General features: G+C 55.6%; 55 protein-coding genes, 1 tRNA gene, 1 pseudogene and 2 riboswitches (1 of these 59 only partly in view). Of the genes and pseudogenes, 30 read left to right on the top strand and 27 right to left on the bottom strand.

All coding sequences use genetic code 11. The annotated features are described in order from the left end of the window. Positions 1 to 219 precede the first annotated feature (219 nt). Entirely contained in the window at positions 220 to 654 is a 435-nt protein-coding gene (locus tag C1J05_RS21625; RefSeq protein ID WP_205389003.1) for a hypothetical protein, read from the bottom strand. Positions 655 to 993: 339 nt separating this feature from the next. On the opposite strand from C1J05_RS21625, the gene C1J05_RS20115 reads away from it, so the two are divergent. Continuing rightward, positions 994 to 1,812 carry a helix-turn-helix domain-containing protein gene (locus C1J05_RS20115; RefSeq protein WP_114871818.1) on the top strand — a complete coding sequence of 273 codons (819 nt, stop codon included), beginning with the start codon at positions 994 to 996 and terminating at the stop codon, positions 1,810 to 1,812. Between the two features lie 365 nt (positions 1,813 to 2,177). Here C1J05_RS20115 and C1J05_RS20110 read toward each other — a convergent pair. The 4 genes and pseudogenes from C1J05_RS20110 to C1J05_RS20095 form a co-directional block, all read right to left on the bottom strand. Continuing rightward, positions 2,178 to 3,387: pseudogene (locus tag C1J05_RS20110) on the bottom strand (IS30 family transposase). A 298-nt stretch (positions 3,388 to 3,685) separates the two neighbouring features. Continuing rightward, positions 3,686 to 3,922, bottom strand: coding sequence for a hypothetical protein (locus C1J05_RS21775; protein ID WP_114871817.1), 237 nt, complete (start codon positions 3,920 to 3,922; stop codon positions 3,686 to 3,688). 497 nt (positions 3,923 to 4,419) lie between these two features. After that, positions 4,420 to 5,583, bottom strand: coding sequence for a hypothetical protein (locus C1J05_RS20100; RefSeq protein WP_114871816.1), 1,164 nt, complete (start codon positions 5,581 to 5,583; stop codon positions 4,420 to 4,422). 186 nt (positions 5,584 to 5,769) lie between these two features. Continuing rightward, the gene (locus C1J05_RS20095) at positions 5,770 to 8,274 is read right to left on the bottom strand and encodes an outer membrane beta-barrel protein (protein WP_162798151.1); all 2,505 of its coding nucleotides are present in this window, start codon (positions 8,272 to 8,274) and stop codon (positions 5,770 to 5,772) included. 317 nt (positions 8,275 to 8,591) lie between these two features. Here C1J05_RS20095 and C1J05_RS20090 point away from each other — a divergent pair, with 317 nt between their 5' ends. Further along, the gene (locus C1J05_RS20090; RefSeq protein ID WP_162798150.1) at positions 8,592 to 9,446 is read left to right on the top strand and encodes a class I SAM-dependent methyltransferase; all 855 of its coding nucleotides are present in this window, start codon (positions 8,592 to 8,594) and stop codon (positions 9,444 to 9,446) included. Positions 9,447 to 9,572: 126 nt separating this feature from the next. Here the strand turns inward: C1J05_RS20090 and C1J05_RS20085 are convergent, their stop codons facing one another. The 3 genes from C1J05_RS20085 to C1J05_RS20075 all read right to left on the bottom strand — a co-directional run bounded on the left by C1J05_RS20085 (position 9,573) and on the right by C1J05_RS20075 (position 11,938). Next, positions 9,573 to 10,961: an FAD-binding oxidoreductase gene (locus tag C1J05_RS20085; protein ID WP_114871813.1), complete on the bottom strand. Its 1,389-nt coding sequence runs from the start codon at positions 10,959 to 10,961 to the stop codon at positions 9,573 to 9,575. Between the two features lie 346 nt (positions 10,962 to 11,307). Further along, complete coding sequence (locus tag C1J05_RS20080) at positions 11,308 to 11,502, bottom strand: DUF1059 domain-containing protein (protein ID WP_114871812.1); 195 nt, start codon at positions 11,500 to 11,502, stop codon at positions 11,308 to 11,310. Positions 11,503 to 11,527: 25 nt separating this feature from the next. Continuing rightward, complete coding sequence (locus tag C1J05_RS20075) at positions 11,528 to 11,938, bottom strand: GFA family protein (RefSeq protein ID WP_114871811.1); 411 nt, start codon at positions 11,936 to 11,938, stop codon at positions 11,528 to 11,530. A gap of 103 nt (positions 11,939 to 12,041) precedes the next feature. Between C1J05_RS20075 and C1J05_RS20070 the strand changes: the two genes are divergently transcribed. Beyond that, the gene (locus C1J05_RS20070; RefSeq protein ID WP_114871810.1) at positions 12,042 to 12,929 is read left to right on the top strand and encodes a LysR substrate-binding domain-containing protein; all 888 of its coding nucleotides are present in this window, start codon (positions 12,042 to 12,044) and stop codon (positions 12,927 to 12,929) included. Positions 12,930 to 12,974: 45 nt separating this feature from the next. On the opposite strand, the gene C1J05_RS20065 is transcribed toward C1J05_RS20070, so the two are convergent. After that, positions 12,975 to 14,135: an IS30 family transposase gene (locus C1J05_RS20065; RefSeq protein ID WP_114869640.1), complete on the bottom strand. Its 1,161-nt coding sequence runs from the start codon at positions 14,133 to 14,135 to the stop codon at positions 12,975 to 12,977. Positions 14,136 to 14,573: 438 nt separating this feature from the next. Here C1J05_RS20065 and C1J05_RS20055 point away from each other — a divergent pair, with 438 nt between their 5' ends. The 5 genes from C1J05_RS20055 to C1J05_RS20035 all read left to right on the top strand — a co-directional run bounded on the left by C1J05_RS20055 (position 14,574) and on the right by C1J05_RS20035 (position 18,998). Further along, complete coding sequence (locus tag C1J05_RS20055; protein ID WP_114871808.1) at positions 14,574 to 15,566, top strand: helix-turn-helix transcriptional regulator; 993 nt, start codon at positions 14,574 to 14,576, stop codon at positions 15,564 to 15,566. 56 nt (positions 15,567 to 15,622) lie between these two features. Next, positions 15,623 to 16,639 (top strand): DUF1214 domain-containing protein, encoded by a 1,017-nt coding sequence (locus tag C1J05_RS20050; RefSeq protein ID WP_114871807.1) that lies wholly within the window; start codon positions 15,623 to 15,625, stop codon positions 16,637 to 16,639. A gap of 299 nt (positions 16,640 to 16,938) precedes the next feature. After that, positions 16,939 to 18,099, top strand: coding sequence for an IS30 family transposase (locus C1J05_RS20045; RefSeq protein WP_114871806.1), 1,161 nt, complete (start codon positions 16,939 to 16,941; stop codon positions 18,097 to 18,099). 174 nt (positions 18,100 to 18,273) lie between these two features. After that, positions 18,274 to 18,708 carry a DUF5681 domain-containing protein gene (locus C1J05_RS20040; protein WP_114871805.1) on the top strand — a complete coding sequence of 145 codons (435 nt, stop codon included), beginning with the start codon at positions 18,274 to 18,276 and terminating at the stop codon, positions 18,706 to 18,708. After that, a complete protein-coding gene (locus C1J05_RS20035; protein WP_114871804.1) occupies positions 18,705 to 18,998 on the top strand; it encodes a hypothetical protein in 294 nt (97 codons plus the stop codon). Before C1J05_RS20040 ends, C1J05_RS20035 begins: the two co-directional genes overlap by 4 nt. Before the next feature lie 223 nt (positions 18,999 to 19,221). Here the strand turns inward: C1J05_RS20035 and C1J05_RS20030 are convergent. Beyond that, positions 19,222 to 19,297, bottom strand: a tRNA-Lys gene (locus C1J05_RS20030). Positions 19,298 to 19,402: 105 nt separating this feature from the next. Here C1J05_RS20030 and dapF point away from each other — a divergent pair. From dapF to C1J05_RS20015, 3 genes are all read left to right on the top strand, one after another. Continuing rightward, positions 19,403 to 20,236 carry a diaminopimelate epimerase gene (gene dapF / locus C1J05_RS20025; protein ID WP_114872479.1) on the top strand — a complete coding sequence of 278 codons (834 nt, stop codon included), beginning with the start codon at positions 19,403 to 19,405 and terminating at the stop codon, positions 20,234 to 20,236. Beyond that, on the top strand, positions 20,233 to 21,483 hold the full coding sequence (mtaB, locus tag C1J05_RS20020; protein WP_114871803.1) for a tRNA (N(6)-L-threonylcarbamoyladenosine(37)-C(2))-methylthiotransferase MtaB: 1,251 nt from the start codon (positions 20,233 to 20,235) through the stop codon (positions 21,481 to 21,483). Before dapF ends, mtaB begins: the two co-directional genes overlap by 4 nt. A 74-nt stretch (positions 21,484 to 21,557) precedes the next feature. After that, positions 21,558 to 22,217: a Crp/Fnr family transcriptional regulator gene (locus C1J05_RS20015; protein WP_114871802.1), complete on the top strand. Its 660-nt coding sequence runs from the start codon at positions 21,558 to 21,560 to the stop codon at positions 22,215 to 22,217. Positions 22,218 to 22,634: 417 nt separating this feature from the next. Here C1J05_RS20015 and C1J05_RS20010 read toward each other — a convergent pair whose 3' ends face one another. From C1J05_RS20010 to C1J05_RS19990, 5 genes are all read right to left on the bottom strand, one after another. Further along, complete coding sequence (locus C1J05_RS20010; RefSeq protein ID WP_114871801.1) at positions 22,635 to 23,429, bottom strand: cytochrome c1; 795 nt, start codon at positions 23,427 to 23,429, stop codon at positions 22,635 to 22,637. A gap of 16 nt (positions 23,430 to 23,445) precedes the next feature. After that, the gene (petB, locus tag C1J05_RS20005) at positions 23,446 to 24,774 is read right to left on the bottom strand and encodes a cytochrome b (protein WP_114871800.1); all 1,329 of its coding nucleotides are present in this window, start codon (positions 24,772 to 24,774) and stop codon (positions 23,446 to 23,448) included. 14 nt (positions 24,775 to 24,788) lie between these two features. After that, entirely contained in the window at positions 24,789 to 25,349 is a 561-nt protein-coding gene (gene petA, locus C1J05_RS20000; RefSeq protein ID WP_114871799.1) for a ubiquinol-cytochrome c reductase iron-sulfur subunit, read from the bottom strand. A gap of 230 nt (positions 25,350 to 25,579) precedes the next feature. Next, positions 25,580 to 26,188 (bottom strand): glutathione S-transferase, encoded by a 609-nt coding sequence (locus C1J05_RS19995; RefSeq protein WP_114872478.1) that lies wholly within the window; start codon positions 26,186 to 26,188, stop codon positions 25,580 to 25,582. A 48-nt stretch (positions 26,189 to 26,236) separates the two neighbouring features. Next, the gene (locus tag C1J05_RS19990; RefSeq protein WP_114872477.1) at positions 26,237 to 26,863 is read right to left on the bottom strand and encodes an FMN-binding negative transcriptional regulator; all 627 of its coding nucleotides are present in this window, start codon (positions 26,861 to 26,863) and stop codon (positions 26,237 to 26,239) included. Positions 26,864 to 26,928: 65 nt separating this feature from the next. Then, positions 26,929 to 27,080: riboswitch (FMN riboswitch) on the top strand. A 75-nt stretch (positions 27,081 to 27,155) separates the two neighbouring features. Between C1J05_RS19990 and C1J05_RS19985 the strand changes: the two genes are divergently transcribed. Next, entirely contained in the window at positions 27,156 to 27,599 is a 444-nt protein-coding gene (locus C1J05_RS19985; protein WP_114871798.1) for a 6,7-dimethyl-8-ribityllumazine synthase, read from the top strand. On the opposite strand, the gene thiQ is transcribed toward C1J05_RS19985, so the two are convergent. From thiQ to thiB, 3 genes are read right to left on the bottom strand one after another with little or no spacing between them, the layout of a single operon-like run. After that, positions 27,596 to 28,288: a thiamine ABC transporter ATP-binding protein gene (gene thiQ / locus C1J05_RS19980; protein ID WP_114872476.1), complete on the bottom strand. Its 693-nt coding sequence runs from the start codon at positions 28,286 to 28,288 to the stop codon at positions 27,596 to 27,598. The genes C1J05_RS19985 and thiQ overlap by 4 nt on opposite strands. Next, positions 28,281 to 29,831, bottom strand: a complete 1,551-nt coding sequence (locus C1J05_RS19975; protein ID WP_114871797.1) for a thiamine/thiamine pyrophosphate ABC transporter permease ThiP — start codon at positions 29,829 to 29,831, stop codon at positions 28,281 to 28,283. Before C1J05_RS19975 ends, thiQ begins: the two co-directional genes overlap by 8 nt. Beyond that, positions 29,807 to 30,784, bottom strand: a complete 978-nt coding sequence (thiB, locus tag C1J05_RS19970; protein WP_114871796.1) for a thiamine ABC transporter substrate binding subunit — start codon at positions 30,782 to 30,784, stop codon at positions 29,807 to 29,809. Before thiB ends, C1J05_RS19975 begins: the two co-directional genes overlap by 25 nt. A gap of 39 nt (positions 30,785 to 30,823) precedes the next feature. Next, a riboswitch (TPP riboswitch) is annotated at positions 30,824 to 30,924 on the bottom strand. 89 nt (positions 30,925 to 31,013) lie between these two features. On the opposite strand from thiB, the gene aroC reads away from it, so the two are divergent. From aroC to cobO, 3 genes are read left to right on the top strand one after another with little or no spacing between them, the layout of a single operon-like run. Next, positions 31,014 to 32,117 carry a chorismate synthase gene (gene aroC, locus C1J05_RS19965; protein ID WP_114871795.1) on the top strand — a complete coding sequence of 368 codons (1,104 nt, stop codon included), beginning with the start codon at positions 31,014 to 31,016 and terminating at the stop codon, positions 32,115 to 32,117. Positions 32,118 to 32,168: 51 nt separating this feature from the next. Beyond that, positions 32,169 to 33,107, top strand: coding sequence for a DMT family transporter (locus C1J05_RS19960; RefSeq protein ID WP_114872475.1), 939 nt, complete (start codon positions 32,169 to 32,171; stop codon positions 33,105 to 33,107). A 54-nt stretch (positions 33,108 to 33,161) separates the two neighbouring features. Continuing rightward, positions 33,162 to 33,761 carry a cob(I)yrinic acid a,c-diamide adenosyltransferase gene (cobO, locus tag C1J05_RS19955; RefSeq protein ID WP_114871794.1) on the top strand — a complete coding sequence of 200 codons (600 nt, stop codon included), beginning with the start codon at positions 33,162 to 33,164 and terminating at the stop codon, positions 33,759 to 33,761. A 60-nt stretch (positions 33,762 to 33,821) separates the two neighbouring features. Here the strand turns inward: cobO and C1J05_RS19950 are convergent, their stop codons facing one another. Next, positions 33,822 to 34,691 (bottom strand): branched-chain amino acid aminotransferase, encoded by an 870-nt coding sequence (locus tag C1J05_RS19950; protein WP_114871793.1) that lies wholly within the window; start codon positions 34,689 to 34,691, stop codon positions 33,822 to 33,824. Positions 34,692 to 34,858: 167 nt separating this feature from the next. Between C1J05_RS19950 and C1J05_RS19945 the strand changes: the two genes are divergently transcribed. The 6 genes from C1J05_RS19945 to dxs are packed head-to-tail and all read left to right on the top strand — an operon-like array spanning position 34,859 to position 40,123. Beyond that, complete coding sequence (locus C1J05_RS19945; protein WP_114871792.1) at positions 34,859 to 35,371, top strand: MarR family winged helix-turn-helix transcriptional regulator; 513 nt, start codon at positions 34,859 to 34,861, stop codon at positions 35,369 to 35,371. Further along, the gene (locus C1J05_RS19940; RefSeq protein ID WP_114871791.1) at positions 35,368 to 36,069 is read left to right on the top strand and encodes a response regulator; all 702 of its coding nucleotides are present in this window, start codon (positions 35,368 to 35,370) and stop codon (positions 36,067 to 36,069) included. Before C1J05_RS19945 ends, C1J05_RS19940 begins: the two co-directional genes overlap by 4 nt. A gap of 46 nt (positions 36,070 to 36,115) precedes the next feature. Then, positions 36,116 to 37,042 carry a histone deacetylase family protein gene (locus C1J05_RS19935; protein WP_114871790.1) on the top strand — a complete coding sequence of 309 codons (927 nt, stop codon included), beginning with the start codon at positions 36,116 to 36,118 and terminating at the stop codon, positions 37,040 to 37,042. Further along, positions 37,039 to 37,293 (top strand): exodeoxyribonuclease VII small subunit, encoded by a 255-nt coding sequence (locus tag C1J05_RS19930; protein ID WP_114871789.1) that lies wholly within the window; start codon positions 37,039 to 37,041, stop codon positions 37,291 to 37,293. Before C1J05_RS19935 ends, C1J05_RS19930 begins: the two co-directional genes overlap by 4 nt. A gap of 1 nt (position 37,294) precedes the next feature. Next, positions 37,295 to 38,161, top strand: coding sequence for a polyprenyl synthetase family protein (locus tag C1J05_RS19925; RefSeq protein ID WP_368073723.1), 867 nt, complete (start codon positions 37,295 to 37,297; stop codon positions 38,159 to 38,161). Between the two features lie 33 nt (positions 38,162 to 38,194). Then, positions 38,195 to 40,123 (top strand): 1-deoxy-D-xylulose-5-phosphate synthase, encoded by a 1,929-nt coding sequence (gene dxs, locus C1J05_RS19920; protein WP_114871787.1) that lies wholly within the window; start codon positions 38,195 to 38,197, stop codon positions 40,121 to 40,123. 6 nt (positions 40,124 to 40,129) lie between these two features. Here the strand turns inward: dxs and C1J05_RS19915 are convergent, their stop codons facing one another. Next, positions 40,130 to 40,990, bottom strand: a complete 861-nt coding sequence (locus tag C1J05_RS19915; protein WP_114871786.1) for an SDR family oxidoreductase — start codon at positions 40,988 to 40,990, stop codon at positions 40,130 to 40,132. Positions 40,991 to 41,076: 86 nt separating this feature from the next. Here C1J05_RS19915 and C1J05_RS19910 point away from each other — a divergent pair, with 86 nt between their 5' ends. Next, positions 41,077 to 41,706, top strand: coding sequence for a class I SAM-dependent DNA methyltransferase (locus C1J05_RS19910; protein WP_114872474.1), 630 nt, complete (start codon positions 41,077 to 41,079; stop codon positions 41,704 to 41,706). Here C1J05_RS19910 and C1J05_RS19905 read toward each other — a convergent pair. The 3 genes from C1J05_RS19905 to C1J05_RS19895 form a co-directional block, all read right to left on the bottom strand. Then, a complete protein-coding gene (locus tag C1J05_RS19905) occupies positions 41,703 to 42,482 on the bottom strand; it encodes a carnitinyl-CoA dehydratase (RefSeq protein WP_114871785.1) in 780 nt (259 codons plus the stop codon). The two genes, C1J05_RS19910 and C1J05_RS19905, sit on opposite strands and share 4 nt — an antisense overlap. Further along, on the bottom strand, positions 42,483 to 44,498 hold the full coding sequence (locus C1J05_RS19900; RefSeq protein ID WP_114871784.1) for an acetate--CoA ligase family protein: 2,016 nt from the start codon (positions 44,496 to 44,498) through the stop codon (positions 42,483 to 42,485). A gap of 216 nt (positions 44,499 to 44,714) precedes the next feature. After that, positions 44,715 to 45,875, bottom strand: coding sequence for an acyl-CoA dehydrogenase family protein (locus C1J05_RS19895; protein ID WP_114871783.1), 1,161 nt, complete (start codon positions 45,873 to 45,875; stop codon positions 44,715 to 44,717). A gap of 234 nt (positions 45,876 to 46,109) precedes the next feature. Here C1J05_RS19895 and C1J05_RS19890 point away from each other — a divergent pair, with 234 nt between their 5' ends. Continuing rightward, positions 46,110 to 46,901: a GlxA family transcriptional regulator gene (locus tag C1J05_RS19890; RefSeq protein WP_441351696.1), complete on the top strand. Its 792-nt coding sequence runs from the start codon at positions 46,110 to 46,112 to the stop codon at positions 46,899 to 46,901. A gap of 43 nt (positions 46,902 to 46,944) precedes the next feature. On the opposite strand, the gene C1J05_RS19885 is transcribed toward C1J05_RS19890, so the two are convergent. Continuing rightward, positions 46,945 to 47,700 (bottom strand): class II aldolase and adducin N-terminal domain-containing protein, encoded by a 756-nt coding sequence (locus C1J05_RS19885; protein ID WP_114871781.1) that lies wholly within the window; start codon positions 47,698 to 47,700, stop codon positions 46,945 to 46,947. 66 nt (positions 47,701 to 47,766) lie between these two features. Next, positions 47,767 to 48,204, bottom strand: a complete 438-nt coding sequence (locus C1J05_RS19880) for a glyoxalase (RefSeq protein ID WP_114871780.1) — start codon at positions 48,202 to 48,204, stop codon at positions 47,767 to 47,769. Positions 48,205 to 48,263: 59 nt separating this feature from the next. Here C1J05_RS19880 and ade point away from each other — a divergent pair, with 59 nt between their 5' ends. From ade to C1J05_RS19855, 5 genes are all read left to right on the top strand, one after another. Continuing rightward, entirely contained in the window at positions 48,264 to 50,066 is a 1,803-nt protein-coding gene (ade, locus tag C1J05_RS19875; protein ID WP_114871779.1) for an adenine deaminase, read from the top strand. A 5-nt stretch (positions 50,067 to 50,071) separates the two neighbouring features. After that, complete coding sequence (locus tag C1J05_RS19870) at positions 50,072 to 51,535, top strand: AMP nucleosidase (RefSeq protein WP_205389311.1); 1,464 nt, start codon at positions 50,072 to 50,074, stop codon at positions 51,533 to 51,535. Positions 51,536 to 51,686: 151 nt separating this feature from the next. Beyond that, the gene (locus C1J05_RS19865) at positions 51,687 to 51,974 is read left to right on the top strand and encodes an HU family DNA-binding protein (RefSeq protein WP_114871777.1); all 288 of its coding nucleotides are present in this window, start codon (positions 51,687 to 51,689) and stop codon (positions 51,972 to 51,974) included. 71 nt (positions 51,975 to 52,045) lie between these two features. Next, entirely contained in the window at positions 52,046 to 52,942 is an 897-nt protein-coding gene (locus C1J05_RS19860; protein WP_114871776.1) for a DMT family transporter, read from the top strand. A gap of 68 nt (positions 52,943 to 53,010) precedes the next feature. Next, positions 53,011 to 54,009 (top strand): GlxA family transcriptional regulator, encoded by a 999-nt coding sequence (locus C1J05_RS19855; protein ID WP_114871775.1) that lies wholly within the window; start codon positions 53,011 to 53,013, stop codon positions 54,007 to 54,009. Here the strand turns inward: C1J05_RS19855 and C1J05_RS19850 are convergent. Beyond that, entirely contained in the window at positions 54,006 to 54,527 is a 522-nt protein-coding gene (locus C1J05_RS19850; RefSeq protein ID WP_114871774.1) for a glutathione peroxidase, read from the bottom strand. The two genes, C1J05_RS19855 and C1J05_RS19850, sit on opposite strands and share 4 nt — an antisense overlap. Positions 54,528 to 54,671: 144 nt before the next feature. Here C1J05_RS19850 and msrB point away from each other — a divergent pair, with 144 nt between their 5' ends. Both msrB and msrA read left to right on the top strand, forming a co-directional pair. Beyond that, positions 54,672 to 55,121 (top strand): peptide-methionine (R)-S-oxide reductase MsrB, encoded by a 450-nt coding sequence (gene msrB, locus C1J05_RS19845; protein WP_114871773.1) that lies wholly within the window; start codon positions 54,672 to 54,674, stop codon positions 55,119 to 55,121. After that, entirely contained in the window at positions 55,121 to 55,633 is a 513-nt protein-coding gene (gene msrA, locus C1J05_RS19840) for a peptide-methionine (S)-S-oxide reductase MsrA (protein ID WP_114871772.1), read from the top strand. Before msrB ends, msrA begins: the two co-directional genes overlap by 1 nt. Before the next feature lie 26 nt (positions 55,634 to 55,659). On the opposite strand, the gene C1J05_RS19835 is transcribed toward msrA, so the two are convergent. Then, positions 55,660 to 56,730, bottom strand: the 3' portion of a protein-coding gene (locus tag C1J05_RS19835) for a hydantoinase/oxoprolinase N-terminal domain-containing protein (protein ID WP_114871771.1). It continues 936 nt past the right edge of the window; 1,071 of the gene's 2,007 nt are visible here — the last part of the coding sequence; its start codon lies off the right edge, out of view; the stop codon is at positions 55,660 to 55,662.

The following is a 56,730-nucleotide window of genomic DNA, read 5'->3' as shown; positions in this document are numbered from 1 at the left end:
CACACTCGTTACCGCCCAATCCAGATGGACAAGCGCTGCTCGAGCCGCTCGAGGTTGTTTCAACGCAGCCCGACAAGACCAAAGCGGTTGCAAGGGTTGCTACACGCAAAAAAAATCGATTTCGTTCTCATTGCGTCCTCCATTTATCCTGCCATTTCCCCATTTTCAGTGTTCAGCCATCGAGAGACGAGTTTGAGTGCTGCCGGCATGGCAATGTTATCAGCGATAGTGTCGCCAACAGGCTTCGTAGCCCTGCTTGAAATAGGGTTCAAAGCGGGTGTCGTACATGTTTGAGTGACGCTCATAGGCCATGCTCATGCCCATCTTGGCGTCGCCGGCACCCTCGTGGCATCCGTCATCATAGTAAGCACGTTCGTTTGACCCAACTTCGGGCGCGCCACTATGGGAATGCCGTCCCCGGTTCTGAACATCCGCGATCGCGTTTTCGTAGCCGATGTTGTAACCTTCATTATAACAATCGCCTCGAGATGGCCTAGTTTTAACCAAGGCATGGAAATGGCGATTGTGCCGCGTTGGGTCATAGTCCCGTTGGCGCGCGCCATCGGCGCCCCCATCCCTTACGCCAGTTTCATAAGCGTGTTGCCACTTCAGTGGACATTCTGAGGCTTGAGCCGCACCCGTCATGCCCATCACTGTTGAGACTGCTATCAAGATCGTTCTACCAGACACCGCCCTTTTTACAGATATCAATGGTCCCCTCCCATCTGATTATATTAAACAAACATTTACACTAAGAAGCCATTTGCGCCAGCGTTGCCAACCATGGAAGCACATTGAACATCAGGATGGTTTCTTGCTTTGTCGAATTGTCGGGACTTTGGTTTCCGGGGGCAATGCCAAACAGGCTCTCAATCCGACGCTATATTGGCTATTATTGGCGTCAAATAGCGTCGATTTTTCGTTGTGGTCTGCGGCTAGTCTGCTGTATGGTGCTTGCTCCGGTAATTTGCCTGGTCGAGCACAGAGGCAGAAATGGCACTTGATGACTTCGCGATCAACCTTCGATTGCTATGCAGCTACGGTCGTTCGGTTTCGGATATCTGTCGCCGGATCGGGATCAATCGTCAGCAGTTCAATCGCTATCTCGCCGGCACGACCAAGCCGTCGCTGCACACAGTCCGGCGGCTGTGCGACTTCTTCGGAATCGAAGATCACGAGCTCTTTCTGAATCACGACGAGTTCTCGGAAATAATTAGACTGAAGTCGCCACGCATCGATCAACCGAGGAATCCACTCCACGGCTTTGTTGAAAGACTCTGCAAACCGCCTGACACGGGCCTGAAGGACTGGAAAAAGTATCTCGGGTACTACTACTTCTATTTCATTCCGGAGCGCACATCAGGAATGGTCTATCGAAGTCTAACAAACCTCTATCAGGAAGGTGACTTCATCCTGTCTCGCCAGATCGAACGCTACCCGGACAGCGAGTTCAATTTACCCCGCGTCATTAGGCACGAAGGTATCGTCTATCCGGCCGCCGGCCGTCTAGTCATATCGGAACGCCAGGAAGAACCAGGTTCGTCGGCTTGGCATTCAGTCTACTACAAGTCGGATCTCAACCCGATCACCTTCCTCTCCGGGCTTACCCTTGGGGTTAATCCGGACAACGCGCATGAGATTGTCTGTTTCAGATCGGTGCTGGAGTACCTCGGCAAGGACATCAACGTACGGGATGTGATGCGAAATTGTGGCAACTTCGACCCGGAATCGGCGGAAATCAGTGATTACGTCCGGTACTGCATCAAAAACGATCTCTCTGATAACTCACCGGCAATGATGCCGCGATTCTGACGCACCCGCCCCGATCGCCATACATCGAACTGAACTACTCCCTATCTCTTGGACAGGATCTGGCGTACGTTCAGCTACTCGTTGCACCTGCTGATCGGATTGACTGATTTGGGCGGACTTCAAAATGATTTAAGCCTGTCATTCGCCGCAAACTGCACCGATGGATGCCACAGTCAGAGTATGCGCATGTCGAAGGCATAGCCCGCTAAGATCCGACGATTCAAAGTCTGTCAGTCATACACTTTAAGTGACAAGGTTTTAGCGTTGTCATTAGCAGTAACAGTTACATAGATTGCAAGGTCAACGCCGGGCTCAATGCGGTCATCTGGCTGTTTTACTCAGATGACTGCTTTGCCGCTGCGGATTCAATGGATCGCCGCAACACACTGAGCAAACCTCTCTGCTGGTGTTTCGTATTGCAAGATCTTTCTTGGGCGCTCAATGAGCTGTCTTGTTACGGCACTGAGTTATGCTTGGCTATAGGTCGAGATATCGACGCCGCGTGGGAAGTATTGGCGCAGAAGGCGATTGGTGTTCTCATTGCTGCCCCGTTGGGAAGTACTGTCGCAGCAGACGGTTGGTATTTTCGTTTGTGCCGCGTTGCCATGGCGAATGTGGCTCGCACAGAAAGACGTCAATATCCGTGGCCAGGGTGAAGGCCTTGTGTCCAGCCATCTCCGTTCCGCGGTCCCAGGTCAGCGAGCGGTACAGCTCTTTTGGCAACTTGCGAGACTGTTTGATCAATGCCTGAATGACACTGTGGCTGTCCTTGTTGCTCACCTTGGCCAGCATCACAAAGCGGGTGTGACGTTCGACCAATGTCGCGATGAAGCTGTTGCCAGACCCTGCAATCAAGTCTCCTTCCCAATGGCCCGGCACTGCTCGATCCTCAACGTCCGCAGGTCTGTCACGGATCGATATTGCGTCGTTGAACTTACCCAGGCCGCTGCGCTTCAAGGTGGCATGGCGGGATCGGCGTATGGATCGTGTCGCCCGCAGATGCGCCAATAATTCTTTCTTAAGTACGCCTCTTGTCTGGATAAAAAGGCTTCGGTAGATCGTCTCATGGGAGACCCGCTTGTTGTCTTCATCGGGATGTTCACGCATCAACCAGCCTGCGATTTGTTGTGGAGACCATTTGCGCGTCAGCTTGGCCGATATTGCGCGGCACAGATAGTCATTGCCCGCCAACTTGCAGAGCTTTGGGCGATGGGCGCGGTCCCAAGCAGCTGCATCAGACACCGCTGCTCGATAAAGTTTGGCGCCGCCATTGCGCCTGACCTCGCGACTGATTGTGGATGCCGGTCGCTTCAATGTTTGAGCAATTGAACGCAGCGAGACCTGCGCTCGCAAGCCTCTGGATATCTCTTCGCGGTCGGAAAGCGTCAGAGCGAGCCGAGACCTCACACGGTCCGGCGGGCGAATGCCGCCAGTGCGCGCAAGCAGCGGATAGATCGACGATGACTCGCGTTCAAACAAACGTCCGATCGAACTCATCGACTCGCCGCGTTGCCATCGATCCCATATCTCTGACTTCTGTTTATCTGTGAAAAATATCCGGCGACGATACTTCATTATGCTCACTCCATCTTTGGTCAAAGATTAAAGTGTTGCGTCGACCCGTTGAAACCGCCGGACAAAGCAGTCATTTCATGTATTCGAATAATGAACCAGAACCTGGAGCCAGTGCTTCACGTAGCCATAGGTGGCTGTCGGGCACGGTTGGTTCCTGAACAAAAAAGTTCTCCCCATCATCCAAGAGCGAAGCGGCTTGATCCTCCGTCTGCACTTAAGTTCACGCTGTTTGCGGGAAACGGAGACTGGTTCGAATCCGTCTGACAGCACCCGCTGCATTATTCCGGCAGGGGCACCTTCAAGACCCGTTCAACCAAGGAGTGGCCACCATTTCCTCTGAATTCAGTCGTCTCACGACCACCTCGGTACTTTGGCCCTTTTCCATCGCCTTCGTCGCCATGTTCATCCCCATCGTCTCCGTGATCATCGCCGGAGGTATGGTCATCCCCAGAGGTATGGTCATCGCCGGAGGCATGGTCCTCTTCGGATCCACCATGTTTGTCTGTTCCGCCTCCACGGCCGCGACCGCCGCCACGACCCCCTCCCCGGTGTTTACCGGATCCGCCGCCTGAAGAATGTGATTGCGCTGCGGCGGGGTTTGACAATGCCACCCCCATCAGGAGGGAACAAGTGCCTCCCATCAAAAACGTCCGACGCTTCAGATTTTCCGTCATTATCATTTTCCTCAAAAAGTTACGCGCCAACCGATTGCTCGGCCGACGCTCAATACCTTATTAACATCCGAATGCTTGTCTTCTCCGCTATGTGGATCCTCGGAGAGGCCGCGCTGCGCACTGGAGCGACCGCTGCTATTCCCACGCCCGCTTCCGGATAAATGACTGGTGTCGGACTCGTCCCTGTGCTGTGCGCGAGCGATACATGTCAGTGATAATGGAAAAATGCCCGCCAAAACCAATCGGCGATCCAACGCTTCGCTTGGCATATCACTCATCCCGTTCTTTCCTAGGTTCGGGGGCAGCATTTATTACCGCCCCCGGATCTCACACTTTGGCTTGCACTTAAGGTCACCTATTACTCGATCGTCCCCGGCAGCTTCTCGTCATGAATCTGCGTATGAATGAGTTCGATCACTTCAAGCGCATCGTCTGCGGCCGCTGCGAAGAGCGTCGCACCGGTGCTGTCGGTCAGTTCACCATTTACCGAGGCAAGGTAATCGTCGATGTAGAGGGAAGCACTAACGGGGTTCCCGTCCTCGTCCAGATAGAAATAGCTATACGGCTCGTCACCATTGGCTGCGTCATCATAATCCCGCTCATAGGTGAAGCCAGAGTAGTCATAGTACTCCAAGTCACCGGTATTAATACCTGAAATATCGTTCACGTTATACAGGAAGTCCAGATCGATAGTTCCGGTTTTGTCCGCAGCACCAGCCAAGGCGCTGGTCGCAAGAAGCAATGAATCGTAGCCATCGAGACTAACATCGCCACTGGTCAAAGCTTCGTAGAGCGCAAGGTTTTCGAGCGGCGAGTCAATCGTGGCGCCGTCCAACACGAGACGCCCGGCTTCATCCGTTTCGATAGTGGTCGCGGCCGCCAGTTTCAACAGTACCTCATCGAGCGAGTGCTGAAGAACTGAATCCGGTGCACGCATGATGTTGGTGCGACCAAAGTCCACCTCGATCGCGCCCGCCGGGATCTCGCCATCAATGATTGGCTCATATGTTACGCAGGCCGTGTCGAGGCAGGCGGCGTAAACGCCCTCATCTACTTCTATTGGGAGCCCAGTTACTGGATCGCGGAGTAGGTAAACCAAGTCGCCGTAGAGATCACCCTTTGTTGTGCCGGGACTCGTATTCCCTTCACCGCGGTGCGGGTTTAATTCCTTACTGCCTCCGGCCCAGTCCGGACGGTCGCTATCGTCATCTTCTTCGATGATGATGATCACCCGCTCGCCTTTCCCGCGAAAAATCTGGGTCTCGATGTTTGTGCCTGAGCCTGGCATATCCTTAAAAATGCTGGACAGACCTTTGCCCCTTCCAGAGATACCGCCGCCATGCTGATCAGCGCTAGCACCACGCCCGCTACCGGCTGAATTTCCGCCCTTCATCTGGTTGCCGGAGCCTTGCTGAGCGAACGCGGTGTCAGACACCAGAGGCGACGTGACAAGTGCGAGCGATGCACAGCCTGCAATGAGACCAGCTTTCACAGAGGCCTTAGTGAATATTTTCGAGATCATTTTCTTACTCCCTTAGCGTCAAGTGACGCGTTAAAAAGAATAGCAAAGAAGTCCCTCTCTTTGCCTTCTCTCCGAAGAGTAGAAAAATCTACACATTCGCGCTTTGATATGTGTCAATTTGAGTGAGATTTTTTCTTGACGCAAAAACGCATGCAAATCATTCGGGCAGCTCGCGTATGTCAACCGTTAGAACTTATAGGCTAGGGCAACCTGAAACCGGCTTTCCTTTGAATCAAAAATGTCAACTCCTGTGCCGTAGTCCACTTCATAGTCGTCATAGTCAGTGTAGTTGTATTCCATCCGCAAATGCGTTCGAGGACCAACAGAATACTCAACACCCAATCCTATCAGAGCACCATCCAGTTTATCGCTTTGGTTTATAGTCGTACCTGAATAGCTGTAATCGGTTTCGAATTTTGCACGGACCAACCCCGTGCGACCATAAATCAGAACAGAATCATTAACGATATAGCCAACACGCAGCAGTCCAGCCACTGAACCAACTTTCTCGGCCGAGTAGATGCGCCCGGTTGGACTGCGTTCTACGTTCCATCCCGCAGAGGATACTTCCAATTCAGCTTCTGCGCCTAGGTACACCGCTCCGTACTGCCAACCATAACCCGCCAGAGCGCCCCCGCTAAACCCTTGTCCTGAACGCGTCGCATTTAGAAAGAAAGAAGGGGCAGCGCTTGTGGGTCTTGGTCCCGAATTGTCGCTTTGCAAGGTACTGTGGCCCAGTGTAGCAGCGGCGTAAAATCCAGAGAAGTCTGTTGGAGCCACATACGGAGCAGGAGTTTCTTGCGCGCCGAATGTGTAGATTACTCCAAAGCGTACGGCACTTTGCAAATTCGCGAAGTTGTCGTCATTTGCTCCCAAAGGTGCGCCAATGTCATAATCAGAGAAAGACCTGATCTGATATTCGATCCGCCCTGACAGGCCGCGCCCCAAGGGTACCTCTGTTCCAAGTCCAAATGAGAAGCCGGTTACCCTATCATCAATTGATGTAGAATTACCGCCTCTCTGATATTTGCTTTCAAACTCTGAAGCAAAGACGCCAAAGCGACCATATAGAAAATTGCTGGCAACTGTCTTCAACCCGACGATCCCGCTCACTCCGTACGTATTGCCCGTCTTGACCGAAAAATCACGATCTGCGTCATGAACCCACTCCATGTCGCCAAATTCGATATCTGCCTCGACCCCCAGAACCAACCCGTTCACCGTGGTTCGATATCCACCTAAAAGTCCGGCAACCGGCCCCTGATCGCCGAAATCCGCCGTCAGATTGCCGCCAGCACCCCTTGGACCGTCGACTTTGCTTTGCAAAACGCCATAGCCAAATTGAGTACCGGCATAGAATTCAGAGCTGGTTATTCTCGCCCGATCTTCAGGTCGCGTCTCGAAGTTCGGCTCTAGATCATAACCAAAGGTCAAAAAGAAGCGGTGCTCGTCGAAATCCTCGCCAGCAATATCCGACAAGCGTTGCTGGAATGCGTAATCTGCATCCAGATAAAATCTGGGATCCAGATAATAGCGCAGACCCAAGCCAGCTTCTGCATAAATATCGGTTCGATCAATACCCTTAAAGTCATTCTCGGTCAGAAAGAGATAGCCCGCCAAAGACAGATTCTGCGCCACGCGATACCGCAAACGGGAGCCGGCTGATGTCGAGACATAGCTCGATGCGCCCGTAATAGTGGTTTCTTCCAGGGACCGTTCGATCACGAAGGATATTTGGGTTGTGCGACTGGGTCGCCAGGTCAAATCTACATCAAAATCGGGCACGGTAACCGTGTCAAACCGCGGATCGTCAAAGTTCTGCGTCAGGACCCCGAACGACAGCTCTCCGGCAAGATCGCCCCATTGACCCTTGTAGCCAAGAGCAGCCTGCCCCCCCTTAGAGCTGCGTTGATAGCCCTGACTGTCTGTCTTGTCATCATACTCAACCTGGTCAAAAATTCCTTGCACGAAAACTTCGCCATTTGTGATTTGCGCCACGCCAAGCCTGCCACCAAATTCCAGCTCTTGCCGATCACGGTCACTGCTATTGATGGTTGTACCGCCAGCAGCGGGCGTGTCATCAAAATCCAGATCGCGCGCATTCACCCCCAGACGGAAAGAGTTACCATTTAATTGCCCGCCGATTCCGAAATAACCGCTCGTTTCATGATACTTTGTAGGTTCAAGCCCGTTTACGCTGTCCGGTGAACTACGTTCTTCATGCTCCCGGGCATAGTCCAGCCCTCCGAAAGCGAACAGGCTATCGCCCAACCTGAAACGGCCATCTGCGTATAACCCATAGTCTTCGTAGTTTTCGCTGGAATAAGTGGCGTATCTTCCAATTTCTGCGTCAGCTCCAAAGCTAAGTTCATAGTCCCTGGATAGAAGCGAAAGCTCGATCCAGGGAGCAAAGACCGTGACGAAGTCACTTTTCTTATCGTTAGCGGTCTGAAAAACATTGTCGGTGAATTCTTCCGAAAGCGTTAGGCCTGCATCCACCTTTACACTATTTTCTGCTGCCGGTGTGTCCACGGTTTCTTGCGCCATTGAAGACGAATTGAACGAAGCAACGCTTAGAATAATGTAAATTGGACAAAGAAATATGTTCTGTGAACGCATAACCGTATCAACCCGCTCGATAGCTTTAAGGGAGTTTTGAACTTTTTGAACTTTAAAGCCAATAAAACCCAAAAAAGTTAAGACTAAATTGTCTGTCGGCAGAAGTTTTTTGGAAAGCCGTGTCTATGAAGTAACTAAAGTTTTGGTTCAGTTAGAGCTCCTGACACCCGGTCTTGGCTGCGTTGCCGCGCGTTGATCAGATCGGTCAGTGCGGTCGGTTTGCTGCACTAGCGAAGGATGCGATTTCAATCTGACCGGTTTGGGCTCTGAACTGCCGTTCGCTAAGTCGTCCATTAATGACTGCAACGCGGGGCGAAGCCGCCGTTGCGTTTTCCGTCAAATTTCACTTTACTGATACACGCTATAAATTGAGAGGCGGGTGCCTCAGGATGCAAGACAATCAGGCCCAAGCTGACTATTGGAGCTCCGAGAGCGGATTAAAATGGATCGCATTTGAGACCGAGCTCGATCTAGCGTTTAGCGCCGTCGACGAGGCGTTGATTGCATGGTCGGCTCCGCAACCGGGCGAAAGTGTTCTGGACATTGGCTGCGGAACAGGCGCTACGACGAGGACTTTTGCGTCGCATGTCATTCCGGGAGGAAAAATCTGCGCGGTCGATATCTCGCCTCCGTTACTACGGCATGCACAGAGCCAGTCTGACGGGGCAACCGCCGAGACGCGATACTACTTGGCTGACGCACAAACCGACCAAATCCCGGGAGCGCCCTTCGATCTCGTGATTTCAAGATTTGGCTCAATGTTCTTTGCCGATCCGGTATCAGCTTTCGGTAACATTCGACAGCAAATGAGGCCAAATGGACGTTTGGTTCTAGCTGCTTGGGCGAAGGTCAAAGGGAACCCTTGGTTTGAGGTGCCCAAAGACGGGGCTACCGAACAACTTGGGTCGTTGGATCAATCCGATCCCAACGCACCCGGGCCACTTGGATTTCAGAACGCAGATCGTGTCGTAGGAATCTTAAAAGACGCAGGGTTTCAAAATGTGATCGGCGAAACGATCCGGGCGCACTTAACCCATCCTGGCCCAGTTGATCGGGTCGCTGCGTTGGCTTCGAACATCGGTCCGGCCGCGAGAATTTTAAAAAAGTACAACGGAACCGCCCAAGACATCGACGAGATAACCCGCTACGTAATATCTAAGTTTCGAGACTTTGAGGGCGAGAAAGGCATTCGCATTCCAGCCAACCTGAACTTTTTTAGCGCCAGAAACTTGGATTTGTCATAGCCCGCTAGCAAGGTTTTCGCAGTCCGTGTGGGGTTCGCGGTGGTCGTTCGAGGCAGTCGATTTCAAAGACTGCTTTGCAAGACTTCGAAGTCACTACCAACTACCGCTTGATTTGAGAGTTGAATCCTAATCTGCTGGAACAATGTTAGTATTCAAACGGAAGAAATTGGTTGGGTCATAGCGGGCTTTGACTCTACGCAAACGGGCCTCATTTGCGCCCACGGCATCACTGAGGCGCTCATCGTCACCGTCACCCAGCCCATTCATGTAAACGCCGCAGGAGTACGGCGTCATGGCTTCCCAGGTGTCGCGCACCCAGGCGACCGATGGTCCAGGCTCTTCGCCTTCGTGCCAGATTGCCGCGGGAATAAAATCGAACTCAGCATCCCTGTTGGCAAAAGCAGTGTCCTGCGGCCGGACATCCCGGACCGCGCCACCAAACTGCTGCAGGATAATCATCGATCTGTTATCGGGAACGGCTTGGTAGCTAGCGATTAAAGCATCGATGCCATCCTCCGGTAGTTTGTCGATTAGATGAGTTTTCCAATAATATCTCTGACCATAAGGAAACCGCACATCGGCATCCGACTGGACGTCGACATAGGGTCTGGTCTCCAATCGTGTCGCGATCGGTGACCCGAAGTTTATCAGTGGCGCCAAGGTGGCCTCGGCCGCGTCTAGCGGAGCGATGTGAACGGAACCCAGAATTACGACGGCAGTTCCGTCATCCATCTTCGCGAAAGCCGCCTGCGATGTGACTTCTCTTGGCGCTGAAGTCGCAAACTCCATGAAATACCTGAGAGCCTCTTTGGCTTTGTCGAGGCGATGCGTGGCGGTCGCGAACAAAACCTCATTTCCGATATCATGCAGGCGGAACCTGAACGATGTCGCGATGCCGAAATTTCCACCACCACCGCGCAAAGCCCAAAACAGATCAGGGTGGTTCTCGAGGCTGGCTGTTACCTGCTCACCTTCGGCCGTCACCAGATCAACGGAGATCAGATTGTCGCAAGCAAGACCGAACTTTCTGGCAAGCCGGCCAACACCGCCGCCAAGGGTCAAGCCGCCAACCCCTGTATGCGTCACAACACCTGCCGTAGTCGCGAGACCATATTTTTGAGTTGCACGGTCGAGATCTCCGAGCGCCGCCCCCCCGCCAACAGCAGCGGTTTTCTTCAAGGGATCTACCTGAACTTGGCAAATGGGTGTCAGATCAATCATTAAACCGTTTTCGGCGACCGATTTGCCCGCGATATTGTGCCCCCCACACCTTACCGAGATCAGAATTTCATGTTGGCGAGCAAATCGAACAATCTCGACGACATCTGCCGCATTCGCGCATCGTGCAATGAGTGCGGGGCGCTTATCAATCGCAGCGTTCCAAACGGTGCGGGCCTGGTCGTAGCCGAGATCGTCTGGCAATAAGATTTCGCCCTCCAGCCCATCCCTGAGTTCTTTGATGTGAAGTGCACTCAGGTCAATCGTGCCGCCGGTGTATCGTGTTATTTCTGGCATCGGCCTGACTCCTCAGCCTGCATCCTTCTCACTAGCCTACAGGCGGAGAAGTCTCTTAAAATATAACCCTATCATAACTTTGCCAGTTTGTCCGCTCCCCGCTCCTAGCAACCACTCAGTCAAATCCCGCCATAGTTCCGCTCTGCTGACTAAGTCGGCGCTGCTGCCGGGTCTAACATGGAGTCCGCCTTTCTTTCGCGCCAAAGCACGCATTTTCATCCAACAGACCGTAGGTCAGATCAATTGGTGCCACAGTTTGGGGTCCTGATTGGGGGACTGTGATCTTCGGGCAGGCTTGGCAAAACCAGCGCACCCGCCACAAAGGCCTCTCCAGCCAGGTCCGTTATCATTTGGCCCTAATTAACGTGCTCAGATACGCACGCGTTTCCTCGTCCCATGAACTAGGGTCTTCATTATGTGCAATGACGGCGTGAAGTTCCATCAGCTTCCAGACTTCATCTTTTGAACCAGCGGTGACTTCGCCGGGGCAGGTTTCCATGCCCTCGCAATCGCGGCACGCGTATGTGTAGGCTTCGCTCATGACCTCCCTTTCTTGGTTAATTGCATCAAAACTTTTCGAAGGTCGGCAACCCGTCAGCGAGCTTGATCCACGGCTGCTGGTGCGAGACAAAGACGTGCGACTTCGGTTCAGCCACCGATGGGTCATCAAGGGTGGCGGCGGCAAACCAAGCGTCAGAACTCCAATCCTGACCGTCGACCTCACCCTCTGCGGCATAGGTCAGCGTGGTCCCGCAATCACCACAAAAGCCTCGGCACACACCGGGGGTCTTCTCGATCGTTTTGATGGTGCCACTGGTGACTTCGAAGTTCCGCGCAGCCACCTTTGCCCAAGTCACGAACGCGCCGCCAAGCGCCAACTGGCAGGACCGGCAATGACAATGCGCCGACCATTCTGGCCGACCGGTAATCTCGTATCTTACGGTGCGACAATAGCATCCACCTTTTAGCTTTTCCATCTTCCAACCCTCCAAGTCGGACCGCCGCGATAACGGTAATGTTGCTAATTTTTTGACTTCATGCGACTCATTAATATTAACATAACTTTAGAAAAACTATTATATGGACTGGTCGAAACTCCCGTCGTTGAACAGCCTGCGCGCCTTCGCAGCCGTTGCAGATGCAGGCAGCTATGCAGGTGCCGCAGAAAACCTGAACGTCACGCAGGCCGCTGTGAGCCAGCAGGTCAAAGCGCTGGAAAGCCGGTTGGGCATTGTATTGGTCGACCGGGTCGGCCGCAGCATTGAACTGACGCATTCAGGGGTCCGATTGGCTCGGGACCTGGATGCAGGTTTCGATATTATCAGCCGCGGCGTGGAGCGAATGAATGAAGAAGCTGCACTCCGACCGGTGCAAGTGACGATGCCACCTGCCTTTGCCGTCGAGTGGTTCATGCCGAGGGTCAGTGAATTTCAGCGGGCGAATCCGGAAATCACTCTGATGCTCAATCCGACGTCACAGATCGTTGAACTCCACCCCGGTGGGATTGACGTCGCAATAAGGTATCGTGATCTACGACGCGCTAAATCGGATGTTGAGGCAGTACTCCGGACAGACATGGTTGTCATCGGTGCGCCCTCACTGGTCGAGGCGCGCGATCTTTCAGACTACAAATCCCTTGCGGAACTGCCATGGCTGCAAGAGCTGGGGACGAACGAGGCGGCAGAATGGTTCACCTTTCATGGCATCTTCCCAAAGCGGCCTTTAGCGATTAACCATATGCCGGGTAATCTTATCATGCCCGCCGTCCGACGCGGCGATGGCATCACCTACACCGCTCGCGCATTTTTTTCCGAGGATATCTCGGCCAGACGCGTAGTCGTACTGGCTTCTGAAACGCTCTTTGGGGTCTACCACATCGAAACATCGCCCGGGCGACAACGTCGCGAAGTGCTGACATTTATCAAGTGGCTCCGTTCGAAGGCCGAAGTGATTACAGCGTCGGCATGAACGCGCTTGAGCCTAACGAGCAAACGACTGCTCCGGGCGGCGGTTTCAACGGGTCGACGCAACACATGCATTGAAACGCTCGGCTGGTGTTTCGTAGTTGAGCGTCTTTCGAGGTCGTTCGTTGAGTTGTCTGGCGACGGCGCTGAGCTTCGCCTGACTATGTATCGACAAATCTGTGCCCTTTGGGAAGTACTGTCGCAGCAGACGGTTGGTATTTTCGTTTGTGCCGCGTTGCCATGGCGAATGTGGCTCGCACAGAAAGACGTCAATATCCGTGGCCAGGGTGAAGGCCTTGTGTCCAGCCATCTCCGTTCCGCGGTCCCAGGTCAGCGAGCGGTACAGCTCTTTTGGCAACTTGCGAGACTGTTTGATCAATGCCTGAATGACACTGTGGCTGTCCTTGTTGCTCACCTTGGCCAGCATCACAAAGCGGGTGTGACGTTCGACCAATGTCGCGATGAAGCTGTTGCCAGACCCTGCAATCAAGTCTCCTTCCCAATGGCCCGGCACTGCTCGATCCTCAACGTCCGCAGGTCTGTCACGGATCGATATTGCGTCGTTGAACTTACCCAGGCCGCTGCGCTTCAAGGTGGCATGGCGGGATCGGCGTATGGATCGTGTCGCCCGCAGATGCGCCAATAATTCTTTCTTAAGTACGCCTCTTGTCTGGATAAAAAGGCTTCGGTAGATCGTCTCATGGGAGACCCGCTTGTTGTCTTCATCGGGATGTTCACGCATCAACCAGCCTGCGATTTGTTGTGGAGACCATTTGCGCGTCAGCTTGGCCGATATTGCGCGGCACAGATAGTCATTGCCCGCCAACTTGCAGAGCTTTGGGCGATGGGCGCGGTCCCAAGCAGCTGCATCAGACACCGCTGCTCGATAAAGTTTGGCGCCGCCATTGCGCCTGACCTCGCGACTGATTGTGGATGCCGGTCGCTTCAATGTTTGAGCAATTGAACGCAGCGAGACCTGCGCTCGCAAGCCTCTGGATATCTCTTCGCGGTCGGAAAGCGTCAGAGCGAGCCGAGACCTCACACGGTCCGGCGGGCGAATGCCGCCAGTGCGCGCAAGCAGCGGATAGATCGACGATGACTCGCGTTCAAACAAACGTCCGATCGAACTCATCGACTCGCCGCGTTGCCATCGATCCCATATCTCTGACTTCTGTTTATCTGTGAAAAATATCCGGCGACGATACTTCATTATGCTCACTCCATCTTTGGTCAAAGATTAAAGTGTTGCGTCGACCCGTTGAAACCGCCGCTCGATGCAGTCATTCGACTGTTTTTCTCTGATGACCGGTTCGTCGCGTTAAGCAGCCGTTCACAACCGGAAATTCGAAGTTTTGGTTCTAAACGACTGCTTTCACCAGGACCGGACGTTCGCTGCGGTTGCGACGTATGTCTCACATGCGGGACTTTTCAGTCATTCGCTGCACGAGCATCATCTCCGACTATATAGGTTTGGCATCCAGTAAAGACATCCAGCATCCGAACATTGGAGAAGCGAGGACGTGGTCACCGTGGGGCTTTCAAGTGTATATGTTATGCTACCTGAACGCCATTGAGTCGGATGGACATATACTCCAACTAGCCAGGGAATAAGCAGACCGTGTCTACCCCGTTTATCTCAACACGTACAATGGTTGGTCTTCAAGAAGGTCTGGTCCAATGTATTGGGGAACGATCCGTTAAGTCCGCCCTATCAGCGGAAGACCTTCCGGGCTTCGCGTTCGAGACAACACGCGCTTACATCCCCCAGTTAGCCCAAATCCGTTTCTTCGAGCGTACAGCTAGAGACGCGGGCGTCGAAAACTTGGGATTTGTGCTTGGTCAAAGTGCCAGTGTTCGTCAATACGGTGTCTTTGGCGACTACGTTACTTCAACGCCAACATTCAGCGATGCGCTGCACTTAACAAGCGATATGATGAGCTATCATTCCTCACTCGACCGATTGTCAGTGCAACATGAACGGGACATATTGCAGCTCACCTACCATTCGGCATTCCGGAATGTAGAAGTATATCCGCACTATGCGATGCTGGCCGTTTCCGTATTGTTGACTATCGCCAATCCTTTTTTCGGGCAAGCGTTACGACGCAAAATTACATTCAACTTTCCGAAACCAAGACACACAGGGCCATATGAAGAGTTTTTTGGCTGTCCGGTCGCATTTGACCGACCCGAGTTGGCAGTTTTTTTCGACGACGAAGCAGGGCAACAGGCACTGCGCAAAAAGCCAGAAAAAATACCAACACTGGGCGATGTTGTAAGAGATGCAATGGGGCCGGCACCTACCAATCTGGTTGGATCAGTCAGGGCGATCCTTCAAGCCAACATTTCGGGGACAAATTCCATCGACACGGTGGCGCGACAGCTAGACTATTCAGAACGGTCGCTGCGCCGTCGACTTGATGAGGTCGGAACGAGTTTTCGGGAACTCGCACAAAAGGCACGTGTTGATCGGGCCACCGAACTTTTGTTGGGAAGTCATCTCGATGTCTCGGAAATTTCTCAACTGGTCGGCTACTCGGACCCTTCCCATTTTGGGCGCGCCTTCCGTCAGTTGACCGGTCTTACACCCTCAGCTGCACGCCGAGCCAGCACTCCGAATTTTGTGGCCGGAAATGGCTAACGCGTTTTCGATTGCGAGTTTATGGTGCCCAAAATAATCTAGGGAGACTTCGCAACATGATTTTCAAGCATCGATTTCTGGCGGCCACCGCACTTAGCTGTGCTGTGTTGGCCCAACCTGTTCTAGCAGACAAAGTGCCTGTAACGGTCGACAATTTTACTCGGGCCGAAACGCACGAGATCATGAAGTCTTATGTGGATCAGGTCGGCGTCGGAAAACTGCTCCATATTCGCACACCCACACCACTGGATGAGCAAAATGTCATTCGAATGAACAGGGACACGCTGTATTCGATGGTCGTTATCGACATGACTGAACCAGTTTCGATCGTCAAACCGAACAGCGACCGGTTTCAATCCATGCTGTTGATCAACGAAGATCACTCCATGTTGCCTGCTATCCATGATGACGGAACCTTTACCCTAGGTCAGGAACTGGTCAGAACGCGTTACATGGTCGCAATTTTCCGCACTTTTGCTAATCCAGACGACCCGGCTGATGTTGCAGAGGCAAATGCGCTGCAGGATCAAATCCAGATCATTCAGGAAGATTCCGGCAGCTTTGAAATTCCAGAGTGGGATATTGAAGGCCTTGCACGCGTTCGCGACGCCATCAATGTACTCGCGCTGACACGGACCGACACGACACCGTATTTTGGTCAAAAGGCGTTGCTCAACCCGCTGTACCATCTTTTAGGGACTGCGGCGGGCTGGGGAGGCAACCCTCCCGAAGGGGCGATGTACGCCATCGATTATGTTGACCAAAATGATGGCACAATGCCATACACCGTTACGGTAAAAGACGTTCCCGTTCACGGTTTCTGGTCCATTACAGTCTACAACAAAGACGGTTTCATGGAACCGAACGACTTGGGCGTGAATTCCTACAACAATGTCACAGCCAAACCGAATGATGATGAAAGTTATACAATCAACTTTGGTGGTTGCGACGATGGCCGGATTAACTGCCTGCCAATCGTAGATGGCTGGAACTATGCAATCCGTATGTATCAGCCGATGGACGAGATCATAACTGGCGAATGGACGTTCCCGGATTTCGAGCCAGCCGGATAAACTTTGATTGGTGAAAATTTGATAAAGGGCGATCCTGATGAGCGGTCGCCCTTTTTGGTAGTGGCGTCTCAAGTACACCTAGTCGAAGTTAGTGAAGCTTTTGATTGGTGAAAAAGAGCCGTTGGCCACAAACCCGGCTTTTATCGCCATGGATGCAGAAGTCCGATAGGGACCGTTTACGCTGCAAAAGTTTGCGCAGCATCTGCACAACACACCCGTTCAGATGCGGCTGGTTTGTCCGGCGGTTTCAACGGGTCGACGCAACACTTTAATCTTTGACCAAAGATGGAGTGAGCATAATGAAGTATCGTCGCCGGATATTTTTCACAGATAAACAGAAGTCAGAGATATGGGATCGATGGCAACGCGGCGAGTCGATGAGTTCGATCGGACGTTTGTTTGAACGCGAGTCATCGTCGATCTATCCGCTGCTTGCGCGCACTGGCGGCATTCGCCCGCCGGACCGTGTGAGGTCTCGGCTCGCTCTGACGCTTTCCGACCGCGAAGAGATATCCAGAGGCTTGCGAGCGCAGGTCTCGCTGCGTTCAATTGCTCAAACATTGAAGCGACCGGCATCCACAATCAGTCGCGAGGTCAGGCGCAATGGCGGCGCCAAACTTTATCGAGCAGCGGTGTCTGATGCAGCTGCTTGGGACCGCGCCCATCGCCCAAAGCTCTGCAAGTTGGCGGGCAATGACTATCTGTGCCGCGCAATATCGGCCAAGCTGACGCGCAAATGGTCTCCACAACAAATCGCAGGCTGGTTGATGCGTGAACATCCCGATGAAGACAACAAGCGGGTCTCCCATGAGACGATCTACCGAAGCCTTTTTATCCAGACAAGAGGCGTACTTAAGAAAGAATTATTGGCGCATCTGCGGGCGACACGATCCATACGCCGATCCCGCCATGCCACCTTGAAGCGCAGCGGCCTGGGTAAGTTCAACGACGCAATATCGATCCGTGACAGACCTGCGGACGTTGAGGATCGAGCAGTGCCGGGCCATTGGGAAGGAGACTTGATTGCAGGGTCTGGCAACAGCTTCATCGCGACATTGGTCAAACGTCACACCCGCTTTGTGATGCTGGCCAAGGTGAGCAACAAGGACAGCCACAGTGTCATTCAGGCATTGATCAAACAGTCTCGCAAGTTGCCAAAAGAGCTGTACCGCTCGCTGACCTGGGACCGCGGAACGGAGATGGCTGGACACAAGGCCTTCACCCTGGCCACGGATATTGACGTCTTTCTGTGCGAGCCACATTCGCCATGGCAACGCGGCACAAACGAAAATACCAACCGTCTGCTGCGACAGTACTTCCCAAAGGGCACAGATTTGTCGATACATAGTCAGGCGAAGCTCAGCGCCGTCGCCAGACAACTCAACGAACGACCTCGAAAGACGCTCAACTACGAAACACCAGCCGAGCGTTTCAATGCATGTGTTGCGTCGACCCGTTGAAACCGCCGCTCGATGCAGTCATTCGACTGTTCTTCTCTGACGACCGCTTTCTTGCGTTGACCAGTCATTGGTTTCGACAGTCCAGACGCCATTTTTCAACGCCCGAAAGCCACCTGTAGTATGGAACTATTTATTGGTATATGATAACATACCGTTAATTGAGAGAGGTGGCATATGACCCGTAACAGCGGCTCAAATACGGCAGGCAGAAACCCTGACGGCACCTTCGCGACTGGCAACCCCGGCAAGCCAAAGGGCAGCCGTAACAGGGCTACACAAGCCACCCAGAGGCTCATCGACGACCAGAGTGAGGCGATAACGCAGAAGGCCATTGAGATGGCCTTGGCGGGCGATACCGTCGCCCTGAGACTTTGCATCGAGCGGATTGCCCCTGCCCGCAAGGATGCGCCGGTGGAGTTCAACCTGCCAAACGTCGAAACCGCAAGGGATGCTGCGCAGGCGGCGTCTGCGCTTCTCCGTGCTGTTTCCGAAGGAGCCGTAACGCCGCTCGAAGGGGCGACGGTCATGGGGCTGCTGGAGCAGTACCGGCGCACGCTTGAGGCATCAGACTTCGAGAAACGCATTGAGGCTTTGGAGGCGAAGAAATGAGTATTGATCGCAGGTTGCGCAACTTGGAAGGCACACCGGGTTCAGCATTGTCGCCAGCCGCAATGGCCTTGGTAAACGAGTTAGAACCTCTGATAGACGCGGCCCTGGCGTCTGACGATAAAGAGTACAATGACCAAGATGCACCGGTCCTGAATGCGGCCCGCGCCTTCGCTCGAGATGATACACGCATGGGAATTTTCTATCTTGTGAAGTGCAAGCTTCCGCAGGTGAATGAAACTCAAATCAAAAGTCAGATTTTCGGTCTTCTACCAAACGGTTATCCAATTTGATCGGATCGCCTAAAAGCGATGCAGTGGCGTGGAATTGCGAGAAACAGAGAACACGGCGGAGTCGGCAAAATGAGCTTGAGCCGTGTAGCAGACTTCTCCAGCGCTTTGTGGGAGACAAGTTGTCTCGGATTCGAGGCTTCTGTCCCCCATGTGTCCCCCACGTAGAAGCAATTTGATCGGTATTAAAATACCACCCTCTAAGTACCTAATTTTTCATGTTAAATGGTGAGCCCGTCCGGGTTCGAACCGGAGACCTACTGATTAAAAGTCAGTTGCTCTACCAACTGAGCTACAGGCCCACTAGGCCGTCTACTTAGAAAGACGGGTGAAAGGGGTCAAGCCCGAAATGCACGAAACTTCGGCTCAGGCTGGAATAGTCTGCTTTGCGGGGTTATATGCGCGCAATGAACAACGCTGATACATCAGAATTGCCTTTTATGAAGATGCACGGGCTGGGCAACGACTTTGTTGTACTGGACGCGCGCGCGCGCAGCATTGATGTGTCACCTGCTTTGGCCATTGCCATCGGGAATCGCCATTTTGGCGTTGGATTTGATCAGCTTGCCCTGATCACGCGTGGAACGGCAGATGCGCATCTGACGTTTTTTAACGCGGACGGAACGATTTCGGCGGCATGTGGAAACGCCACGCGCTGTATTGCGCGCTATCTGATGGACGAATCAGATGTGTCTTCTGTGCACCTGACGACAGACCGTGGTGATCTTTTTGCCTGTCGCGCAAGTGACGGGGAAACATCGGTGAATATGGGACACCCGCAACTGGATTGGGCAGACATTCCTTTGGCGCGCGCGATGGATACAATTGAACTGCCTCTGGATGGCGCCCCGACCGCGACAGGCATGGGCAATCCGCATTGCAGCTTTTTCGTCGAAAACGTGGACAGCATCGATCTGGAAAAGTTCGGGCCCTTGATCGAGCATCATGCGCTTTTTCCGAACCGTACAAATGTGCAGGTTGCCCAGATTGTCGGGCGCGATCATATCCGGATGCGGGTTTGGGAACGTGGCGTGGGCATTACGCTGGCGTCCGGGTCTTCGTCCTGTGCGGTGGCGGTGGCTGCCGCGCGGCGGGGGCTGACAAGCCGGGCCGTACGTATTGATCTGGACGGTGGAACGCTTCATATCGACTGGCGTGATGACGGGGTCTGGATGACAGGGCCCACAAGTCATGTATTTTCCGGCTCCTTTACCCGTTCTTTTCTGGAGTCGATCAAGTGAGTGCCCCTGTATTTGCCACGCTTGGCTGCCGGTTGAACGCTTATGAAACCGAAGCGATGAAAGAGCTTACTGCCGGGGCGGGACTGGAAAACGCCGTTATCGTCAACACATGCGCCGTCACAGCAGAAGCGGTGCGCAAGGCGCGGCAGGAAATTCGCAAGCTGCGGCGCGAAAACCCCGGTGCCCGTCTGATCGTGACAGGATGCGCCGCGCAAACCGAACCAAAGACGTTTTCCGATATGGAAGAAGTCGATGCGGTGATCGGAAACACAGAGAAAATGCAGCCTGGCACATGGGCCGGTCTGGCGGGCGATTTTGGCACCGAACCCGTTCAGGTGGATGACATCATGTCCGTGACCGAAACGGCTGGCCACCTGATAGACGGGTTTGGCACCCGAAGCAGAGCCTATGTTCAGGTCCAGAACGGCTGTGATCACCGGTGCACCTTCTGCATCATTCCCTATGGGCGTGGCAATTCCCGGTCGGTTCCGGCCGGGGTGGTGGTGGAACAGATCAAACGGCTTGTGGGGCGCGGCTATAACGAGGTGGTGCTGACCGGGGTCGATCTGACCAGTTGGGGGGCAGACCTGCCGTCTGAGCCGCGACTGGGCGATCTGGTGATGCGAATTCTGAAACTGGTGCCGGATCTGGCCCGTTTGCGCATCAGTTCGATCGATTCCATTGAAGTTGATGAAAACCTGATGCAGGCCATCGCGACCGAGCCACGTTTGATGCCACACCTGCATTTGTCGTTGCAGCATGGCGATGACATGATCCTGAAACGGATGAAACGGCGCCATTTGCGCGATGATGCCATCCGGTTCGTCCAGGCTGCCCGCGCCCTGCGTCCGGATATGACCTTTGGCGCCGATATTATCGCCGGGTTTCCAACTGAAACCGAGGCGATGTTCGAAAACTCGCTAAAGCTGGTAGAGGACTGTGATCTGACCTGGCTGCATGTGTTTCCCTATTCCGCACGGCAGGGTACGCCTGCGGCGCGCATGCCTGCGGTGAACGGGGCAGATATCAAATCGCGCGCGGCGCGGTTGCGCAATGCAGGCGATCAGCAGGTCAAACGCCATCTGAACGCGCAAATCGGCAAGACCCACCGCATTCTGATGGAAAGCCCGCATATGGGGCGGACCGAGCAGTTTACAGAAGTGCGGTTCGACACACCGCAACCGGAGGGTCAGATCGTGTTAGCCAGGATCCTGTCGCAACGGGACGGACAGTTGTACGCTGCCTGAGTGGTGGCAGCGCGATCTGCTTTTGCTTTATGTTCCAGCTTTGCTAAGCTGAATGTCTGGTAAGAAAGCAGCTTATGGCCCCTGAACCCCTTCATAGCTTTGGCTTTATGGCCGGTGCGTCCCCGGGCCTGACGCGGCTTATGGGATCGGTTGCATCCAAAGTGTCGCTTGAACCGAATGCCGTTCTGTTCGAACAGGGGGACGCTGGCGATGCTTTGTATGCGATTGTTTCAGGCGCGTTGGAAGTCAGTGTTCTGTCGCGCGACGGACGTAAGCTTGCCCTCGATATATTTCGACAGGGTGCGTTGTTTGGCGAAATCGCGCTGTTTGATCCGGGGCCGCGTACAGCTACGGTAACCGCAATCGAGCCTTGCGTGCTGCACAAGATCAAAAACGCCGATCTGCTGCGCGAAATCCGGTCTGATCCTGATCTTGCCGAAGATCTGATCCGCCTTGCAGGCCAGCGGATGCGGTGGATGGGTGATCAGTTAAGCGAACAGGTTTTCCTGCCGATGCCAATGCGCCTTGCGCGCCGCATCCTTCATTTGACAGATACAGAGCATGATACGCTTACCCTGTCCCAGTCCGTACTGGCAGACCATGTCGGTGCCACCCGCGAAGCCGTTTCCAAGACAATGGCCGCATGGCGCAAAGCAGGTGTTATTTCATCGCTGCGGGGCGGGATGAAAGTGCTGGATCGGGCTGCACTGCGGGCGCTTGCTGACCTGACTTAAACAAATCCAGAATTTTTGTGTGTTTGTGTGATCAAGTTCACAGACCGGACGCCGTACAACTGGCATAGTCATCTTATTCAAACCAAGGTTGGTCCTCCCTAACAACCGATCAGAACCAATAGAAAGAAAGGTGTTCGAAAATGTCCCGTCCCAGCACACACAACGTACGCCGCATTTTTTATCCGTCCCCGGTTGCTCTGGCCCGCGATATTTTTGGCTGGATTTCATTCACAAGTGAACAATGCCGCGCTGCTCAACGCCAGATCAACAGAACCTATAACCAGTAAAAACGGTGTTTACAAAGGGCAGAGGAAGTCTCCCAAGTAAACGGTAAATAAAGTAGCCGCTGCCTAAAGAAAACGCCCTGTGCAATTCACTGCACAGGGCGTTTTTGATTTTAACATTCTGGAAAAAGCGTCAGCTTGTCTTTTTGCCTTTGACCGGCGCCCAGATGCGTTTGTTTGTGAGATACAAAAGAACGGACAAGACTGTCAGGAATAGTACGCCAACAAAACCAGCTTGCTTGCGCGCCATCATTTTCGGCTCGGCTGTCCACATCAGGAAGGCGGATACATCCGCAGACAGATGGTGCAGATCGTTTTTGTGGCCGTCTTCGTATTCAACCAGCTCGTCCGACAGGGGCGGTGCCATTGCAATCCATCCGCCCGGAAACGCGGTGTTTTCGTAGAAAGTTACACCAGCCTGTTCTTTTTCCTCGCCAGTATATCCAACCAGAAGGGATGCAATGTATTCCGGTCCACCCATGCCCTTGAAGAACTGGTTTATGCCCAATCCATAGGGTCCGTGAAAGCCGGCCCGCTTTTTCGCCATCAATGACAGATCAGGCGCGGTTTCAAGGTTAGACCCCGGAAAATGATCAACCGGCGTTGCCGCGCGAAAATCATCCAGCTCGGCATCGAATACCTCGAAATTCTGTTCGGCATAGGCGCGGATCTGATCCTCGGGCATGGCCGGTCCGCCATCGTCCGAAAGGGTGCGCAAGGGCACGTATTTCAGACCATGGCAGGCTGCGCAGACTTCGGTGTAGACCTGCAGGCCGCGTTGCAACTGGTTCGGGTCGTAAACGCCGAACGGGCCTTCGAACGAGAAATCGAAATCCTCGATATGCTGATCCCCGCCGCCAGCGGCCATGACGCCTCCGGTTGAAAGGGTCAGGGCGGTCACTGCGGAAAGTGCAAGTGTCTTGAACATTGTCCCGTTTCCTTTCTTATTCTGCCGGTGTGGCGTCAGACGCCTTGGGGTAATGCGAGTCAAAGTCTTCCTCGATTGTCGCGGGTGGTGCGACCGGTTTTTCGATCACGCCCAAAAGCGGCAGGATGACAAGGAAGTAGGCAAACCAGTACCCTGACGCGATAAGGGCCCACGTTGCATAAGGCTCTTCGGCGGGCATTGCCCCCAGCCACATCAGCACCATGAAGTCGATGCAGAGCAGCGCGAACCACCATTTGAACATCGGGCGATAGCGGCCCGACCGCACGCTGGACGTATCCAGCCAAGGCGCCAACGCCATAACCGCGATCGCACCGAACATCGCCAGAACACCAAAGAACTTGGCGTCAATGATGCCGCCTGTCACAAAAGATGCGATCTGCACCACCCAAACTTCGGAGGTGAAGGCACGCAGGATGGCGTAGAACGGCAGGAAGTACCATTCCGGCACGATGTGTGCGGGCGTCACCAGCGGGTTCGCTTCGATGTAGTTGTCGGGGTGGCCCAGATAGTTCGGCATAAAGCCAACCACGGCAAAGAACACAGCCAGAATAACCGCCAGTGCGAACAAATCCTTGATCACAAAATAGGGCCAGAACGGCAGCGTGTCTTTTTCGGCCTCTTCCTTGGACCCGCGGCGCACCTCAACCCCGGTGGGGTTGTTGTTGCCTGTTGTGTGGAAGGCCCAGATATGGACAGCCACCAGCGCGGCAATCACGAAGGGCAGCAGATAGTGCAGGCTGAAGAAACGGTTCAGTGTGGCATTGTCCACCGCCGGTCCGCCCAAAAGCCAGGTTTGCAGGGTGTCACCGATGAACGGGATCGCTCCGAACAGGCCGGTGATCACGGTCGCGCCCCAGAATGACATCTGACCCCAGGGGAGAACATAACCCATAAAGGCCGTGCCCATCATCATCAGATAGATCAGCATACCGATGATCCACGTGATTTCGCGGGGGGCCTTGTACGATCCGTAATAGAGACCACGGAAAATGTGCAGATAGACGGCAACAAAAAACAGCGACGCGCCGTTCTGGTGCATGTAGCGCAGCATATAGCCGCCGTTCACGTTGCGCATGATGTGTTCAACCGACGCAAAGGCGTTGTCGACATGCGGTGTGTAATGCATCGCAAGAACAATGCCCGTTGCAATTTGCAAGACAAGGCAGAACGTCAGAACGATACCCCAGATCCACATCCAGTTCAGGTTCTTGGGTGTGGGGATCATAATGGTGTCATACATCAATCCGACGATCGGGAGGCGCGAATGCAGCCACTTTTCACCACCGGATTTCGGTTCGTAATGGTCGTGAGGAATACCAGCCATTTCTGTTTTCTCCCTTAACCCAGTTTGATCGTGGTTTCGTCCACGAATTCAGCAACAGGAACCGGAAGGTTTTCCGGTGCCGGACCTTTGCGGATGCGACCTGATGAATCGTAGTGCGATCCGTGGCACGGGCAAAACCAGCCGTGGAAGTCGCCGGCACCGTCGCCCAAAGGCACACAGCCCAGATGCGTGCAAACACCCAGCATGACCAGCCATTCGCCGTTTTCATCCATTGCGCGGTTTTCGTCCGTTGCCGGGGCTGCGCCGATATTGTTGTTGCGCGCATCGCCATCAGGCAGATCCGCCAGATCCACGGCGCGGGCATCCGCAATCTCTTCTTCTGTGCGGCGGCGGATAAACACGGGTTTGCCCAGCCATTTGACGGTCAGCTGCGTGCCAACCTCAAGATCCGCAACATCTACACGGATCGAGGACAGCGCCTTGACGTCCGCAGACGGGTTCATCTGGTTGACCAGCGGCCAGACGGCGGCACCTGCGGTTACGGCACCTGCACCTGCGGTCGCATAATAGAGGAAATCCCTCCGTGTGCCTTCGTGGTCTTCTGCATGGGACAAGGGGCTTACTCCATTCCTGCACCCGGCAATCCGGGCCAATACGCGTTTCGGCCACGCCACAGCGCAGCCAGTCCTTTGGGGCTATTTAGCGGTGCAACTGCGCCCCGTAAAGCACTGAAAGGTGTGCATGTGGTCGCAGGCACCACCGCAAAGCGCCATTATGTTCTTTCGACAACATCAGGACGCAACCGCCCAAATCGGATCGCGGTGTTGCGCCGGATCGGGTCAGTTCATTGCGGTGGTACGGTTTGCACCATGCTGGGCCGCTGAGAGAACGCGGCGTACCAAGTGGCAAGCGCGTCGTTTCCGCTGCGCCATCCGCGCGCATCATGGCGCAGATCCACATAGCCCAAAGCGCAGGCAACGGCGATTTGCCCCATGTCCAGCGGGCCGGCCAGATGGCTCATCCAGCGGGTGTTCAACGCGGTACAGGCCCTTGAAATCTTGTCCCATTGGCCTTCGACCCATGGCTGCCATCTGATTTCTTCCGGTCGCAGGCGGGCCTCGTATGTCATGGCCAGCGCGGCATCCAGAATGCCATCTGCCGTCGCCTCAAGCGTCAGGGTATCCCAGCGGCGCGCACCTGCCGGATAAAGGCCAGAGGACGCCCGATCATCCAGATAGGCACAGATAACACGGCTGTCGTATAAGGCAGGACCATCGGGCCGTTCAAGTGCGGGCACCTTGGACAGCGGGTTCTTGGCCCCCAGTCCCTGTGCCGGATCTACCGGCGTTCCGGACGTTGGTTCAAGAGTGACATCATCCAGTTGACCGGTTTCGTGCAGCAGCACCATGACTTTGCGCACGTATGGTGATGTCGGACTATGATACAGCTTCATTTTCATGCCTTTTCCCAGAATTCAGAGCGAAGCCTAGGCAGCATCACGTCAACTGTCCATGCCCGCTCCGCGCATCATCGCGGATAGCAATTGCACTTCGTGGCCAAGCCCGTATCCATCAACGTGATCGGCCGCGCGCAGCCTTACATCGTCGGGTTTATTCTGGTTCAGCTTCCAGGTCGCGTCGACATCGCTGATCTGCATTTTGCATGGCACGATCATGCGCATCATCTTGTTGAGGGCTGCGGGCGTCATTTTTTCGGTTGTCCACGGGGTTTTGGGCAACAGGCGGTCTTCGTAAAGCGCCGATTGCGCGTCCAGAGTGGCGCGCAATTCTTCAACAGGGCGCAGTTCCAGACTGCCGGTCAGGTGAATTGCCACATAGTTCCAGGTCGGAACCTGATCCGGAACATCGTACCAGTCCGGCGAAATGTAGCTGTCCGGACCGGACACCGCGATTCGCGCCTCTAGCGGTGTTTTCAGGGCGCGCGCGATCGGGTTGGACCGGACCAGATGCAACAGCACCGTTTCATTGTCTTCGCATATCAGAAAAGGCACATGGGACATCACCGGCGCAGATCCGATGCAAACCGCCAGCACGCCGAATCCGCGTTCCCGCGCATAGCCAAGGTTCCGGTCGCGATCGCCCGTGTGAAAAACCGGATTCGGGTGCATGTCGGTTTCGCCTCTTTGTGTTTCGTTTTTCTTATTGAACCCCGCTATCGGAATTGGCAAGTTGGCCGGGTTCTCAGGGCGGGGCGAAATTCCCCACCGGCGGTATGTGGTGAACACCACGAGCCCGCGAGCGCTTTGACCCCTTGCGGTTCAAAGGTCAGCAGATCTGGTGCGATGCCAGAGCCGACGGTCATAGTCCGGATGAGAGAGAACGGTTGAATGTGTCGCTCGTTGCGGCACATTCATTCGTGATCGCCTTGGGTGTTGTGAGACCAAAAAGGAGAGATCAGATATGTCACACACCCGTTATGCATTCGTTAAGGCCCAATGGCACGCTGACATCGTGGACCGGGCTTTGGACGGATTTTTAGAGTCTATTCCAGCAAATTCGGTGGATGTTTTTGATGTTCCCGGGGCATTTGAACTGCCGCTTATGGCGCGTGATCTGGCCAATACCGGCCAATATCATGCAATCATTTGCGCCGCATTTGTTGTTGATGGCGGTATTTATCGTCACGATTTCGTCGCTGGCGCAGTGGTCGACGGGCTGATGCGGGCCGGTCTGGACAGCGGCGTGCCGGTGCTTTCGGTATCCCTTACGCCGCATCATTATCAGGAAACCGCACATCACAAAGCGATCTACAAGGCGCATTTCGTTGAAAAGGGGCGCGAGGCGGCACAGGCGGCACGCAGCATCGTCGCGACCCGCGCGCAAGTTTCTGCGAAAGCTGCTTAACCCAGATAATCGCGCAGTGCCGCTGGCGGATTGTCCAGCAATTCGTCAGTGGCAAGCGGCGGGTGTGCGATGTTGTCAGCGACCAGAATAACCTGATCTGCAATCTGGCGGGCATCCGACGGGGCGTGGCTTACCATCAGTACAGTCGCCCCGGATTCACGCGCCAGTTCCGCAACCAGATCCAGCATTTCACGGCGCATCGCAGGGCCCAAGGCAGCAAAGGGTTCGTCCAACAGGATCAACGGTTTCTTTTGCAACAGAATCCGCGCAAGAGCGGCGCGGCTTTGCTGACCGCCCGAAACATCCGCCGGTTTGCGTGCGCCCAACCCTTGCAAGCCGACGCGCTGCAATGCGTGTTCCACCTTGGCTTGATCCTCAGAGGAAAGGCGTAGTGTCGGGTGCAGGCCAAGACCGATATTCTGGGCCAGTGACAGATGTGGGAACAGGTTATTGTCCTGAAACAGCATGGCAACAGGCCGGTTGGATGGTGCGGCCTGTGTGATGTCCGTGCCTTGCCATTTCAATTGCCCTTCGGTGATGGGTTGAAATCCCGCAATTGCATTTAACAGTGTCGATTTTCCGGCACCGGACGGCCCGATGACGGCAACAATCGCCCGGTCATCGACATCCAGATCGGCGCGCAATTCAAACGTTCCGCTGCGCAAAACGACCTTGTCCAGTTCAAGCACGCCAGCGCCCCCCTTTGTCACATATCCAGAACAGAAAAAGCGACAGCACCACAAGCAGCAAACCCGCGGCGGCGGCCGTTTCCATCTGATATGCCCCCATCAACCGGTACATCTGCAACGGCAAAGTCGCGCGTTGCGGATCGGCAAACAGCGCGATCACACCCAGATCACCCGTTGAAAGGGCCGCACCCAACCCGGCGGCGAACCCGATCTGCGGGCGTAATCTGGGCAGGATCAGTAGGCGCCAAATGCCAAGGCCCTGCACGCCCAGAGTTTGTGCCAGTGGCCCGTATTGCCCCAGAACATCCCGCATTCCCGGTACAAGGATGCGAAGCGCAAATGGCAAGGCCATCACCGCATTGACAAGCGCCGTTACCGGAACGGCCAGTGCGAACGGGTCGGCCAATGGAAAAAGCACGATGAACAGGCCCGTACCGATGACCAGGGGTGAGGCTGCAAGGCTTAGAAACCCGATGCTTTCAGTCAATCCGGTACGCGACTGTGCAATGGTTGCCGCCAGTGGCAACGCCAGCAGCAACAAGATCACGGTGCTGGTCAGCGCGATGGACAAAGACAGAAAAGCCGCGTGATAGACACTATTTGGCAGCGCAAAAAGTGCGGGCAGACCTGCCAGCACAACGGCCGTCAATGGCAGGATCAAAAACATTGCCGCACAAAGGATAAGAAGCGTATCAAGCAGTTTTGTCAGTGCTGATCTGGCATCCCAGCGTTGTGTGACCCGATCAAATCCGCGACCGAACCCGGTCTGGCTGGACACTGTCAGGGCCAGCACGGCCGCGGTTCCGGCAATCGCCATCTGCAAACAGGACAAAAACGCGGCCCGCCCCAAATCAAAATCAAACCGGAACGCCTGATAGATGGCCAGTTCTATTGTTGTGGCCTTTGGTCCGCCGCCCAGTGTCAGCGCAACGGCGAAACTGGTCAGGCAAATGGCAAACACGATTGCAAACGCACCCGGTAAAACCCGTGCTAGCATTGGCCATTCCAGCAGGCGTGCAATGCCTTTCGCATCAAAACCCAACTGTGCGGCCAGTCGAAAACGCTCGGATGGAATATCCTGCCACCCTTGCAGGATCAGCCGCGTCGCCAGTGGCAGATTGAAAAACATATGCGCCAGCACCACGCCGTGAAACCCATAGATCGACACAGGCGGCAATCCGATGCTTTCAAGCCCCTGGCTTACCCATCCGTTGCGTCCGAAAACGGCCAGCAAACCCAGGACGGCAACGATCACGGGCAGGATGAACGGTGCCCCAAGCAGCGTGATCAACACGCTGCGCCCCGGAAATGTCCGTCGCGCAAGGGCGCGCGCCACCGGAATTGCCAGCATCACGCTCAGCCCGGCAGAAACAAGCGCCTGAGACATTGTAAACCGCACGGCCGCCCAATCTGACGCGCCAAGGCTTTGCCCTGCCTCGGATCGAAGGACAACAGCCAGCAAAGTGCCCAGAACCAGCGCTGCCACCAAAGCTGCAGCGCCGATTCCGGGCCAACGGTTTACTGCGACAACGCTGAAAGCCATTCGGCCAAAGCCTGATCACGCAGTGCCGGAGCATCTGCCGAGGGCACAATCAAAGCCTTTTCAGGCTTTATCAGAGTCTCAAACCCGTCTGGCAAACCGTTTTGCGGCGTCACCGAAGGGTACATCCAGTTCGTCGTTGATATCACCGACTGAAATGCATCTGACACCATGAATTCCAGAAAAGCGTCTGCCAGTTCCGGCTGGTCGCTGCTTGCCAGTTTGGCCGCCACTTCGATCTGCATGTAATGGCCTTCTTCAAAGGCAGCTGCCGATTTGCTCGTGTCGCCTTCGGCAATCAGGTGGTATGCCGGAGAGGTGGTGTAAGACAGCACCATGTCCGCTTCGCCTTCCAGGAACAGGCCATAGGCTTCGGACCAGCCTTTCGTGACGGTCAGGATATTGTCGGACAAACCCTCCCAGATTTGGGGTGCTGCATCACCATGTGCGGTCTTGACCCACATTAGCAGACCCAAGCCCGGAGTCGATGATCTGGGATCTTGAATGACGATCTTCAGATCACTGTCGGCCAGCGCGGAAAAACTTGTCGGCGGGGTCAGATCCGCATTGTGGACAAAGGCGAAATAGCCCCAGTCATAGGGCACGAAATGATCGTCTTGCCATGGGATCGGCAAGTTGTAATCCGCAGAAACCGAATGGGGCACAAAAAGGCCCGTATCCAGTGCCGCCTGAGTCAGATTAGTGTCTAACCCTAGCACAATGTCGGCATCAGACCGTGCGCCTTCCAAACGGATACGCGCCAAAAGGGCGGCGCCATCGCCCGCCCCGACCAATTTCAGATCACAGCCGCAGGTTTTTTCAAACTCTGCTTCGATCATCGGGCCGGGCCCCCAATCGGACACAAAGCTATCATAGGTATAAATGGTCAGTTCCGGTGTTTCGGCAAAAGCCGTCGACGCGCCAATTATGCCCGCAACGAACGTGAGATACTTCATCGTATCCTCCTAATTGCGGCGTTGGGAAAAGGGGAAGAGCATTTGAGCCCGGACCTTCCCTCCGCCAGTGTTAACTGGTTCAGGTTCAACGGGTCCGCAGAATTGCATCTCAGCCAGCTAAGGCCCCCCGAGGTAGATTTGATCGTAAAGCCCGCCGATGATCTCTGCAAGCCGAAACACCTTGAGGCAGTGCCGCACCAAGGCTAGAGACAACACAAAGGAGTGTTTCATGTCGATCAACAGTTTTGGCCACCTTTTCCGCGTCACCACATGGGGCGAAAGCCACGGACCTGCCATTGGCGCAACGGTGGATGGCTGCCCACCCGGTGTGCCCGTTGACGAAGCAATGATCCAGCAGTGGCTGGACAAGCGCAAACCGGGCCAGAACAAGTACACGACCCAAAGGCGCGAGGCAGATGAGGTGCAAATTCTGTCTGGCGTATTCGAGGGCAAGACAACAGGCACGCCGGTGCAACTTTTGATCCAGAATACGGATCAGCGATCGAAAGATTATGGTGACATAAAGGACAAGTTCCGCCCCGGTCACGCCGACATCACGTATTTTCAGAAATACGGAATTCGCGACTATCGCGGCGGCGGGCGATCTTCTGCCCGGGAGACCGCCAGTCGCGTCGCCGCAGGCGGTCTGGCGCGCGAAGCCATCAAATCGCTTGTGCCGGATATTCAGATCACCGGCTACATGGTGCAGATGGGTGCGCACCCTATCGACAGGGAACGGTTCGATTGGGATCAGATCGAACAAAACCCGTTCTGGGTGCCCGATGCGCAGGCCGCAACCGATTGGGCCGCGTATCTGGACGGATTGCGCAAATCAGGCAGTTCGGTTGGCGCCGTGATTGAACTTGTTGCCCGCGGTGTGCCCGCGGGTTTGGGCGCGCCTGTCTATGCAAAACTGGATACGGATCTGGCTGCGGCGATGATGTCGATCAACGCGGTCAAGGGGGTCGAGATTGGGGAAGGCATGTCTGCCGCCATGCTTACTGGTGAACTGAATGCCGATGAAATCAGAATGGGCCCGGACGGACCGGTGTATTCGTCCAACCATGCGGGGGGAATTCTGGGCGGTATCAGCACCGGTCAGGACATTGTCGTTCGTTTTGCGGTCAAGCCCACATCTTCGATACTGACCACGCGCAAAACAGTGACTAAATCAGGTGAAAACACCGATATCATCACCAAGGGCCGCCACGATCCCTGTGTCGGGATCCGCGCCGTTCCGGTCGGAGAGGCGATGATGGCGTGTGTGCTGCTGGACCATCTATTGCTGCATCGCGGACAGGTCGGTGAAAACCAGGGTGTGATCGGGGAATAATTTGGCTTTTGGTGCGCAAAATCAAACGCCCCTGAATGGCACATGCGCAAGATGAAAGTTGAAGACGCATCATCGCGACCTGCACTTGGCATTGCGTTAAAGCTGACGGCGGTTTTCCTGTTCACCACAATGGCGGCGCTGATCAAGGCCACTTCGGATCTGGTTCCTGCAGGCGAGGCGGTGTTCTTTCGATCCTTTTTCGCGATTCCGGTGATTGTGATCTGGCTGATCCAGCGTGGCCAACTGCGCAGCGGACTGATCGCAAAAAACCCGTGGGGCCACGTGCGCCGGGGAATTTTTGGAACAACGGCGATGGGGCTTACGTTCTTTGGCCTCGGTCTTCTGCCGCTTCCCGAAGTGACGGCAATCGGGTTTGCCACGCCGATATTCACAGTCATTCTGGCGGCGATACTGCTGGGAGAGCGGATCAGGTTGATCCGTGTCGGGGCTGTCTCGCTCGGCTTGCTTGGGGTTCTGATCATATTGTCGCCGCGCTTGTCCGGTTCTTCCGGTCTGACCGATCAGGCCACCATCGGGGCGCTGATGATACTGGTTGCCACCTTTATGCGGTCGCTGGTGCAGATCCAGATACGTCAGATGGTTCAGACAGAACACACGGCTGCCATAGTGTTTTACTTTTCGGCAACTGCATCCCTGTTGTCACTGATGACATTGCCGTTCGGATGGGTGGTGCCTGACCTTACGACAATCGCACTTTTGGTTCTGGCCGGGCTGATGGGGGGCGTCGCACAAATTCTGATCACTTCGGCATATCGCTTTGGAACAGTGTCTATGCTGGCCCCTTATGATTATGCCTCGATGCTGTTTGCGATTGTGATCGGCTATGTCTGGTTTGGCGAGCTGCCAACGCTGGTCATGCTCTTTGGTGCGACGCTGGTGATCAGCGCCGGTGTCCTGGTGATCTGGCGCGAACACCACCTCGGGCTTGAAAGGCGCAAGGCCCGTTCCGTGACCGACCCGAAAGCCTAGCAATGCTATTCATCAAAACGGAGCGTGATCCGTACCGTCCCAACAGGAGCAAACATGACCGACGCAAACACCCACAAAGCTGAAATGAAAGCCGTGCAGGCCAAACACCGCGAGAAAATCGCCGAGGCAAAAGACCCCGGGCGCGGTCTGGTGCTTGTCCATACTGGCAACGGAAAGGGCAAATCCAGTTCCGCATTCGGGGTTATTGTGCGGGCGCTGGGCTGGAAACAGAAGGTTGGTGTCGTGCAGTTTATCAAGGGCACGTGGATCACCGGCGAACGGCAGTTCTTTGGCAGGTTGGGGCAGGTGGTCTGGCACACGATGGGCGAAGGTTTCACCTGGGATACACAGGACAAGGATCGCGATATCGCGGCTGCGACGGCGGCCTATCAGAAAGCCTGCGAAATGATGGAAAGCGGTGAATTCGACCTGATCGTTCTGGACGAAATCAATATCGCGCTGCGGTACGATTATCTGGATGTGGCTGCCGTTCTTGACGGGCTGAAGGCGCGATCTGACAAAACCGGCGTGATCCTGACAGGGCGCGATGCCAAGCCGGAATTAATGGAATACGCCGATTTAGTGACTGAAATGACCGAAATCAAACACCCCTATGCCGCCGGGATCAAGGCGCAGCGCGGCGTGGATTTCTAGGATAGCATTCGGGTGGCCTGACATGTCAGGCCACCTTTTGCTTACCTGCAGACTGCCGGATCAGGCGCGCACCAGTTTTTCATAGCCTTGCGCAATCTCGCGGGTCAGTGCGCCGACTTCGAAATTGTAATCCCCGATCTGGCCAACCGGAGTCACTTCGGCGGCGGTGCCGGTCAGCCAGCATTGTTCAAACCCTTCCAGTTCTTCGGGCATGATATGGCGTTCATGCACCTTGATCTGGCGGTCTTTCAGCATTCCGATCACGGTTTGCCGCGTCAGGCCGTTCAGAAAGCAATCCGGGTCGGGGGTGTGAACCTCGCCGTTCTTGACGAAAAAGATGTTTGCGCCGGTGGCTTCGGCGACATAGCCGCGATAATCGAACATCATCGCATCCGAACAACCTTTGGCCTCTGCCGCGTGTTTGGACATGGTGCAGATCATGTAAAGGCCAGCCGCTTTAGCGTGGCTTGGAATGGTTTCGGGGCTTGGGCGCTTCCATTTTGAAATGTCCAGCTTGGCGCCTTTCATCTTGGCGTCGCCGTAATAGGCACCCCATTCCCATGCCGCGATCGCCATGCGCACCGGGTTGCGGGCCGATGCGACACCCATGTCTTCGCCCGCGCCGCGCCAGGCGACTGCGCGCACATAGGCGTCCTGCAATCCGCTTGCCGCCAGAACCTCGACTTTGGCGGCCTCGATCTCGTCGATGGTGTATGGAATTTCGAAATCGATCATCTGCGCCGAACGCTTCAGGCGTTCGGAATGTTCGCGCGATTTGAAGATTTTGCCATTATACGCGCGTTCCCCTTCAAAGACAGAGGACGCATAGTGCATGGCATGGGTCAGAATGTGGACGTTGGCGTCGCGCCAGTCGATCATTTTGCCGTCCATCCAGATGTAGCCATCCCGATCATCATATCGTCCCGCCATGATAGAATCCTCCTATGCGTTGCGATTGTCTTTGCATATATTGCGCAAATTATGGCCACTTCGGACATATAATTGCGCGAAAACTGCGATTCGATATCGCTTCGCCCTTGGAATGTCAACAACACTGACGTAAGCTGCCGCAAATCAGTTCAGTAAACGAGGGTATCATGGCCGAAGGGCGTGCGGCACAAGGGTACGGGGGTGAAAGCCTGCTGTTCCTCACGGACGAACAGTTGCGACAAGGGATCGAGGCAATGTTCTTTGCCTATCGCGGCTTTACCGCTGATCCCGACCGGATTCTTTCCGACATGGCCTATGGTCGGGCACATCACCGCGCGGTTCATTTCATCAGCCGCGCGCCGGGGACCACGGTGAACAACCTGCTGAACATTCTGGGCGTAACCAAACAATCGCTGAACCGCGTTTTGCGCACCCTGATACAGGATGGTCTTGTAGAAAGCCGTGTTGGCAAAACCGACAAACGCGAGCGCCACCTGCACCTGACGGAAAAAGGCGCCGAGCTGGAACGCACCCTTTCGGATGCACAACGCGAACGCATGCGTGCCGCCTATCGCGAAGCTGGCCCCGAGGCGGTCAGCGGGTTTCGCCAGGTTCTGGAGGCAATGATGGACGCCGACCTGCGGCGCAAATACGTCAGGCTGAAGGAGGCAGGCCAATGAGCGAGATGGACGCCCACCTGCTGATTGTGGACGATGATGAACGCATCCGCAGCCTGCTGCAAAAGTTTCTGGTGCGTAACGGATTTCTGGTCACATCGGCCCGCGATGCAGCCCATGCACGGCGCATTCTGTCGGGTCTGGATTTTGATATGATCGTCATGGATGTCATGATGCCGGGCGAAGACGGCGTGTCTTTAACCAGATCCCTGCGGGAAAACTCGCAAACGCCCATTTTGCTGCTGACGGCAAAGGGCGAAACCGAAAACCGCATCGAAGGGCTGGAGGCCGGTGCGGATGACTATCTGGCAAAGCCGTTCGAGCCCAAAGAACTGCTTTTGCGGATCAACGCGATTTTGCGGCGCATGCCCGAAACACCTGCCGAAAGCACCGCGCCGAAAATCCTGCATCTTGGCCCGATCCGGTACGATATTGAACGCGGCCAGATGTGGCAGGGCGTAGAACCTGTCCGGCTGACGGCCACGGAAAGCCAGTTGATGAAAATCTTTTCGTCCTGTCCCGGTGAACCGGTCAGCCGGGCCAAACTGGTCGAAGATCTGGGGCGCGATCTGGGGCAGGCGCAGGAACGGGCCGTCGATGTCCAGATCACCCGTTTGCGCCGCAAGATCGAAGAAAATTCGAAACAGCCCCGGTATCTGCAAACCGTGCGCGGGGCCGGATACATGCTGGCCCCCGATTAGACCGCCGGTCGGGATTCAAGTATTTTTAAAAAGGTGAAGACGGAAGATGCAGACTGCCCTGATTACCCACGCCGATTGTCTGGACCATGTCACGCCCGAAGGACACCCGGAACGTTTGGCGCGGCTGGAACATGTGCTGCACGCGCTGGCGCCGCTGAACCTGCCACAGATCACAGCGCCTTTGGCCGCCGAAGATGATGTTTTGCGGGTTCATCCGGCATCCTATCTGGCAGATCTGCGCCGCACGGCACCCAAATCGGGCGCCGCACAGATTGACGCGGATACATGGATGTCACCGGGCACGTTAACGGCCGCTTTTCGTGCGGCGGGCGCCGTTGTGCGTGCCGTTGATATGGTTCTGGCAGGTGAGACCGGCAATGCGTTTTGTGCCACGCGCCCACCCGGGCATCATGCGGAAACAGACACTGCAATGGGGTTCTGTTTCATCGGCAACGCTGCATTGGCGGCGAAATACGCGTTGGATCACCACGGGTTGAACCGTGTTGCGGTCGTTGATTTCGATGTCCACCACGGCAACGGAACGCAGGATATCTTATGGGACGAAAAGCGCTCTTTGCTGGTTACGTCACAGCAAATGCCGCTGTGGCCGGGCACCGGACGCGCCGATGAAGCCGGTGCGTATGATAACATCCTGAATATTCCGCTGCCGCCCGGTTCGGATGGCGAAGATATGAAAAAGGCCTATTCAGAGACTGCTTTTCCCCGATTGCTGGCCTTTGATCCCGATCTGATCATCATCAGTGCGGGCTTTGACGCGCATCGCGATGATCCGCTGGCACAGCTTGACTGGACCACAGAAGATTTTGCGTGGATCACGGAACAGATTTGCGCCATCGCAGCAAAATGCTGCAACGGGCGCGTGGTCTCGACACTGGAAGGCGGGTATGATCTGACTGCGCTGGCCGCCGCAGCGCACGCCCATGTACAAGAATTGATGAAAGCCGCGATATGACCGATACCCCGACCGACACCCCGGTAAACGAAATGACATTTGAACAGGCCATGGCCGAGCTTGAACAGGTCGTGACCCAGCTTGAGCGCGGCGATGTCGCGCTGGATGCGTCCATCAGCCTTTATGAACGGGGCGCTGCCCTGAAAAAACGCTGTGAGGCCAAGCTGAAGGAAGCCGAAGAAAAAGTGGCTATGATCACACTGGATGCGGATGGTGCGGCAACCGGAACGAAACCTGTCGAAGGTCTCTGACGTGTTTGATGTTCGCCTGAAGGCAGCCGCAACGGCTGTTCAGGCTCATTTTGACAAGATACTGCCGACGCGGCCCGCCCTTCCTGTGATCAAAGGTATGTCTTATGCGGTTGGGGGCGGGAAACGCTTGCGAGCCTTTCTGGTGCTGGAATCGGCGCGGTTGCATTCTGTCGACCCGCAGCAGGCGATCTGGCCGGCCGCCGCGATTGAAGCCATGCACGCCTACAGCCTAGTTCACGACGATTTGCCATGTATGGACGATGATGATTTGCGGCGCGGTCTGCCGACACTTCATGTCAGATGGAACGAGGCGACGGCGGTTCTGGTCGGCGATGCATTGCAAAGTCTTGCGTTTGAATGTGTGACCCACCCCGAATGCGGATCTGCAGAAATCCGGGTCGAACTGGCCAGAAGTCTTGCCATTGCCAGCGGCGTGCAGGGTATGGTTTTGGGACAAGCGCTTGATATCGCCGCCGAAACAGCGGAATTGCCATTGTCGCTGGACGAAATTACTGCGCTTCAGGTGAACAAGACCGGCGCCCTGATCCAGTGGTCTTGCGAGGCGGGTGCGATCATGGCCATGGCAGACAATCGTGCGCTGCGCCAATTCGCGCAAGCATTGGGGCTTGCTTTCCAGATTGCCGACGACATCTTGGATGTGGAAGGCGATGCATCCAAGGCTGGCAAGCGGGTCGGCAAAGACGATGCCGCAGGCAAGGCGACGTTTGTGTCACATCTGGGTCTGGACGGGGCAAAGAAACGCGCCAGAGAACTTGTCCAAGCCGCCTGTGATGCGCTGGATGGCTATGGATCAGAGGCGCAAACCTTGCGGGAGGCGGCGCGGTTCGTTATCTCGCGCGACAGCTAGGCACAGTTAGGCCTTGTGCCACAGGAGGCGCATATGAACGACCGGCCCAAAACGCCATTGCTGGACACGATTGATCGTCCGGCAGACCTGAAACAGTTGACCGACCGCCAGTTGACCCAACTGGCCGGGGAACTGCGTGCGGAAACGATTTCGGCGGTTTCGGTCACGGGGGGCCATCTGGGGGCCGGGCTGGGTGTGGTCGAACTGACAGTTGCACTGCATGCCGTTTTTGACACGCCACGCGATAAGCTGGTTTGGGACGTGGGGCACCAGTGTTATCCGCATAAAATCCTGACGGAACGGCGCGACCGGATCAGAACATTGCGGATGAAGGACGGGTTAAGCGGCTTCACCAAACGATCTGAATCGCCCTATGATCCTTTCGGAGCAGCCCATTCTTCGACGTCGATCAGTGCTGCATTGGGGTTTGCCGTTGCGTGCGATCTGGGCGGCAACACGCCCGAAGGATTGGGCGATGCCATCGCCGTGATCGGTGATGGTGCCATGAGTGCCGGAATGGCCTATGAGGCCATGAACAATGCAGGCCATTTGAAAAAGCGGCTGATTGTCATCCTGAACGACAATGAAATGAGCATTGCACCGCCTGTCGGTGCCATGTCGTCTTATCTGAGCCGCCTTTACGCAGAAGAGCCGTTTCAGGAATTAAAGGCTGCAGCCAAGGGCGCGGTGTCCCTGCTGCCCGAACCGTTTCGCGAGGGGGCCAAACGCGCCAGGGATGTTCTCAAAGGCATGGCCGTTGGCGGAACGCTGTTCGAAGCGCTTGGGTTTTCTTATGTCGGGCCGATCGACGGGCACGACATGTCGCAGCTTTTGCCGGTGCTGCGCACCGTAAAGCAGCGCGCCACAGGCCCGATCCTGATTCACGTGATTACAAAAAAGGGCAAAGGCTACGCCCCTGCCGAAGCCGCGCGGGACAAAGGCCATGCCACAGCCAAGTTTGATGTTGTAACCGGCAAACAGGCCAAGACGCCTTCGAACGCACCCAGTTATACCAGCGTTTTCGCCAAGGCATTGCTGGCCGAAGCGGCGGCAGATGACAAGATTTGTGCCGTCACCGCCGCGATGCCGGACGGAACCGGGTTGAATATGTTTGCAGACCGGTATCCCAGTCGATGCTTTGACGTCGGTATTGCCGAGCAGCACGGGGTTACATTTTCGGCCGCTTTGGCCGCAGGCGGGATGAAGCCGTTTTGCACGATGTATTCCACGTTTTTGCAGCGCGGTTACGATCAGGTGGTGCATGATGTGGCCATTCAGCGGCTGCCGGTCCGTTTCGCGATTGACCGCGCGGGGCTGGTCGGCGCTGACGGCGCGACCCATGCAGGCAGCTACGACATTGCGTATCTCGCAAATTTGCCCGGTTTTACCGTCATGGCGGCCGCGGACGAGGCGGAATTGATGCATATGGTGGCCACCGCTGCTGCGCATGACAGTGGCCCGATTTCCGTTCGTTTCCCGCGCGGAGAAGGTGTGGGTGTCGATTTGCCTGAGCGGGGCGAGATTTTGGAAGTTGGCAAAGGCAGGATCGTTCAGAATGGTGCACGGGTGGCCATCTTGTCCTTTGGGACCCGTCTGTCCGAAGTTAGGAAAGCGGCAGAATCGCTGGGCGCGAAGGGGATTAACCCCACGATTGCCGATGCGCGCTTTGCCAAACCGCTGGACAGGGATCTGATCCTGTCGCTGGCGCGCAACCACGAGGCCCTGATCACGGTCGAAGAAGGTGCCGTGGGTGGATTTGGCAGCCATGTTGCACAGTTGATCGCGGAAGAAGGCATTTTTGATACGGGTCTGCGATACCGGTCCATGGTTCTGCCTGATACGTTCATCGATCAGGCAAGCCCGGCGGACATGTATGCCAGCGCTGCAATGAACGCCGAACATATCGAAGCCAAGGTTCTGAACGTTCTGGGCATTGCGGCTATTGGTGAAAAAAGGGCCTGATAGGGTCTATTTTTTGGTACTGTCCGCCAGCATGGCCTGCAATCCTTCGCGGTAGGTGGGAAAGCTGAGGCGCACGTTCAATTCGTCCTTGATCCGGTCATTTCGCACACGTTTGCTTTCTGCATAAAAGCTGCGCGCCATCGGGGTAAGATCGGCATCTTCAAAGGCAATTTCCGGCGGAACGGGCAGGTTCAGTAATTGCGCGGCATAGCCGATCACATCCTGCGGCGGGGCCGGATCATCATCGCAAAGGTTGTAGACAGCGCCGGGATTGGGGCAGGTGATTGAGGCCATCAGGACTTTGGCAATGTCTTCCACGTGAATGCGCGAAAACACCTGCCCGTCTTTCACGATCCTGCGCGCGGTCCCATTCCGGACCTTTTCGAACGGTCCGCGGCCCGGCCCGTAAATCCCGGCCAACCGGAATATGTGCAATGGCAAGCCGGCAACCGATTGCCATTCTGCTTCGGCTTTCATCCGTGCAGTGCCGCGTTTTGTGCTGGGGGTCAGCGGTGTTTTTTCGTCAACCCACCCGCCCTGATGGTCGCCGTAAACACCGGTTGTCGACAAATATCCGACCCAGGTCAGATCCTTTGCCCTGTTTGCGATGGCATCACGGCACTGGGCCAGTACAGGATCACCTGATCCATCCGGGCCGGCCGAAACCAGAATATGACTGGCCTGCGCGATATGGTCCCGCATATCCGCACCCGGCCAGATAACCGGCGTAATTCCGTTCTGTTCAAGCTGCTTTGCCTTCTGATCTGATCGTGTTGTTCCGATCACACGCCACCCCAGCGGTAAAAGCAGGCGTGCCAGCGCCTGCGCTGAATACCCGTGACCGAAAGAAAGCAGCGTTTTTGTCATGGAACATCAGATGCGCAATGCCGGCCAAATATGCAAGCGCTACAAGGCACTTGATCGACAAAGGCAGTGTCGGGTCTAATGGGGTCATGACTTCGAAACCGCCAAACCTGTCCAGAGCGTATTCTCTTTCCTCGCCCGAGGATTCAAAACGGCTGTATGCAGACTGGGCAGAAAGCTACGATAAGGACTTTGTCGGGGAACAGGGGTACATCCTGCATTTGCAGGTTGCCCAGCATTTCGTCGCATCTGGCGGGCAGGGCCCTGTTCTGGATGTCGGGGCAGGTACCGGCGTGTGTGGCGCCGCCCTGCGCGAACTGGGCATTTCCGAGATCGAAGCAACGGACATTTCTGCCGACATGCTGAAGGTGGCCGCCGCAAAGGATGTTTATCGCAGCCTGTTCACAGCGGACCTTTTGCAGGGGTTGCCGGTTGCCGACAACAGCTATGGCGGGATCGTCAGTTCGGGTACGTTTACGGCGGGCCATGTTGGCCCACAGGCGATTGATGAACTTGCGCGCGTTGCAAAACCCGGTGGGTTGATTGCGCTTTCCATTAACGCCAAGCATTTTGGGTCAGCCGGGTTTGCCGCCAAATTCGAGACTCTGAATGGCAGTATTTATGATTTGTCTCTGACAAATGTGCGGATTTACGAAGCCACGACAAAGGGCGAACACAAAGACGATCAGGCCTTTGCCGCACAGTTTCGAAAGGCCTAACGCCCCTTCCAGACCGGATCCCGTTTTTCCGCGAAAGCGCGCGCGCCTTCCAACTGGTCTTCGGATGCATAAAGCGTGTCGACCGAAGGAATTTGCCGCCTTGTGATCCGGTTCATCGCGTCCTGAAATTTCGAATCTTCCGCGTCGCGCACGATTTCCTTGATCGCCGCGTAAACCAGTGGCGGCCCCGAGGCGAGAAGCCGGGCAAGCTCCCACGCGCGATCCATCAGCTGATCCGCCGGAATCACTTCGTTCACAAGGCCCCAATGATGCGCCTCGGGTGCGTCGAACCAGCGACCGGTCAGCAGCAATTCCATCGCGATGTGATAGGGAATGCGTTTGGGCAGTTTTACCGAAGCCGCATCAGCCACCGTTCCGGACCTGATTTCCGGCAATGCAAAAGTGGCATGATCCGCAGCCAGAATAATGTCCGCGCTCAAGGCCAGTTCAAGCCCGCCACCACACGCGATGCCGTTTACGGCTGCAATCACGGGTTTGTTCATGCCCCGCAATTCCTGCAATCCGCCAAAGCCACCGACACCGTAATCGCCATCAACCGCATCACCGTCTGCCGCTGCTTTCAGATCCCAACCGGGGCAGAAAAATTTCTCTCCTCCACCAGTGATAATCGCAACGCGCAATTCCGGATCGTCACGAAACCGCGCAAATACATCACCCATTTCGCGTGAGGTCAGCAGATCAATGGCGTTGGCCTTTGGGCGATCCAGCGTGACTTCAAGGATCGGACCTTCGGTTCTTGTTTTAAGCGGTGACATTCATGTGGCCTTTCTAATCAGGGCATCTGCGGCAACAGCGCGCGTCGGTGTGCATATCAGCGGATTAACCTCAACCTCGCAAACCGTATCGGCGTTTTCAACAACATAGGCCTGTATGGCCTGAACTGCCGCACAGATCGCGTTCATATCGGCTGCGGGCTGGCCCCGGAAACCGATCAGCAAAGGATAGGTTTTCAGCCTTGTCAGAGCCTGTTTTACCGCTGTGTCAGAAGCCGGTACCATCAACGACACCGCATCTGAAAGTATTTCCGTCAACGTCCCGCCGGCGGCCAGTGTCAGAACAAAACCGTGTGCCGGATCGCGGGTGATCCCGACAAGCAACTCTGCAACACCGCCCGTGATCATTTCTTCGATCAGAAACGTCTCGGTTGGCATTTCTCTTGCAACTGCGTGAACCTCGGCCGCCTTCAGGCCAACCCTGACCGCACCGACGTCGGATTTATGCGCAATTCCGATCCCCTTGAGAACAAGCGGTTCCGGCATGACGGTGGCCATTTTTTCTGCGGCTTCCGGACTTTCCGCAATATCCAGAAGCGGAACCGACAGACCATGCTGCGCCAGCGCCACCTTGGCTTGCACTTCGGTCAGAACGGTGCCGTCCCGGTCCCGGCCGGGGGGCAGCATCGGTTCGCGAATGGGGGCGTTTTTCGGTGCGGCGGCTTCGGCAGCGGCAATCGCCTCGCTCAGGCCAAGCATCGGGGTCACACCACCAGCGGCAAGTTGGGCGGCAACGTCCTGCGGCATAAGTTCGGGCAGTGTGGCGACCACGGCAACCGGCCGCCCTGTCCGCTTTCGAACCTCAAGTGCGGCATTGGTTGCGCAAACCCAATCAGACGCATCGGTATGAGGATAGTCGACAATGCTGAGTGTCAGCGCAATATCGGGTGCCGCCATAGGGGTCCAGGCATCGGCCATCGCACCATCATTGCGCCAGATATAGGTGTGGTAATCCAACGGGTTTGCTAAGGCGACTTTTGGCCCCAAAGCCTTTTTCAGAGCCTGCTTTTGCTCTGAATCAAGCGGTGGAAATTCAACATTGCGGCCATGTGCGGTATCAGCGGCCAGGCTCGCCTCCCCGCCGGAGCAACTGATTGATGACAACCGGTTCGATGCCAGCCGCCCGTTGAAGTGAAGCAGCTTGAGGGTTTCCAGAAAGGTCGGCAGATCATGCACCCGCGAGATACCCAGCCGGTCCAGAACGGCCTGTGCGCCTGCATCACTTCCCGCCAGTGATGCCGTGTGCGAAACTGCGGCTTTCTGAGCGTGTTCTGACCGCCCGACTTTCAGGGCAATCACAGGAACACCGCGTTCGTACGCGGCCAGCGCAAAGCGTTCCCAGGCGGAAAGCGATCCGAACCCTTCGATGTGAACCCCGATTGCGGTGACGCGCGGGTCGTCCAGCAAACCGCACGCAATATCGGCCTGAGACGTCTGGGCCATATTTCCGCACGTAACGGTGTACGCGATAGGCAATCCGCGTTTCTGCATCGTCAGATTGATCGCGATATTTGACGATTGCGTCAGGATGGCAACGCCCCGGTCAACCCGCGCGCATCCATGTTGATCCGGCCACAGCAACGCCCCGTCCAGCGCATTAATGAACCCGTAACAGTTCGGGCCCAGAATTGGCATCGCACCGGCGGCAGCAACCAGTTCCGCCTGCAAACCGGTGCCTGTTGCATCTTCGGCAGCGGCTTCGGCAAACCCGGACGCAAAACATACCGCACCGCCTGCGCCCATGCCCCGCAATCCGGTGACGGTTGCGATTGTGGCCTGGCGGTTGATGCCGACAAAGGTGGCATCCGGCGGTTCGGGTAGATCCGTAAGTGTTGTATACGCTTCAATCCCGCCAAAGGCACCGCCGTTGGGGTGAACGGGCCAAATGGACCCGCTGAATCCCATTTTCTGTGACTGGGCGATCACCTGCGCGCACCACGCTCCGCCTCCGATCACCGCAATCGATTTCGGCCGGAACAATCTTGACAGGTCAGACATCACCGAAATCCCGTTCTGGGTCGGACAAGCCGGCGTTTCTGGATATTTTTAAACAGAAGAAGCAATGCTTTATTAACTTTGGCAGTTCATTCGGGTCAGGCGGTACAGGCGGGGACGCCGATGACCGTAACAGGAGAAGGCCCCCTGCCGCGCGAACCGCAGGCAGGGGGCTGGACCTTGTTCTTCTGTTTTCAAATATCCCTGCCGGAGGCATGGTTAAGCGCCCAGCGCCCGAAGCAGTTCGCGACTGATGATATGGCGCTGAATTTCGGACGTACCGTCCCAGATACGTTCCACACGTGCGTCGCGCCAGAACCGTTCCAGCGGATAATCATCCATCAGACCCATGCCACCGTGTATTTGGATCGCCGCATCTGTGACGCGTGCCAGCATTTCAGAGGCATATAGTTTGGCTGACGCAATCTCGCGGTTGGCGGGCAGCGATTTATCCAGGCGGTCAGCGGCGGCAAGCGTCAAAAGATCGGCGGCATCGATTTCGGTGATCATGTCGGCAATCTGGAACGAAACGCCTTGGAATTTGCCGATTTTCTGACCGAACTGTTCGCGGGTGGCCGCATAGTCCAGCGCATAGTCGAAAACGCGGCGTGCCCGCCCGACCGACATGGTGGCAACCGTAATCCGTGTTGCGTAAAGCCAAGTGTTCATCACCTCAAAGCCGCCGTCAACATCGCCCAGAACCTGCGCATCCGGCAAACGGCAGTCATCAAATTCCAGTATCATGTTCTTGTAGCCGCGGTGGCTGACCGATTTGTATCCGTCACGAATGGTGAAGCCCGGCGTGCCGCGATCAACCAGAAAGGCCGTGATGCGCTTTTTTGGGCCTTTTGGTGTCTGATCTTCGCCGGTTGCGATGAACACGATGATGAAATCGGCATGGTCCGCGCCCGAGATGAAGTGCTTTGTGCCATTCACCACCCAATCGCCGCCATCGCGTATTGCCGCACATTTCATGCCGCGTACATCAGATCCGGCGCCAGGTTCGGTCATGGCCAGTGCATCCATCCGTTCGCCGCGTATTGCGGGTGTCAGGTATCGTTCGATCTGTTCGCCCTCGCACGCCATCAGAATGTTTTGTGGACGGCCGAAAAAATGGTTCAGTGCCATGGAGCCGCGGCCCAGTTCCCGTTCGACCAGTGCGAATTCCATATGGTTCAGGCCGGCACAGCCTACGCTTTCCGGAAAATTGCAGGCATAAAACCCAAGCTCGATGGTTTTGCGTTTGATCTCGTCCGCGATCTCCTGAGGGACGTCGCCTGTACGTTCAACAAGTTCTTCATGCGGGTAGATTTCTTTTTCGACAAAGGATCGCACCGTTGATGCAATCATTTCCTGTTCGTCTGTCAGCCCGTATTGCATTGCGTAAATCCCTTTGATCAGCCGAGGAACAGGTTACGGGGATTGCTTTTGTCCATCGTGCTGAAATAGTCAGTTATCATGCAAAGCTGGTCAAAAACTTCTTCGCTCTGTCAGCGTTACGGCCTGGTTCTTTATGACGGGTTTTCCAATCACTGTCTGGCAAACACGGTAGAACCTTTGCGCGCCGCGAACATGTTGTCGGGGCGGCAGTTGTATCAATGGGTCTTCTTGACGGTGAACGGGTTGCCCGCAACATCTTCCAGCGGGTTGGAGGTACGCCCGCATACACCCTTGAAGGATGCCGAGGGTGATATGCTTTTGGTCATGCCGTCTTACGGGTTTCGCACACATGCCACATGGCAAAACCGTGCAGCCTTGGGTTCGGCTGCAAAGCAGTTCAAGGTTCTGGCTGGTATGGATACCGGAAGCTGGCTGTTGGCGCATGCCGGATTGCTGTCGGGGCACCGCGCTACAATTCATTGGGAAGAACTGGCGGCGTTTGCCGAAGAATTTCCCGACATCGACGGCGTTCGGGAACGGTTTGTCATAGATGGCGACAGGGTCACGTGCAGCGGTGCCATGGCAGCCTTTGATATGGTGATGTTTCTGATTGGCCGTGATCATGGGCAAGCCCTTGCGCTGGAAGTTGCGCAGCTTTTCATGTCGGGCCATCCGCAGGTCGCTATGCCGGTCGGGCGCGGGCGCAGCCGAAGCGTGACCAATCGGGCCATTGCATTGATGCAAGAGCATGTAGAAGACCCGCTGACCATTGCGGCCATCGCGTTTCGGGTCGGATGCACCCAAAAAACGCTTGAGGCACGAATGCGCACCGCAACAGGCGCCGCACCGCAAAAAGTCTATCGGCGGATACGTCTTATTGTAGCAAGAAAGCTAGTGTTAGAGACTGTTTTGCCCGTTTCAGAGATTGCATTGCGCTGCGGCTATCAGGATGCGAGTGCAATGACGCGCGCGTTCAAAGCGGAATTCGGAACAACCCCGCGCGCCCTGCGGCTTGCCCTTGTCTGAGGATGCGCTTGTTGCAGTCGGGCGCAGACCCGATGAAACCGGATCAGCTTGCGTAATCCGATCCCTCCTGGTCCAGGATCGCTTTTAGCTCTTCCAGATGGCGGTCTGCCTGTCCGGGATAATCGTCCAGTTCCTGTGCCGTCTTTTCGGCAACATCATCGGGCAGTACCCGCAACGGCTGGCCTGTTTGCAAAGCGCGGATATAGGTTTCGGCTGCGCGTTCGAAGTAATAGAGCCTGTTGAACGTGTCCGCGACGGAATCACCGATAATCATGATGCCGTGATTGCCCATTATCATAACCTTATGCTTTGGATTGGTCAGCAAGGCGGCACAACGTTCGCCTTCCTCTTCAAAGGCAAGACCGCCATACCCGTCATCGATCACGTACCGGTTGAAAAACGTGGCGCAGTTCTGATCAATCGGTGGCAGGCGGCTGTCCGCCAGCGAGGCCAGGACAGTGGCATGTATGGAATGGACGTGCATCGCGCAGCGCGCATGCGGGCAATGCCGGTGCAGACCGCCATGCAGGCCCCAGGCGGTCGGATCGGGCGCGTTCGGCCCTATCAGGGTTTCGGGGTCATTGGCGTCTACCACGATCAGATCGCCGGCCTTGATCCGGGAAAAATGGCGCTGGTTCGGGTTCATCAGGAAACGGGTGCCGTCGTCGTTGATGGACAGGCTGAAATGATTGGCTACGGCCTCGTGCAGGTTCAACCTTGCGGTCCATCGGAACGCCGCCGCCAGATCGACGCGTTCCTGCCAGTGGTCCATATTGGTTCGTATCTGAGCAACTGTCATGGGATATCTTTCTTTTGGTTTTCCGGCGTATTTCGTTCGATCTGCAAGCTTGCCGTATTTTGCGGATCAGTCGGGTGCGGCATCGTCTGTTGGGCGGCTGGCCACCCACGCATAGCCGTTTTCGCACAGAATATAGGTTTCCCGCAAACCATGTGGTTTGTTCGTCGGTTCCTGTAAAACCACTGCACCGGCTGTGTGCGCCTTTTCGGCGGTGATATCCGGATCGCTATCGTAAAGCCGGATTTCAATACCAGCGCCGCGCGGCGGGTTTTCGGGCAGCAACCCCAGCAACGGATTACTGTGATATGTCCCGTCAGAGTGAAGCTGAAACACCTGGGATTGATAGGTCACAATCGCGAAATCCGCGCTTGCTTGATGGTAACTCATGCCAAAAACAGTCTCTAAAAAGGCGCATTCGGCCAGAACATCCCTGACCAGCAGGTTCAGGCCGATGCCCCGCAGCGATGCGCCGAAAGCCTCGGCTGAAACGGTTTCGAAATCCATGGACACTCTCTCCTTATGGTTCAGCTTGATCATGCCCTTGACGCATGTCAACGTACCGCATGAACAACACAACACCACTTTCATGGGCGCAGACAGCGCCACGTCTTGTCGCTGTCGCCGCCGGACGCAGCACAGCCGATACCGTGATCCGCAACGGGATCTGGGTGAATGTGCACACGCGTGAATGTTTACCCGGCCATGATATCGCGATCGCCGAAGGGCGCATTGCCTATGTCGGAACAGATGCATCGCATTGTATCGGCCCCGATACCGAAATCATTGACGCAGACGAGCGCTATTTGATCCCGGGGCTTTGCGATGCGCATATGCACATCGAAAGCGGCATGCTGACGCCGGCGGAATTTGCGCGGGCTGTGATCCCGCATGGCACCACGTCGATGTTCACCGACCCGCATGAAATTGCCAATGTTCTGGGCCTTTCCGGGGTCCGCATGATGCATGACGAGGCGTTGATGCAACCGATCAACATCTTTACGCAGATGCCGTCCTGCGCGCCGTCTGCGCCGGGGCTGGAAACCACAGGGTTTGAAATATCCCCCGAAGATGTGGCCGAAGCGATGTCATGGCCCGGCATCATCGGCCTCGGTGAAATGATGAACTTTCCCGGTGTGATCAATGGTGACCCGAAGATGCTGGCCGAAATTGCGGCTACGCAGATGGCAGGGAAAACCGTTGGCGGACATTATGCATCGCCTGATTTAGGGTCGAATTTCGCGGCATATGTGGCCGGCGGCCCAGCCGATGATCACGAAGGCACATGCGAAGCGGATGCAATTGCGCGCGTCCGTCAGGGTATGGGTTTGATGATGCGGCTGGGGTCTGCGTGGTATGATGTTGAAACCCAGATCACAGCCGTGACCGAAAAGGGGCTGGATTCGCGCAGTTTCATCCTGTGCACCGATGATTGCCATTCCGGTACATTGGTGAACGAAGGACATATGAACCGTGTTGTGCGCCACGCAATTGCCTGTGGTTGTGATCCCGTCGTTGCCTTGCAGATGGCGACGATCAACACTGCCACGCATTTTGGGCTGGAACGCGAAATCGGGTCCATCACTCCGGGCCGGCGCGCGGATATCGTTCTGACGTCTGATTTGGAAACGCTGCCGATCGAACATGTCATCGCACGTGGAAAAACAGTCTCTGAAAAGGGAAAATGCCTGGTCGAATGCCCGCATTACCCCTGGCCGGATACCGCGCGCGGCACCGTGCACCTTGGCCACAGCCTGACCGAAACAGATTTTGAAATTGCAGCCCCCAAAGGCGCAAACAGCGCCCGCGTCAACGTGATCGGAGTTGTTGAAAATCAGGCGCCGACACAGGCGCTGGTGCGTGATCTGCCGGTCGATAACGGGCTGATCGAAGGACAGGGCGATACGTTTCAGATTGCATTGGTAGAACGGCACCGCGCCACCGGCGGCGTGGTGAACGGGTTTGTATCCGGATTTGGGTACACCGGCCGCATGGCCATGGCTTCGACTGTGGCGCATGACAGCCACCATATGATTGTCGTTGGCACGGACCGCGCGCAGATGGCGTTGGCGGCAAATCGTCTTGCCGACGTGGGTGGCGGTATAACGGTGTTCAAGGATGACGTGGAACTGGCGCTGGTTGAATTGCCGATTGCCGGATTGATGTCGGACAGTCCGGCACAAGAGGTTGCCGCAAAGGCGCAAGCGATGATGAAAGCGATGCAGACCTGCGGCTGCACATTGAACAATGCCTATATGCAACATTCCCTTTTGGCGCTGGTTGTCATCCCCGAGTTACGGATATCCGATCTGGGGCTGGTCGATGTGACGCGATTTGAAAAGATCAATCTGATCAGGACAGACAGATGACCGAGATAAGCACCATCAAGACGCCGGATGTGCCCGAAGCCGAAACCTTTCGGGATGCCAAGGCCGCCGTGGCGCGGCTTGAACTGATGTACGAAACAGCCACCGGATTCTTGCGGAAAAATTTCAGGCGCGCGATGGAAGAAGGATACCCGACCGCGCGGTATCGGGCCTTTTATCCAGAAATCCGGTTCACCACCACAAGCTATGCGCATGTGGATACGCGGCTCAGTTTCGGTCATGTCGCGGCACCGGGCACCTATGCCTCCAGTATCACGCGCCCGGATCTGTTTCGGAACTATCTGATCCAGCAGATTGGGCTGCTGATCGAAAACCACGGCATGCCCGTACAGATCGGGCTGTCCGATACACCGATTCCCGTGCATTTTGCCGTTGTCGGTGACGAAACGCTTGATGTTCCACAGGAAGGCGCATCCGATTTTATCCTGCGCGATTACTTTGATGTCCCTGATCTGAGCACCACAAACGACGATATCGTAAACGGAACCTACGCGACCCCGGACAATGTCGGTGTTCTGGCCCCGTTTACGGCCCAGCGCGTGGATTATTCACTGGCGCGCCTTGCGCATTACACCGCAACCGACCCGCATCATTTTCAGAACCATGTTCTGTTCACCAACTATCAGTTCTACGTCGCCGAATTCGAAGCGTTCGCGCGTTCCCAGCTTGCCGATCCGAACAGCGGATATACAAGCTTTGTCAGCACGGGAAACATGGTGATCACGTCTGCTGACGCGCCATTGGATCACCTGTTGAAGTTGCCGCAAATGCCCACGTACCACCTGAAGCGCGAGGACGGGTCCGGTATAACTCTGGTCAATATCGGTGTCGGCCCTTCAAACGCCAAAACCGCAACGGATCACATCGCCGTTTTACGGCCACATGCCTGGCTGATGGTGGGACACTGCGCCGGTTTGCGGAATTCGCAGGCGCTGGGCGATTTCGTTCTGGCCCATGCCTATTTGCGCGAAGATCATGTTCTGGACGATGATCTGCCGGTCTGGACCCCGATCCCGGCGTTGGCCGAAATCCAGATTGCTCTGGAACAAGCGGTTGCTGCCGTGACCAAACTGGAAGGGTTCGAGCTGAAGCGGATCATGCGCACCGGAACGGTTGCCACGATCGACAATCGCAACTGGGAACTGCGCGATCAGTCGGGGCCGGTGCAGCGTCTGTCGCAATCCCGCGCAATTGCTCTGGACATGGAAAGCGCCACGATCGCAGCGAACGGGTATCGTTTTCGGGTTCCCTATGGCACGCTGCTTTGCGTTTCCGATAAGCCACTGCATGGCGAATTGAAGCTGCCGGGGATGGCATCAGACTTTTACAAGACCCAGGTTGCGCGGCATTTGATGATCGGAATCCGGGCAATGGAAGCGTTGCGTGGCATGCCTCTGGATCGGCTTCACAGCCGGAAATTACGGTCTTTTGACGAGACTGCGTTCCTTTGAAACGGCCTTTTGGGTGAAAAACCCGCAAAAAAGGGCAAAAAAGCGCTGTTTTCCTCTTGCGCTTAACCACTATTCGTTGTGTTCCTACACTATATTCCGTTACATTACGCGAATGAGGCCCTAAGTTTCGGGCAGCCGAAGGAGACCTAAAATGGCGAAACCAATGACCAAAACCCAACTCGTCGCCGCACTGGCCGATGAAATGGGAACAGACAAAAAAGCAGCAGCAGGTGCGCTGGATTCAGTGTGTGCGCTGATCACACGCGAAGTTTCCGGCGGCGGCGCCGTAACATTGCCCGGCGTTGGCAAAATCTATTGCCGCGAACGGCCCGAGCGCATGGTGCGCAACCCGGCCACAGGTGAACAGTTCAAGAAAGACGCGGACAAAGTCGTCAAGATGACGATTGCCAAAGCGTTGAAAGACAGCGTTAACGGCTGATCTTGACCTTGTTTCGAATTGCGGAAAGGGTCGTCCCGATGGGGCGACCCTTTCTAATTGGGGCAGACTGAATGGACACGCGCGCAATTGGCATGGGGCTGGCTTTTGCCCTTATGTGGTCCTCTGCCTTTACGTCCGCCCGCTTTATCGTTGTGGATGCCTCGCCGCTGTTAGCGCTGTCAGTACGCTATCTGATCTCTGGCCTTCTGGGCATAGCGATTGCCCGCGCAATGGGGCAAAGCTGGCATCTGACATCGGACCAGTGGCGTGCAACGATCCTGTTTGGCGTGTGTCAGAACGCGCTTTATCTGGGTTTGTTTTTTGTCGCCATGCAAACGATCGAAGCGTCCCTCGCCGCGATCATCGCATCAACCATGCCGTTGCTGGTTGCCGTGGCCAGCTGGGCCTTTCTGGGCGAACGGTTGAAGCCGCTGGGTATTCTGGGGCTGGTGCTTGGCATGATCGGGGTCGTGCTGATCATGGGCGCCCGTTTTCAGGGTGGCGTTGATCTCTATGGCCTTGCCTTGTGTTGCGTTGGCGTTCTTGCGCTGACATTTGCAACAATGGCGGTGCGGCGGGCGACATCAGGTGGAAGTTTTCTGATGATTGTTGGGTTGCAGATGTTGGTGGGGTGCGTGGCACTTGCCATTGTGGCCTTGTTGTTTGAAACGCCGCGGCTTAACCCGACACCGACACTCGCCATCGCGTTTGCGTATACAACGCTTGTTCCCGGGTTGATCGCGACCTTGGTCTGGTTCTTTCTGGTCAACCGGATCGGTGCAACGCGCGCTGCGACGTTCCATTTTCTCAATCCGTTTTTCGGTGTGGCGATCGCATCGCTTTTTCTGGCCGAAGCGCTGGGCCCGCGGGACGTCATCGGCGTGTCAATTATTGCCGCAGGTATTCTGGCAGTTCAGGTGTCGCGCCAATCCGGCAAATTGAAATCGCGCTCCTGGTCTGATCCATAGCGGGTTGACTTGAGCGGGGCAGCAATCGCAACTGGGGTTCAAAGCCCTTCGATTGCACAAAAAACCTGATGACAGATATCCAAACCCAACCGGCACAGGCGCCAAAACGATATGTTTTTTTGCTGTTGCCGGGTTTTTCGCAATTGGGTTTCACCTGTGCCCTTGAAACCTTGTCGCTTGCCAACCGGCATCTGGACCATGGCACCTATTATGCCTGGCGTTTACTAGGTGAAACCGGTCAACCGGTGCGGGCCTGGAACGGCGTAACGGTAGAGGTTGATGATGCCTTGGGGCCGCTGGACAGAAGCGAAACCCTGATCGTTTGCGCAGGAGAACACGTGGGCCGCGCAAGCACCAAACCTATCCTGAACTGGCTTCGGCGCGAAACCCGCAAGGGTATGGATTTTGGCGCGTTGTCTAGCGGTACATATACGCTGGCATTGGCCGGTCTGATCAACGGGAAACGGGTGACAACGCATTGGGAATATAAAACGGCACTAAGCGAGCTGTTGCCAGACGTGATCATGGAAGACAGTATTTATTCGGTCGACGGGAAAGTGTTCACAACAGCCGGTGGTGCCGCTTCGATGGATCTGATGTTGCACAGGGTCAGCGAAGATTACGGTGTGGATCTGGCGCGGTGGGTTGCGGACCAGATGATCTATACGGCACCGCGCGGGCATTCCCACGCGCAACGTATGTCTTTGCGGGTCGGGGGTGAATATCGGCACTCCAAGCTGTCTCTGGCGTTGCAGATCATGCAAAACAATGTTGAAGATCCGCTAAGCTCTGACGATATCGCTGTCGTGACAGGGTTGTCGTCCCGCCAGTTGGAACGGCTGTTTGCGAAACATCTGGGGCAATCGCCCAAACGGTACTATTTGCGGCTGCGTCTTGAACGGGCGCGCGAATTGCTGCGTCAGACCCAAATGTCGATCACCGAAATATCAGTGGCGTGCGGGTTTCGCTCTCCGTCGCATTTTTCAAAAAGTTACCGGCGCGAATTTGGCACCAATCCCAGCCATGACGCTGTTGGTACCGGTCTCTTGTGGCCCGGATCGGACTAGTTCAACAATGGCTCTATCTGCGCCGTGATCTTGCGCGAGGTTGGTTTTGTTGCCGACCCCCAGGTCGCGACGACGGCACCGTCGGGCCCGATCAGCACCTTGTTGAAATTCCATTTCGGAACAAATCCGGTTTGTGCCTTGACGGCTTTGAAAAACGGATGCGCTGTCGTGCCTTTAACAGATGTTATGTCCGTCATCGGCAGATCCATATCGTAGTTCAGCGCGCAAAACTCTTTGACCTCGGCGGCGGTATCCAGTTCCTGATTGAAATCATCGGACGGAACAGCCAGCACAACCAGACCCCGCGATCTGTAGGTATCGTATAACGCCTGCAATTCGGCATATTGGCCGGTAAAGGCACATTGCGACGCAGTGTTCACAACCAGAACCGGTTGGCCGGACCATTCGGACATATCCAAGGTTCCGCCATCAATCGAAGGAAACACACCGACAGGGCCACGTGCCAGGGCCATGCTGCTGATGACTGCAAACAGTGCTGCAAAAACCCAACGGATCATGATTGCTCTCCCTATTATGTGATATATGTACGGACAAAACCGGTTGCCAGATCACAACACGACAGCGCGAGTGGCTTGAAATAACACTTTTATTCCTGGCGCGGCGCGCCATCTAATCATCCTGACCAATTGATCGGAGGCTATATGACCACTTACACAAAAAATCCGGACGTGATCGCCAGCCTGTCACCGGAAGAATATCATGTGACGCAGGAAAGCGGAACCGAACGCCCCGGCACCGGCGCTTTGCTGAACAACAAGGAGCCGGGAATATACGTGGATATCGTATCTGGCGAACCGCTGTTTGCATCGGCTGACAAATACGAAAGCGGGTGCGGCTGGCCCAGTTTCACGAAACCGATCGAACCTGCCCATGTGCAGGAATTGCGCGATGCATCGCTGGGCATGATCCGTACCGAAGTGCGCAGCACCCATGGCGACAGCCATCTGGGCCACGTGTTTCCCGATGGGCCGGCTGATCGGGGCGGGCTGCGCTATTGCATCAATTCGGCGTCGCTGCGGTTTATTCACCGCGATGATATGGAGGCCGAAGGGTACGGGGCCTATTTGAACCAGATAGAGGATATATCGTAATGGCACAGGAACGCGCAGTTTTGGCTGGTGGTTGCTTTTGGGGCATGCAGGATCTGATCCGCAAGCGCGCCGGGGTGTTGTCGACCCGTGTGGGTTACACAGGCGGGGACGTTCCAAATGCAACCTATCGCAATCACGGCACCCACGCCGAAGGGATCGAAGTGATTTTCGACCCTAACACAATCAGTTTTCGCGATTTGCTGGAGCTTTTTTTCCAGATCCACGATCCGACAACCCTGAACCGCCAAGGAAATGATCGCGGGCTAAGCTATCGATCAGCGATCTACTATGTGGATGAGGCGCAGCGGGAAACTGCGCTTGATACGATTGCCGATGTCAACGCATCCGGCATTTGGCCCGGACCCGTGGTGACCGAAGTGGAACCTGTCGGAGATTTCTGGGAGGCAGAACCGGAACATCAGGACTATCTTGAGCGGATTCCAAATGGCTACACCTGTCATTTCCCGCGCGCGGATTGGGTCTTGCCCAAAAGAACAGCGAAAGCATCCTAGCAGGCGTAAGGCGGGGCAATCCCGCCTTACCCGACTGCAATGCGCGGGCGCCCCGACGCTTCGACAACCACAGTTGCTTCGATGAACACCTCGCGGGCTTCCGCAGCGGCCTTTTTTACATCCCGTGTTACCGATATCTGGATATCGCCCGCCCCGGCGGCGCGGGCATCCCCGTCTGCGGCAGTGCGCAAGACAGTCTCAAGCCGTACGAGGGCCTGTTCGGAATCTCCGAAATCTTCGGGGCCCGTATCAAGGTGCACGCGATATCGCCCTTCGGACGGCGATGTGATCGTGCCGCTTTTGCGCATTGTGACCCGCCCGACAACGGCACCGATGGCGTTGGCCACACCTGCGTGTTCGGGCAGGATCATTTCACAGTGCAGTCTTTTGCCAACCGCGGGATAATAGGTCGGGGCGGAGGCGCCCAGACCGATCACCGGCACGTTGACCGATGCTTCGAACCGGATCAGACCCGCGTGGCGATCGAACCCCTTTCGGGTCAGGACATGGCGTGCCAACTGTTCGGGCGTCAGGCCAAAATCGCTGTCTTCTTCTGAAAAAACAGTCTCTAATATAGCTAACGACGTTTGTTCCGTCAGTTGATCGATGATCATCCGGGCCATATCGTCAGGGTTTTGCGCAAGGGTTTCACCAGCGCCGGTGCGCCGACGTCCAAACAGGATCAGCGCCATCCGGGCAGCATCGACATTCCAGACCAATGACAGGCCAAGCGCGTGGCTGGCATCAGACGGTGTCAGGCCTGCAATCTGGACAAGGCCGCGTTCGACCAGTCGCTTGAGGGATCCGATTTCGACCCGGTTTCGCAATATGTGCCCCACCGGATGAACAGCATCGCCGATCCGCTCAAGAACGGCCGCTTCCCGCGGTCCCAGACCTTCTATGGTCTGGCCTTGTACAGCGCGCACAAATCGCCCGTCATGATCGCCGGGCACGGCAGCGCGCAATTGCGCTTCCAGTATCGCCAGGACAATGTCAGGTGCATCCATCGCCAAAAGCGATATCGGCAACAGACGGCGCGGCCCCAGGGTTACGCTGCCTTTCAGTCCTTCCGAAATGAAATGAACTTCGCTGTCACC

It is taken from the genome of Sulfitobacter sp. JL08 (assembly GCF_003352045.1).
Taxonomy (GTDB): Bacteria; Pseudomonadota; Alphaproteobacteria; order Rhodobacterales; family Rhodobacteraceae; genus JL08.
The sequence above is the reverse complement of the archived record's forward strand: the minus strand, read 5'-3'. Positions and strand labels throughout refer to the sequence as shown.

Coding starts and splice junctions, on each gene's coding strand:
- C1J05_RS20115 (WP_114871818.1), top strand. CDS start 994: ATGGCACTTGATGACTTCGCGATCAACCTTCGATTGCTATGCAGCTAC.
- C1J05_RS20100 (WP_114871816.1), bottom strand. CDS start 5,583: ATGATCTCGAAAATATTCACTAAGGCCTCTGTGAAAGCTGGTCTCATT.
- C1J05_RS20090 (WP_162798150.1), top strand. CDS start 8,592: ATGCAAGACAATCAGGCCCAAGCTGACTATTGGAGCTCCGAGAGCGGA.
- C1J05_RS20085 (WP_114871813.1), bottom strand. CDS start 10,961: ATGCCAGAAATAACACGATACACCGGCGGCACGATTGACCTGAGTGCA.
- C1J05_RS20080 (WP_114871812.1), bottom strand. CDS start 11,502: ATGAGCGAAGCCTACACATACGCGTGCCGCGATTGCGAGGGCATGGAA.
- C1J05_RS20075 (WP_114871811.1), bottom strand. CDS start 11,938: ATGGAAAAGCTAAAAGGTGGATGCTATTGTCGCACCGTAAGATACGAG.
- C1J05_RS20070 (WP_114871810.1), top strand. CDS start 12,042: ATGGACTGGTCGAAACTCCCGTCGTTGAACAGCCTGCGCGCCTTCGCA.
- C1J05_RS20065 (WP_114869640.1), bottom strand. CDS start 14,135: ATGAAGTATCGTCGCCGGATATTTTTCACAGATAAACAGAAGTCAGAG.
- C1J05_RS20055 (WP_114871808.1), top strand. CDS start 14,574: ATGGTTGGTCTTCAAGAAGGTCTGGTCCAATGTATTGGGGAACGATCC.
- C1J05_RS20050 (WP_114871807.1), top strand. CDS start 15,623: ATGATTTTCAAGCATCGATTTCTGGCGGCCACCGCACTTAGCTGTGCT.
- C1J05_RS20045 (WP_114871806.1), top strand. CDS start 16,939: ATGAAGTATCGTCGCCGGATATTTTTCACAGATAAACAGAAGTCAGAG.
- C1J05_RS20040 (WP_114871805.1), top strand. CDS start 18,274: ATGACCCGTAACAGCGGCTCAAATACGGCAGGCAGAAACCCTGACGGC.
- C1J05_RS20035 (WP_114871804.1), top strand. CDS start 18,705: ATGAGTATTGATCGCAGGTTGCGCAACTTGGAAGGCACACCGGGTTCA.
- dapF (WP_114872479.1), top strand. CDS start 19,403: ATGAACAACGCTGATACATCAGAATTGCCTTTTATGAAGATGCACGGG.
- C1J05_RS20015 (WP_114871802.1), top strand. CDS start 21,558: ATGGCCCCTGAACCCCTTCATAGCTTTGGCTTTATGGCCGGTGCGTCC.
- C1J05_RS20010 (WP_114871801.1), bottom strand. CDS start 23,429: ATGTTCAAGACACTTGCACTTTCCGCAGTGACCGCCCTGACCCTTTCA.
- petB (WP_114871800.1), bottom strand. CDS start 24,774: ATGGCTGGTATTCCTCACGACCATTACGAACCGAAATCCGGTGGTGAA.
- C1J05_RS19995 (WP_114872478.1), bottom strand. CDS start 26,188: ATGAAGCTGTATCATAGTCCGACATCACCATACGTGCGCAAAGTCATG.
- C1J05_RS19990 (WP_114872477.1), bottom strand. CDS start 26,863: ATGCACCCGAATCCGGTTTTTCACACGGGCGATCGCGACCGGAACCTT.
- C1J05_RS19985 (WP_114871798.1), top strand. CDS start 27,156: ATGTCACACACCCGTTATGCATTCGTTAAGGCCCAATGGCACGCTGAC.
- C1J05_RS19975 (WP_114871797.1), bottom strand. CDS start 29,831: ATGGCTTTCAGCGTTGTCGCAGTAAACCGTTGGCCCGGAATCGGCGCT.
- thiB (WP_114871796.1), bottom strand. CDS start 30,784: ATGAAGTATCTCACGTTCGTTGCGGGCATAATTGGCGCGTCGACGGCT.
- aroC (WP_114871795.1), top strand. CDS start 31,014: ATGTCGATCAACAGTTTTGGCCACCTTTTCCGCGTCACCACATGGGGC.
- C1J05_RS19960 (WP_114872475.1), top strand. CDS start 32,169: ATGAAAGTTGAAGACGCATCATCGCGACCTGCACTTGGCATTGCGTTA.
- cobO (WP_114871794.1), top strand. CDS start 33,162: ATGACCGACGCAAACACCCACAAAGCTGAAATGAAAGCCGTGCAGGCC.
- C1J05_RS19950 (WP_114871793.1), bottom strand. CDS start 34,691: ATGGCGGGACGATATGATGATCGGGATGGCTACATCTGGATGGACGGC.
- C1J05_RS19945 (WP_114871792.1), top strand. CDS start 34,859: ATGGCCGAAGGGCGTGCGGCACAAGGGTACGGGGGTGAAAGCCTGCTG.
- C1J05_RS19940 (WP_114871791.1), top strand. CDS start 35,368: ATGAGCGAGATGGACGCCCACCTGCTGATTGTGGACGATGATGAACGC.
- C1J05_RS19935 (WP_114871790.1), top strand. CDS start 36,116: ATGCAGACTGCCCTGATTACCCACGCCGATTGTCTGGACCATGTCACG.
- C1J05_RS19930 (WP_114871789.1), top strand. CDS start 37,039: ATGACCGATACCCCGACCGACACCCCGGTAAACGAAATGACATTTGAA.
- dxs (WP_114871787.1), top strand. CDS start 38,195: ATGAACGACCGGCCCAAAACGCCATTGCTGGACACGATTGATCGTCCG.
- C1J05_RS19915 (WP_114871786.1), bottom strand. CDS start 40,990: ATGACAAAAACGCTGCTTTCTTTCGGTCACGGGTATTCAGCGCAGGCG.
- C1J05_RS19910 (WP_114872474.1), top strand. CDS start 41,077: ATGACTTCGAAACCGCCAAACCTGTCCAGAGCGTATTCTCTTTCCTCG.
- C1J05_RS19905 (WP_114871785.1), bottom strand. CDS start 42,482: ATGTCACCGCTTAAAACAAGAACCGAAGGTCCGATCCTTGAAGTCACG.
- C1J05_RS19900 (WP_114871784.1), bottom strand. CDS start 44,498: ATGTCTGACCTGTCAAGATTGTTCCGGCCGAAATCGATTGCGGTGATC.
- C1J05_RS19895 (WP_114871783.1), bottom strand. CDS start 45,875: ATGCAATACGGGCTGACAGACGAACAGGAAATGATTGCATCAACGGTG.
- C1J05_RS19885 (WP_114871781.1), bottom strand. CDS start 47,700: ATGACAGTTGCTCAGATACGAACCAATATGGACCACTGGCAGGAACGC.
- C1J05_RS19880 (WP_114871780.1), bottom strand. CDS start 48,204: ATGGATTTCGAAACCGTTTCAGCCGAGGCTTTCGGCGCATCGCTGCGG.
- ade (WP_114871779.1), top strand. CDS start 48,264: ATGAACAACACAACACCACTTTCATGGGCGCAGACAGCGCCACGTCTT.
- C1J05_RS19865 (WP_114871777.1), top strand. CDS start 51,687: ATGGCGAAACCAATGACCAAAACCCAACTCGTCGCCGCACTGGCCGAT.
- C1J05_RS19860 (WP_114871776.1), top strand. CDS start 52,046: ATGGACACGCGCGCAATTGGCATGGGGCTGGCTTTTGCCCTTATGTGG.
- C1J05_RS19855 (WP_114871775.1), top strand. CDS start 53,011: ATGACAGATATCCAAACCCAACCGGCACAGGCGCCAAAACGATATGTT.
- C1J05_RS19850 (WP_114871774.1), bottom strand. CDS start 54,527: ATGATCCGTTGGGTTTTTGCAGCACTGTTTGCAGTCATCAGCAGCATG.
- msrB (WP_114871773.1), top strand. CDS start 54,672: ATGACCACTTACACAAAAAATCCGGACGTGATCGCCAGCCTGTCACCG.
- msrA (WP_114871772.1), top strand. CDS start 55,121: ATGGCACAGGAACGCGCAGTTTTGGCTGGTGGTTGCTTTTGGGGCATG.